This window comes from Actinoplanes sp. NPDC021490, from assembly GCF_055562135.1.
On sequence record NZ_JBVHFW010000010.1, the window covers coordinates 323,402 to 365,025 of the forward strand.

At 72.2% G+C, this 41,624-nt stretch carries 35 protein-coding genes (1 of these 35 cut by a window edge); 24 read left to right on the forward strand and 11 right to left on the reverse strand.

The window, feature by feature from the left end; genetic code table 11:
• The 4 genes from ACZ3I4_RS26455 to ACZ3I4_RS26470 all read left to right on the forward strand — a co-directional run.
• On the forward strand, positions 1-1,353 hold the 3' portion of the coding sequence (locus ACZ3I4_RS26455) for an alpha-galactosidase (RefSeq protein ID WP_465384702.1). It extends 717 nt beyond the left edge of the window; the window shows 1,353 of its 2,070 coding nt (coding positions 718-2,070); the start codon falls outside the window, past its left edge; it ends in the stop codon at positions 1,351-1,353.
• Between the two features lie 66 nt (positions 1,354-1,419).
• Positions 1,420-1,950: a SigE family RNA polymerase sigma factor gene (locus ACZ3I4_RS26460; RefSeq protein WP_465384703.1), complete on the forward strand. Its 531-nt coding sequence runs from the start codon at positions 1,420-1,422 to the stop codon at positions 1,948-1,950.
• Positions 1,922-3,097, forward strand: coding sequence for a hypothetical protein (locus ACZ3I4_RS26465; RefSeq protein WP_465384704.1), 1,176 nt, complete (start codon positions 1,922-1,924; stop codon positions 3,095-3,097). Before ACZ3I4_RS26460 ends, ACZ3I4_RS26465 begins: the two co-directional genes overlap by 29 nt.
• Positions 3,098-3,190: 93 nt before the next feature.
• Complete coding sequence (locus tag ACZ3I4_RS26470; RefSeq protein ID WP_465384705.1) at positions 3,191-4,375, forward strand: right-handed parallel beta-helix repeat-containing protein; 1,185 nt, start codon at positions 3,191-3,193, stop codon at positions 4,373-4,375.
• A 4-nt stretch (positions 4,376-4,379) separates the two neighbouring features.
• Here the strand turns inward: ACZ3I4_RS26470 and ACZ3I4_RS26475 are convergent, their stop codons facing one another.
• Positions 4,380-5,471: a HAMP domain-containing sensor histidine kinase gene (locus tag ACZ3I4_RS26475; RefSeq protein WP_465384706.1), complete on the reverse strand. Its 1,092-nt coding sequence runs from the start codon at positions 5,469-5,471 to the stop codon at positions 4,380-4,382.
• Positions 5,468-6,127 carry a response regulator transcription factor gene (locus ACZ3I4_RS26480; RefSeq protein ID WP_465384707.1) on the reverse strand — a complete coding sequence of 220 codons (660 nt, stop codon included), beginning with the start codon at positions 6,125-6,127 and terminating at the stop codon, positions 5,468-5,470. The genes ACZ3I4_RS26475 and ACZ3I4_RS26480 overlap by 4 nt, the downstream gene beginning before the upstream one ends.
• Before the next feature lie 188 nt (positions 6,128-6,315).
• Between ACZ3I4_RS26480 and ACZ3I4_RS26485 the strand changes: the two genes are divergently transcribed.
• Positions 6,316-7,155 carry a S1 family peptidase gene (locus tag ACZ3I4_RS26485; RefSeq protein WP_465384708.1) on the forward strand — a complete coding sequence of 280 codons (840 nt, stop codon included), beginning with the start codon at positions 6,316-6,318 and terminating at the stop codon, positions 7,153-7,155.
• Here the strand turns inward: ACZ3I4_RS26485 and ACZ3I4_RS26490 are convergent.
• Entirely contained in the window at positions 7,133-9,394 is a 2,262-nt protein-coding gene (locus ACZ3I4_RS26490; protein WP_465384709.1) for a putative bifunctional diguanylate cyclase/phosphodiesterase, read from the reverse strand. The two genes, ACZ3I4_RS26485 and ACZ3I4_RS26490, sit on opposite strands and share 23 nt — an antisense overlap.
• Before the next feature lie 105 nt (positions 9,395-9,499).
• On the opposite strand from ACZ3I4_RS26490, the gene ACZ3I4_RS26495 reads away from it, so the two are divergent.
• The 12 genes from ACZ3I4_RS26495 to ACZ3I4_RS26550 all read left to right on the forward strand — a co-directional run bounded on the left by ACZ3I4_RS26495 (position 9,500) and on the right by ACZ3I4_RS26550 (position 23,473).
• Positions 9,500-12,109: a helix-turn-helix transcriptional regulator gene (locus ACZ3I4_RS26495; protein WP_465384710.1), complete on the forward strand. Its 2,610-nt coding sequence runs from the start codon at positions 9,500-9,502 to the stop codon at positions 12,107-12,109.
• Positions 12,106-13,032, forward strand: a complete 927-nt coding sequence (locus tag ACZ3I4_RS26500; RefSeq protein WP_465384711.1) for an alpha/beta hydrolase — start codon at positions 12,106-12,108, stop codon at positions 13,030-13,032. The genes ACZ3I4_RS26495 and ACZ3I4_RS26500 overlap by 4 nt, the downstream gene beginning before the upstream one ends.
• Positions 13,029-15,521: an AAA family ATPase gene (locus ACZ3I4_RS26505; protein ID WP_465384712.1), complete on the forward strand. Its 2,493-nt coding sequence runs from the start codon at positions 13,029-13,031 to the stop codon at positions 15,519-15,521. The genes ACZ3I4_RS26500 and ACZ3I4_RS26505 overlap by 4 nt, the downstream gene beginning before the upstream one ends.
• A 35-nt stretch (positions 15,522-15,556) precedes the next feature.
• Positions 15,557-16,333, forward strand: a complete 777-nt coding sequence (locus ACZ3I4_RS26510) for an ABC transporter ATP-binding protein (RefSeq protein WP_465384748.1) — start codon at positions 15,557-15,559, stop codon at positions 16,331-16,333.
• A 10-nt stretch (positions 16,334-16,343) separates the two neighbouring features.
• Complete coding sequence (locus ACZ3I4_RS26515) at positions 16,344-17,105, forward strand: ABC transporter permease (RefSeq protein ID WP_465384713.1); 762 nt, start codon at positions 16,344-16,346, stop codon at positions 17,103-17,105.
• Positions 17,106-17,151: 46 nt separating this feature from the next.
• Complete coding sequence (locus ACZ3I4_RS26520; RefSeq protein WP_465384714.1) at positions 17,152-17,940, forward strand: helix-turn-helix domain-containing protein; 789 nt, start codon at positions 17,152-17,154, stop codon at positions 17,938-17,940.
• A 64-nt stretch (positions 17,941-18,004) separates the two neighbouring features.
• A complete protein-coding gene (locus ACZ3I4_RS26525) occupies positions 18,005-18,961 on the forward strand; it encodes an alpha/beta hydrolase (protein WP_465384715.1) in 957 nt (318 codons plus the stop codon).
• A 15-nt stretch (positions 18,962-18,976) separates the two neighbouring features.
• Entirely contained in the window at positions 18,977-19,687 is a 711-nt protein-coding gene (locus tag ACZ3I4_RS26530; protein ID WP_465384716.1) for an alpha/beta fold hydrolase, read from the forward strand.
• Between the two features lie 120 nt (positions 19,688-19,807).
• The gene (locus ACZ3I4_RS26535) at positions 19,808-20,452 is read left to right on the forward strand and encodes a VanZ family protein (RefSeq protein ID WP_465384717.1); all 645 of its coding nucleotides are present in this window, start codon (positions 19,808-19,810) and stop codon (positions 20,450-20,452) included.
• Between the two features lie 5 nt (positions 20,453-20,457).
• Positions 20,458-21,123 (forward strand): response regulator transcription factor, encoded by a 666-nt coding sequence (locus ACZ3I4_RS26540; RefSeq protein ID WP_465384718.1) that lies wholly within the window; start codon positions 20,458-20,460, stop codon positions 21,121-21,123.
• Positions 21,120-22,256 carry a sensor histidine kinase gene (locus ACZ3I4_RS26545; RefSeq protein WP_465384719.1) on the forward strand — a complete coding sequence of 379 codons (1,137 nt, stop codon included), beginning with the start codon at positions 21,120-21,122 and terminating at the stop codon, positions 22,254-22,256. Before ACZ3I4_RS26540 ends, ACZ3I4_RS26545 begins: the two co-directional genes overlap by 4 nt.
• Positions 22,253-23,473 carry a serine hydrolase domain-containing protein gene (locus ACZ3I4_RS26550; RefSeq protein ID WP_465384720.1) on the forward strand — a complete coding sequence of 407 codons (1,221 nt, stop codon included), beginning with the start codon at positions 22,253-22,255 and terminating at the stop codon, positions 23,471-23,473. The genes ACZ3I4_RS26545 and ACZ3I4_RS26550 overlap by 4 nt, the downstream gene beginning before the upstream one ends.
• Positions 23,474-23,479: 6 nt before the next feature.
• Here ACZ3I4_RS26550 and ACZ3I4_RS26555 read toward each other — a convergent pair whose 3' ends face one another.
• The 3 genes from ACZ3I4_RS26555 to ACZ3I4_RS26565 form a co-directional block, all read right to left on the reverse strand.
• The gene (locus ACZ3I4_RS26555) at positions 23,480-24,766 is read right to left on the reverse strand and encodes a polysaccharide lyase domain-containing protein (protein WP_465384721.1); all 1,287 of its coding nucleotides are present in this window, start codon (positions 24,764-24,766) and stop codon (positions 23,480-23,482) included.
• A 124-nt stretch (positions 24,767-24,890) separates the two neighbouring features.
• On the reverse strand, positions 24,891-25,448 hold the full coding sequence (locus ACZ3I4_RS26560; protein ID WP_465384722.1) for a hypothetical protein: 558 nt from the start codon (positions 25,446-25,448) through the stop codon (positions 24,891-24,893).
• Positions 25,449-25,587: 139 nt separating this feature from the next.
• Positions 25,588-26,196 carry a response regulator transcription factor gene (locus ACZ3I4_RS26565; RefSeq protein WP_465384723.1) on the reverse strand — a complete coding sequence of 203 codons (609 nt, stop codon included), beginning with the start codon at positions 26,194-26,196 and terminating at the stop codon, positions 25,588-25,590.
• Between the two features lie 627 nt (positions 26,197-26,823).
• Here ACZ3I4_RS26565 and ACZ3I4_RS26570 point away from each other — a divergent pair.
• Genes ACZ3I4_RS26570 through lon form a run of 3 tightly spaced genes read left to right on the forward strand, consistent with a single transcriptional unit; the run spans position 26,824 to position 30,121 of the window.
• Positions 26,824-27,162: a hypothetical protein gene (locus tag ACZ3I4_RS26570; protein ID WP_465384724.1), complete on the forward strand. Its 339-nt coding sequence runs from the start codon at positions 26,824-26,826 to the stop codon at positions 27,160-27,162.
• On the forward strand, positions 27,150-27,815 hold the full coding sequence (locus ACZ3I4_RS26575; RefSeq protein ID WP_465384725.1) for a hypothetical protein: 666 nt from the start codon (positions 27,150-27,152) through the stop codon (positions 27,813-27,815). Before ACZ3I4_RS26570 ends, ACZ3I4_RS26575 begins: the two co-directional genes overlap by 13 nt.
• On the forward strand, positions 27,812-30,121 hold the full coding sequence (gene lon / locus ACZ3I4_RS26580) for an endopeptidase La (protein ID WP_465384726.1): 2,310 nt from the start codon (positions 27,812-27,814) through the stop codon (positions 30,119-30,121). The genes ACZ3I4_RS26575 and lon overlap by 4 nt, the downstream gene beginning before the upstream one ends.
• A gap of 48 nt (positions 30,122-30,169) precedes the next feature.
• Here lon and ACZ3I4_RS26585 read toward each other — a convergent pair whose 3' ends face one another.
• Positions 30,170-31,579, reverse strand: a complete 1,410-nt coding sequence (locus ACZ3I4_RS26585; protein WP_465384727.1) for an NADP-dependent succinic semialdehyde dehydrogenase — start codon at positions 31,577-31,579, stop codon at positions 30,170-30,172.
• A 106-nt stretch (positions 31,580-31,685) separates the two neighbouring features.
• On the opposite strand from ACZ3I4_RS26585, the gene ACZ3I4_RS26590 reads away from it, so the two are divergent.
• The 4 genes from ACZ3I4_RS26590 (at position 31,686) to ACZ3I4_RS26605 (ending at position 36,640) form a co-directional block, all read left to right on the forward strand.
• On the forward strand, positions 31,686-32,951 hold the full coding sequence (locus ACZ3I4_RS26590; RefSeq protein ID WP_465384728.1) for a cation:proton antiporter: 1,266 nt from the start codon (positions 31,686-31,688) through the stop codon (positions 32,949-32,951).
• Positions 32,952-32,974: 23 nt separating this feature from the next.
• Positions 32,975-33,673: an HAD family hydrolase gene (locus ACZ3I4_RS26595; RefSeq protein WP_465384729.1), complete on the forward strand. Its 699-nt coding sequence runs from the start codon at positions 32,975-32,977 to the stop codon at positions 33,671-33,673.
• Between the two features lie 114 nt (positions 33,674-33,787).
• Positions 33,788-34,591: a ThuA domain-containing protein gene (locus ACZ3I4_RS26600; RefSeq protein ID WP_465384730.1), complete on the forward strand. Its 804-nt coding sequence runs from the start codon at positions 33,788-33,790 to the stop codon at positions 34,589-34,591.
• A 66-nt stretch (positions 34,592-34,657) separates the two neighbouring features.
• The gene (locus ACZ3I4_RS26605; protein ID WP_465384731.1) at positions 34,658-36,640 is read left to right on the forward strand and encodes a response regulator; all 1,983 of its coding nucleotides are present in this window, start codon (positions 34,658-34,660) and stop codon (positions 36,638-36,640) included.
• Between the two features lies 1 nt (position 36,641).
• On the opposite strand, the gene ACZ3I4_RS26610 is transcribed toward ACZ3I4_RS26605, so the two are convergent.
• Genes ACZ3I4_RS26610 through ACZ3I4_RS26625 form a run of 4 tightly spaced genes read right to left on the reverse strand, consistent with a single transcriptional unit; the run spans position 36,642 to position 41,483 of the window.
• Complete coding sequence (locus ACZ3I4_RS26610) at positions 36,642-37,472, reverse strand: carbohydrate ABC transporter permease (protein WP_465384732.1); 831 nt, start codon at positions 37,470-37,472, stop codon at positions 36,642-36,644.
• Positions 37,473-37,474: 2 nt separating this feature from the next.
• Positions 37,475-38,464 (reverse strand): carbohydrate ABC transporter permease, encoded by a 990-nt coding sequence (locus tag ACZ3I4_RS26615; RefSeq protein ID WP_465384733.1) that lies wholly within the window; start codon positions 38,462-38,464, stop codon positions 37,475-37,477.
• A gap of 6 nt (positions 38,465-38,470) precedes the next feature.
• Positions 38,471-39,766 (reverse strand): ABC transporter substrate-binding protein, encoded by a 1,296-nt coding sequence (locus ACZ3I4_RS26620; protein WP_465384734.1) that lies wholly within the window; start codon positions 39,764-39,766, stop codon positions 38,471-38,473.
• A 49-nt stretch (positions 39,767-39,815) separates the two neighbouring features.
• Positions 39,816-41,483: a glycoside hydrolase family 43 protein gene (locus ACZ3I4_RS26625; protein WP_465384735.1), complete on the reverse strand. Its 1,668-nt coding sequence runs from the start codon at positions 41,481-41,483 to the stop codon at positions 39,816-39,818.
• Positions 41,484-41,624 lie beyond the last annotated feature (141 nt).

Below are 41,624 nucleotides of genomic sequence, written 5' to 3' on the forward strand. Positions count from 1 at the left end.
ATCACCCTCGCACCGGGCGCGAGCTACTCGACGCCCTGGGTCTACGTCGGCGCCGCCGATGACGGGCTCGACGGGCTGGCCGCCCGCTTCCACGGCTTCCTGCGCTCGGCGCCCGCCCACCCCGCCGCCGAGCGCCCGGTCACCCTCAACGTCTGGGAGGCCGTCTATTTCGATCACCGTACGGACGTGCTGCGCGAGCTGGCCGACCGGGCCGCGCGGATCGGCGTGGAGCGTTTCGTGCTGGACGACGGCTGGTTCGGCGGCCGCCGCGACGACCGGGCCGGGCTCGGCGACTGGACGGTCTCGCCCGAGGTCTGGCCGGACGGGCTGTCGCCGATCATTGACCACGTACGGGGTCTCGGCCTGCAGTTCGGTCTGTGGTTCGAGCCCGAGATGGTCAACGCCGACTCCGATCTGTTCCGCGAGCATCCCGAGTGGATCCTCGCCACCGGCGGCCGGGTTCCGCCCGAGGAACGGCACCAGCAGATCCTCGACCTGGCCCAGCCCGGGGCGTACCGGCACGTCCTCGACCAGATGAGCGCGGTCCTGGCCGAATACCCGATCGGCTACGTCAAGTGGGACCACAACCGCGACGCGGCCGACGAGGGTTCCGGCGTGCTCGACGGCCGCCCCGGCATCCACGCGCAGACCGCCGCGTTCTACCGGCTCCTGGACGAGCTGCGGTCCCGTTTCCCGCACATTGAGTGGGAGAGCTGCGCCTCCGGCGGCGGCCGCATCGACCTCGAGGTGCTGCAACGCGCCCAGCGGGTGTGGACCTCCGACCAGAACGACGCGCTGGCCCGCCAGGCCATCCAGCGGTGGACCACCCAGCTGGTCCCGCCCGAATACCTCGGAGCCCACGTCAGCGGGCCGCGATCGCACCAGACCCGCCGCATGCTGCCGCTGGACTTCCGGGCCGCCACGGCGCTGTTCGGCCACTTCGGCATCGAGTGGAACCTGAACGACGCCACCGGCGACGATCTGGACACGCTGGCCCGCTGGATCGACGTCTACAAGACCCATCGGAACCTGCTGCACACCGGCCGCACGGTCCGGCTCGACTCCGCGGCCGAGGACGCGTGGGTGTACGGAGTGGTCGCCCTCGACCAGTCGGCCGCGATCCTGGCCTACGCCCAGCTCGACGAGCTGGCAGCCGACCCGCCGCGGTTCCGCCTTCCCGGCCTGGACCCGGCGGCCCGCTACGTCATCGAGCGCATCGACCCAGCCGCGTGGCCCGAGTACGTTCCGCCGGCCGTCGCCCTCAGCGGCGCGGCGCTGGCCGACACCGGGCTCCCCGGCCCGCCACCGGCTCCACAGTCGGTCGTCGTCGTGCTCGCGACCCGGGAAAATTAACCGCCCTGGCATGCAACCCTGGACCCCGCTCGTCTCCTCTAGGTCTCGACGAGAGGAGACCGGCCGGTGGATGCCGAGTCAGAAGAGGGGTTCCGTGAGTTCGCGCGGGCCCGGTTCCAACCCCTTCGGACGCTCGCCTACGTCACGTGCGGCGACTGGCAGGCCGCGGAGGACGCGGTGTCCGGGGCCCTGGCGAGGCTCTATCTGAAGTGGGACAGGGTCGTCTCGCCGGAGGCGTACGCGCGTAAGGCGGTCATCCGCGCGGCGATCGGCGAGAAGCGCCGTCCGTGGCGCCGCGAGCACGCGGTGGGGGAGGCTTTCCCGGACGTGGCCACCCCCGACCCCTCGGGCGCCGTCGACGAACGGCTGCGGATGCGGGCGGCGCTGCGTCAGGTCCCGCCGCGGCAGCGCGCCGCGCTCGTGCTCAGGTTCCTCGAGGGACTGAGCCTGGAAGAGACCGCCGAGGTGCTCGGCTGCGCTCCGGGAACGGTCAAGAGCCAGACCAGCCGTGGCCTGGACACGCTGCGTGCCGTCCTGTCCGCCGAGATCACCGAGAAGGGAGCCGACCATGTCGTATCGCATCGAGGACGTGCTTGAGTCCGTCGGGGCGCCGGCGCCGGCGCCGCGCACCAGCACCACGGACATCATCGCCGCCGCCCATCGGATCCGCACGCGGCGCCGCTGGGCCGCGGCGGCCGGGGCCGGAGGCGCGGCGATCGTGACGGTCGCGGTGGTCGCCGGGCTCGCCGGCGCGGCGCCGCAGGCTTCGCGGCCGAACGCGCCGGCGGCCGCGACGACCACCACCACGCCGCCCGTGGCCAAGGAATTCGAGCAGCCGCAGGGTCTTGAGTTCACGGCCGGAGGCGGCCGCACCGGCCTCTGGCAGATCGGTCCGGCGGACGCGGCGACCATGGGCTACCAGCGGATCCCGGTGTACCGGGACGGCCAGACCATCCAAGTGGACGGCACCTCCTACCCCTACCTGGACGGCCGGATCACCCTCTACCGTCCCGGCGCATACGACATCAAGGCGCTCGGCGTGTCCGAGCGGCCGGACCAGACCTATGGTCCGCCGAAAGACGTCGTGATCGCGGGCCGCCCGGGCATCGAGCGTCAGCTGACCTACGAAATGCCGGACCTGGCGGACATGCGGGCCAAGCAGAAGGACAACCCGGCCCTGTCGTCGCACGACCCGAGCATCAAGACCGAGACCTTCACCCGTACGGCGTTCGCCTGGAAGTTCGACGGCGAGGCGTGGGCCACCTTCGTGCCGGAGACGCCCCGTGAGCCGCTCAGCCGCGAGCAGACGCTGGCGATCATCAACGTGCTCGAGCCGCGTCCCGCCGAGCCGGTCCGGGCGCCGTACAGCATTGGCTGGCTGCCGCCGGGATGGAAGGTGGTCGCCGCGGAGCAGGGTCCCACCGAGATGGTGTCCCGGGTGCTCTTCAGCCGGCGGACGCCGGCGGGCAGCGACCTCATGCAGAGCGTGGACAACCATCCGCACAGCGGACAGCTGACGATCTGGCAGGGCCGGCCGAAATCGGACAACGCGCCGGCCGGGGGCGAGAGCTTGCAGTGTATGGACCGCAACGATTACTGCACGCTGCTCATCGACAAAAACCACTTCGCCCAGTTCGAGCACTTCCGCCAGGGGCTGTCGATGGACGACGCCCGCCGCGTCCTGCGCGGGCTGAGCTTCGCCGATGTCAGCGACCGGGCCACGTGGAAGCCGCTCCCGCATTGACGGCCGTCGTTCTACGAAGTAGTTTCCGCTGGGGAAAGCGCATTCCCGGGCTGGCGTGGGCGGCCCACCGGCCATGCTTGAGGAGACCCGGAGATGAAGCGGAAACACCTGCTGACCGCGGCCGTGCTCGCCACCACCCTGGCGGGCGCCGTCGCCGCACCGGCGCGAGCCGCGGAGACGACGTTGTTCGTGGCGCCCGGCGGCAACGACGCCAACCCGGGCACGCAGAGCGCGCCCCTGGCGACCATTCAGAAGGCGGTCGGCCTGGTCGTCGCGGGCGGGACGATCGCGGTGCGCGGGGGCACCTACGCGCTGAGCACGAACATCACCATCGCCAAGAGCGGCACCGCCTCGGCGCCGATCACGCTGACCGCTTACGCGGGGGAAAGGGTGATCATCGACGGTGAGGCGCTGGCCTACACGCCCGGCGCGGTCGGGTCGACGATTCCGGCCGCGCAGCGCGGGGCCCTTCACATGGAGGCCTCGTACTGGCGGATCTCGGGTCTGGAGATCGTCCACGGGCCGTACGGGGTCTACTGCGCGAACTGCAACAACAACACGTTCGAGCGGCTCAGCACGCACGACAACTACGAGACCGGCTTCCAGCTGCAGAACAGTTCGGCCGGCAACCAGATCGTCAACCTGGACAGCTACCAGAACCGGGACCCGCGCAAGAACGGGGAGAGCGCCGACGGACTGGGCATCAAGGAGGGCAGCGGGGCCGGCAACGTGGTGCGCGGGGCGCGGCTGTGGAACAACGTCGACGACGGCTTCGACGCCTGGTCGTTCAGCTCGCCGATCACGATCCAGAACAGCATCGCCTACGGCAACGGCTACAACCGGTGGAACATCCCCAGCTTCTCGGGTGACGGCAACGGCTTCAAGATGGGCGGCAGCGGCGGCACCGGCCCCGCGGCGGCCCACACGGTCACCAACAGCATGGCTTTCGGCAACGCGGCCCACGGCTTCACCGACAACGGCAACACCGGCTCGCTCGTCTTCAGCCGCGACACCGCCTATCAGAACGCCAAGACCGGCTTCGACGTCGACGGCGGATCCACTTCGAAGCTGACCGCCAACCTGGCCGTGTCCAACAAGACGGCGGTGGCCCTGGGCAAGTCGACCGCCTCGGGCAACTCGTGGAACCTCGGCGGCTCGTGGGGCCTGTCGAGCACCGACCCGTCGACCATCACCGGCGCCCGCAACGCCGACGGGTCGATCCGCTCCTCCAACTTCCTGGTGCCGGCCAACGGTCAGGCGGTCGGAGCGAAGATCTGACCGCTCAGCCCGGGAACGACACGTGCACGGTCAGGCCGTCGCGGCCGGTCGAGGAGGCGGTGATCAGGCCGTTGTGGGCCTGCGTGATCGAGCGCGCGATGGCCAGGCCGAGCCCGGCGCCGCCGGTGTGGCCGGTGCGGGCGCCCGCGCGGCGGCGGAACGGCTCGAACAGCGCGGGCACCTCGTCGGGCGGCACGTCGTCGCCGGTGTTGGTGACGGTCAGCGCGGGATCGTCACCGACCCGGACGTCGAGGGTGCCGCCGGGACGGTTGTATTTGAGCGCGTTCTGCACGAGGTTGGTGACCAGCCGTTCCAGCAGAACCTGTTCGCCCAGCACCGTACGGGGACGCAGGTCGCTGGTCAGGGTCACGCCGGCCTCGGCGGCCCGTTTGCGGTGGCTGTCGAGCACCGCCTCGGTGATCCGGTCGAGCCGCAGCGGTGTGCGGGTGGTCAGGCCACGGTCGCTCTCGGCCAGCACGAGCAGCCCCTCGATCAGGCGTTCGTTGCGTTCGTTGGTCGTCAGCAGCTGATCGGTGAGCAGTTCGAGCTGCTCGCGGGTCAGGTCGTCGGCCATGCTGACCTCGATCAGCGTCCGCTGGACGGCCAGCGGGGTCCGCAACTCGTGCGACGCGTCGGCGGCGAAACGGCGCTGGGCCTCGTAGCCGGTGGCGATCCGGTCCATCATCTCGTCGACCGTGCGGGCCAGCACGGTCAGCTCGTCGGAGCCCGGGCCGGGGCGCAGCCGATAGCCGAGGTTCTGCGGCCCGACGCTGCCGATCACGGCGGTGACGTCGCGCACCGGGCGCAGGCACCAGCGCACGGCCGGCACGCAGACGGCCAGCAGGGCGGCCAGCAGGACGGCCAGCACGAGCCCCTGAACGAGCAGGCCGGGCAGGCTGGGCCAGCGGAAGAGCAGCGAGCACAGCGGATCGGAGGTGCTGTCCGGCACCAGGCCGATGTCGCGTCCGCACACGCTGGGCGACAACGTGAAGACGAGGTCGACGAGGTTGCCGCGGACCCACGGGGTGACCTGCGAGACCAGCAGGACGACGGCGCACAGCACGAGGATCCGGCGGGCCGGCGACCGGCCGGTCACGAGCCGATCCGATAGCCGGCCCGGCGCACGGTGTGCAGCACCGGCGGGTCGCCCAGCTTGCGCCGCAGCGTCATGACGGTCATCCGTACGGTGTTGGTGAACGGGTCGGTGTGCTCGTCCCAGGCCTGCTCCAGCAGTTCCTCGGTGCTGACCAGGCGGCCCCCGGCGCGCATCAGCACATGCAGGACGGCGAACTCCTTGGACGACAGGTCGAGCACCTGTCCGTCGCGCCACGCCGTGTGCCGGGTGCTGTCGAGCACGATCCCGTCCTGGTCGAGCACGGGCGGCAGGGCGGCGCCGGACCGCCGGGACAGCGCCTGCACCCGCGCGGCGAGCTCGGCGAACGCGAACGGCTTGGTCAGATAGTCGTCGGCGCCGAGCCCCAGCCCCTCGACCCGGTCGCGGATGCCCGCCGCGGCCGTCAGCAGCAGCACCTTCGGGCCGTCCCCGGAACCGACGAGCTGCCGGCACACCTCGTCGCCGGTGCGCCCGGGCATGTCCCGGTCGAGGACCGCCACGTCGTACCGGTTGACGGTCAGGCGTTCCAGCGCGCTGTCGCCGTCGTAGACCACGTCGACGGCCATGGACAGCTTGCGCAGCCCCTCGGCGACCGTGTCGGCCAGCAGCTGCTCGTCATCGGCCACCAGCACCCGCATGCCGGATCCTCCCCAAAGAACGTCAGACTCGCACACCGCGGATAAGCGGCCCATAAAGACGTCGCTGATGCTGCCCCGACGGCCCGGCCGGAAGGATTCGGGGCTCCGCCCGGCCGACGTACGGATGTGTCGCCTTGACCAGGTCTATCAGGAATTTTCTAGCCGTTCTCGTGGTCTGCGCGGCCGCCGTGCCGTTCTCGCCGCGGCCGGCGAGCGCGATCGCCCACGGCGTGGACGCGAAGAACGGCGCCTACCGGTTCTCGGTGCTGCTCACCATGACCGGCCTGCCCGCCGAGGGCGGCGGCACCCGGGACAGCTCCTGCTCCGGCGCGCTGATCGCCCCGGAGTGGGTGATCACCGCCGGGCACTGCTTCCGCGACGGGGAGAAGCGGGTGAGCCGCACGGTGGCCGAGCGGACCACCGCCGTCGTCGGCCGCACCGATCTGAGTGGCCAGGGCGGCCGGGAGGCCGAGGTCGTCGAGGTGTATCAGGCCGAGGGGGCCGATGTCGCCCTGGCCCGGCTGGACGAGCCGGTCACCGGCATCACTCCGCTGCCGATCGACACGCGGTCACCGGCGCCGGGGGAGGTGCTCCGGCTCACCGGGTACGGGCTGATCCGCGACGACGGCGGCGACGCCAGGCCCGCGACCCGGATGCAGACCGGGCTGTTCACCGTCGTCGCGGTCGGGGACACGCTCATCGAGACGTCGGGGCGGTCGCCGCGCCCGGACACGAGCCCGTGCCCGCACGACTCGGGCGGGCCGTACTTCCGCCAGCGCCGCGACGGCACCTTCGCGCTGGCTGCGGTGGTCAGCTCGGGTCCCGGCTGCCCGCACACCGGGCCCGACCTGAGCGCCCGCACCGACAACCTGGCCGGCTGGATCAGCGGCACCATGGCCGACCCGCCGCGCTCGTACGGCTCGCTCGCCCTGATCGGCGGGGGAGGCGTGGTGCTCGCGGCTCTGCTGCTGACGCTGACCGGCGTCCGGAGATCGCGCCGGTCGGTCAGCTCCCGCTCGGGACGCTGACGGCCGCTATCCGGGCCCGCATGTCGGCCGCGCTCATCGGGCGGGCGAAGTAGAAGCCCTGGGCCCGGTCGTAGCCGAGCGCGGTCATCCGGTCCGCCTGTTCGGCGGTTTCGATCCCCTCGGCCACGGCCTGCACGGCGAAGGCCCGGGCCATCTGGGCCACCGCGTCGGCGATGGCGTCCGAGCCGCCGCTGTCCGGCACGAACGAGCGGTCCAGCTTGATCTGGTGGACCGGGCAGGTGGCCAGCAGGCTGAGCGTGGACGCGCCGGTGCCGAAGTCGTCGAGCGACAGCCGCACGCCCAGGTCCCGCAGGCCTTGCAGGTTCTCGCCGGTCGCGCCGCCGCCGACCGCGACCGATTCGGTGATCTCCACGGTCAGGCGGTGCGGTGGGAGTCCGCTGTCGCGCAGCGCCGCCGCGACGACGGCCGGGAAGCCGGTCTCGCGCAGCTGCCGTGCCGACACGTTCACCGACACGGTCAGCCCGTCGGGCCAGGACGCGGCCTCGCGGGTGGCGGCGCGCAGCACCCAGGCGCCGAGCGGGACGATCAGGCCGGACTGTTCGGCGGTCTCGATGAAGGCGCCCGGGCCGACCAGGCCGTCGGCCGGGTGCTGCCAGCGCACGAGCGCCTCGGCGCCGGTGATCCGGCCGTCCGGCAGCGCCACCACCGGCTGGAAGAACACCACCATCTGGTCCTCGAGGATGGCCGTACGCAGGGCGGCGGCCCGCCGGTTGAGCTCGGCGCCGGGCGCCTGCATGCCCGCCTGATAGCGCTCGCAGCCGGCCCCGCCGCGCTCCTTGGCCGCGTACATGGCGATGTCGGCCCGGCGCAGCAGCTCACCGGCGTCGTCCCCGGCCCGGCCCTCGGCCACCCCGAAACTGGCCCGTACGGTCATCAGCTCGCCGTCGATCACGGCCGGCTCGAGCAGGCTCGCAGCGATCCGGGTCAGGACCTGGTCCACGCCGTCCCCGCCGGCGCCGTCGAAGAGGATCGCGAACTCGTCGCCGCCGAGCCGGGCCACCGTGTCGCCGGGCCGCAGACAGGCCCGCATCCGCCCGGCCACGTGCACCAGCAGCGCGTCGCCCGAGGTGTGCCCGAGGGTGTCGTTGACCAGCTTGAAGTCGTCCAGGTCGACCAGCACGATGCTGACCGGCCGGTCCGGCCCGTCCCCGGCCACCGCCGCGGCGACCCGCTCGCCGAACAGGGCGCGGTTGGCCAGCCCGGTCAGCACGTCGTGGCCGGCCTCGTAGCTGAGCCGCTTCCGCAGGGCGTCGTTCTGCCGGGACGCGATCAGCTGGCGCACCACGACGATCGCGGTCAGTGTGACCGCGACCCCGTCGATCAGCATGCCGTCGCCGGTGCCCCGCAGGTTGTGGTCGACCACCATGGCGTCGACCGCCGCGATGGCCGCGTACGGCATCAGGTTGTAGCCGCGCGGCGCCCGGCGCGGACCCTCACCGGCCGCGGTGTCGGCCACCTGCATCCGGGCGCCGACCGCCGCCGCGAACGCCGCGAGCGGCAGCACCAGCAGCAGCGGGTTGCCCGCGGGCTGCCTCGGGTCCAGGAAGCTGATCGCCGAGCCGAGCCCGCCGATCAGGGCCGACGCGCCGATCCAGTACAGCCCGCGCCGGGCGAACGAGTCGACCCCGGACAGGACGACCCGGGCGGCCAGATAGACGCCGTTGAGCCCGGCGCCCATGATGACGACCGCGGCCAGCACCCGGGACGTGGTGATCCGGCCGTCGGTGAACTGGTGTGACGCGGCGAAGTGCCAGATGAGCAGGGCGGCCGCGGCCGACAGGGTGCCCAGGTCGAGCCCGACGCCCACCTTGTCGGCGCGGCTGCGGGCGCTGAACGGCAGGCCGAGCAGCGGCCCGGTGAGCACGATGCCGCCGACGACGTGCAGCACCACCGAGGCCGGTACCAGCCAGTCCCCGGCGCCCAGCCCGGCGAGGATCCGCAGGCAGGCGACGCCGAGGAACAGCGTGGTGCCGATCTCGACGGAACGCCAGTAGCGCCGCACCACCGGGGAGGCGGCCGGGTCGGTCCGGGCCCGCCGGCAGAGCACCTGGGTCGTGGCGACGACGGCGATCATCAGCAGCCAGTCGACCGGCGCGGGCCACAGCCGGCCGGTGTTCTCCTGCAGCACGAAAACGGTCACATTGACGATCGACAAGGCGATGACCAGCTGGAACACCCGGTCGGCGAAGAGCGGCAGACGGCCGGGAGCGATGGTCACGTAGTAGCGATCGGCATCCGCTGGGCCTACGTGAGTGGTCGGACGTATGCGGCGTGACCGTCCGCACATAGATCCACACCCTCCCGTACGGGCAGACTGGCCGGTGTGGGAGCTGCGGAGGACGCGCCGGGCCTGATCGGGCGGGGCGCGGTGTGGGCGCGACTGCTCGATCTGGTCGGGGGCGACCACGGCGCGACGGTCCTCGCGGGCGGGCCCGGCCTGGGCAAGACGGCCCTGCTGGCGCGCCTGGCCGGCCACGCGGCCACCCGGGGTCATCCGGTGCTGCGGGTGACCGGTGACTCGGGGATGCCCGGGGTGGCGTACGCGGCCCTGCGGGTGCTGCTCGGCGGGCGCGACCTGACCCGGTTGTCGCCGGCCCGGCAGCGGGCACTGCAGGCCGCGCTGGGCGGTGAGCCGCGGGAGGTGGGGGTGCTGATCCTGCGCGCGGCGGTCGGCGAGGCGATCGGGGAGCTGGCCACCGACCGGCCGGTGGTGCTGATCGTCGACGACGTCGACCGGGTCGACGCGCCGAGCCTGGACGCCCTGCTCACGCTGGCCTCGGTGGTCACGCTGGGCCAGGCGCCGGTGATCGCGGTGTTCGCGGCGCGCACTGAGCGGGTGCCGGTCGAGCTGGCCGAGCTGCTGCCGGTGGTGACGCTGCCGCCGCTCACCGGGCCGGAGGCCGAGCGGCTGCTCGACGAGGCGCCCGGCGCGCCGATCGGCTCGGCCCGCCTGGAGATCCTGCGCCGCGCCGAGGGCAATCCGCTGGCGCTGCGCGAGTTCGCCGACTGGGCCGACCTGCCCGGCGGGCGTCCCGGGGTGGCCGACGTCTTCGCCCGCCGGGTGAACGCCCTGCCCGGGCCGACGAGGTGGGCGCTCACCCTGGCGGCGGCGGGCGAGCGCAGCCCGGCCGTGCTCGCGCAGGCCGACCCGGCCGCCGGCGCCGCGGCCTGGCAACCGGCCGTGGACGCCGGGCTGATCACCGTGACCGATACCGTCATCCGTTTCCGGCACCCCCTGGTCGAGCGGGCCCTGCTGGCCGACGCCGGAACCCGGGCCCGGGCCCACCGGGCACTGGCCGCCGGCGCCACCGACCCGCGGCGGGCGCTGTGGCACCGGGCGGCCGCCGCCGAGGGGCCCGACCCGGAGCTGGCGGCCGAGCTGGCGCGATCGGCCGACGGGCTGGACGTGACCGCGGTGACCGCGGTGACCGTGCTGGAGCGGGCGGCGGCGCTGCTGCCGGCCGAGCAGCGGGCTCCGATGCTGCTCGACGCCGCGGCCCGGGCCGGCGCGGTGGGACGGCTGCGGTGGGCCCAGGACCTGCTCGACCGGGCCCGGGCGGTCCTCGACCCGGCCGCGACCCCCGGGCTCGGCGTCTCGCTGGACAGCTTCGGCTCGTGGCTCGAGACCATGCGCGGACGGCTCGGCGCCGCCACCGGCCTGCTGACCGGGATGCTGGCCGCGGCGCCGGTGACGATGGGCACCTCCAACACGGCCGCCTTCCCGGCCTTCCTGCTCGGGCACGGCCGGCTGACCGACGCGCTGACCAGCGCGACGGCCGACCTGCCGGTCGACGAGCCGTGGCTGTTCCCGCTGGCCGTGTGCCGGCCCGGCGACGAGGTGCGGGACGGGTGCCTGCTGGTGCCCGAGGCGGACTCGCCCGCCGACCAGAACCGCTCGGCGCGGGTGGGCGCGGCCGCGATGCTGGCCGACGAGCCCGAGAAGGCGCTCCGCCTGCTCGGCGGGGCGGTGACCGCGGTCGTCGAGGGCGCCGCGGCCGGGGTGTTCCTGGCCGCCCCGGGCGCCGCCGGGTGGGCCCTGATCGACCTCGGGCGCTGGGTCGAGGCCGAGGAACGGATCGTGCCGCTGCTGTCCTCGCCGGTGGCGTCGGAGGCCCCGCTCATCCGGGCCGGCACGTATGCCCAGCTGGCCGTGATCGCGCTGCAACGCGGACGGCGCGGGGCCGCGGCCGAGCTGATCGGGCGCGCGCCGATCGACCCCTTCACCGTGCCCGCCTTCGCGCTGCGCCTGCGGTGGGCGCAAGGTGTGGCGGCGGCCGCGGCCGGGGACCGCGACGAGGCGTACGAGCTGTTGTCCGCGGCCTTCGCGGTGCCGCACGACTGGCAGGTGCTCGTGCTGCCCGACCTGGTGGCCGCCGCGACCACCGACGACGCCCGGGCCCGGGCGCGGACCGCGGTGAAGGAGGCCGGGGAGGCGTACGGGCCAAGGTGGCTGAGCGCCCGGGCGCGGGACCGCCTCGCCGCCGCCCGAGCGCTGCTCGACGACGACCTCGCCGCCGTGGTCGCGCTGGTGGACACGGCCGAGGCCCGGCGCCGCCCGTTCGAGCGGGCCACGCTCGCGGCCGAGGTGGCCGACCGGCTGCGCCGCGCCCAGCAGCCCCGGCCGGCCCGCGATCTGCTGACCGACGCGCTGGACGGCTTCGAGCGGCTCGGCGCGGCCGGATGGGCCGCCCACGTGTCGGCCCAGCTGCGCGAGGGCACGCCGGCGGCCGACCCGTTCGCGGCGCTGACCGCCCAGCAGGAGCAGATCGTGCGGATGGCCGCGGGCGGCCTGAGCAACCGGGAGATCGGCGAGCGGCTGTTCCTGTCGCCCCGCACGATCGGCTCCCACCTCTACCGGATCTTTCCGCAGCTCGGCGTGGTCAACCGGACCCAGCTCGGCGAGCTGCTGACCACCCGCGGGGCCGGCCGGTGACCGTTCTCGACGAGGCCGCCCGCCGGTTGACCGAGGGCGCCCGGCTGCCCCCGCACCTCTACGGCATCGATCCCGGGGACGCGCGGCTGGCGCTCGGGCTGATGCAGGCCCCACCGGCCGCCTCGCCCGGCCTGGACCACCGCACGACGACCGTGCCCACCCCGCACGGCCCGATGACCGCCCACGTGCTGACGCCCCGCGCCGGGTCCGCCGGCCCCCGCCCGGTCATCCTCTACGTCCACGGCGGCGGCTGGACGATCGGCGGCTACGCGACCCACCACCGGCTGGCCGAGACGCTCTGCCGGGACACCGGCGCGGTGGTCGTCGCGGCCGACTACGCGCGCTCGCCCGAGGCCCGTCATCCGGTCGCCGTCGAGCAGATCGCCGCCGCGCTGGCCTGGATCCGCGGTGGCGCCCTGGGCGACCCGGCCGACCCGGCCCGGGTCGCGGCGGTCGGTGACTGCGCGGGCGCGACCACGGTGCTGGCGGTCGCGCTGGCCGACGCCGACCGGATGCCGCTGCTCGCGCAGGTGCTGCTCTATCCGCTGGGGCGGCCCGGCCCGGGCGACGCGTCGGCGGCCGAGTTCGCCACCGGCGCCGGTCTGCGCCTGGACGACGTGCGGCGGCTGTGCCGGATGTACGCGCCCCGGCCGGACCCGTCGGCCGACCCGCTCGGCGCCACCGACGTCGCCGCCCTGCCACCCACGCTGCTGATCACCGCCGAGGCCGACGTCACGCGCGACCGGGCGGAACGGCTCGGCAACCGGATGCGGGCGGCCGGCGTGCCCGTCACCGCGGTGCGCTACCTGGGGACGGTGCACGACTTCGCGGTGCTGGACGCGCTGCGCTGGACCCCGGCCGCCCGCGCCGCGCTCGACCAGACCACCGGCTTCCTGCGGGCGGCCCTGGCCGGCCCGGCATGAGCGAGCCCATGGTGGGACGGGACAGGCAGCTGCGCGAGATCGCCGCCGCGCTCCGCCGGGGACAGCCCGTTCTCGTGCACGGCCCGCGCGGCACCGGTCGCTCGGCGGTGCTGGCCGAGGCCGCCCGCCGCCACGGCTCCCGCGTGCTGTTCGTGCGCGCCCTGCCCGGCGACGACGCGCTGCCCGGCGCCGGCCTGCACCGCCTGCTCGCCCCCGAACGGTCCCGCGCCGCCGGGCTGGCCCCGCCGGTGGCGGCCGCCTTCGCCCGCCTGTTCGGCGACGAACCGCCCGCGGCCGCGCCCGCCCCGCTGGCCGAAGCCGTGTGCGAGCTGTCCCGCGCGTCCGGCGCCCGCCGGCTCTGGGTCGTCGACGATCTGGACCGCCTGGACGAGCTGTCCCGGACCGTGCTGCTCGGGCTGCGGCGCCCGTTGCTGGCCACGGCGACCGGCCCGCGGACGGCACCGGCCATGACGCCCGTACGGCTGGGGCCGCTGAACCGGGCCGACGCGGCCCGCCTGCTGGACCGGCTGCCGGGCGTGCGCGACCATCCGGGCGCCCGGCTGGTGGCCGAGCAGTCCCGCGGCAACCCGCTGGCCCTCATCGAGCTGGCCCGGCACCTGCCGCCGGCCGCCGACCTGTCGCCGATCAGCACCGAACTGCCCGTGCCGCCCCGGCTGCGCCACGCCCTGGCGCCGGCCGTCGACACCCTCGATCCCGTACGGCTACGGGTCGCGCTGCTGGCCGCCTTCGCCGCCGAGACCCCGGGCCGGGCCACCTCGGCCGCGCTGGCCCGGCTCGTTCCCCCCGGGGTGCGGGACGCCCTGGTGGCCGCGGGCGTCCCGCGTTTCCCGCACCCGGTGGTGCGCGCCGCCGTCATCGACCGGGCCGGGCCGGCCGACCGGCTCGCGGCCCGGCTCGAACTGGCCGCCGGTCTGCCCGCCGGCGACCGGGCCCGGGCCTGGCACACGGCCCGCGCCGAGCCCCGGCCCGACGAGAGTCTCGCCGCCGCCCTCGACGAGGCTGCCGCCCAGTTGTCGGCGGCCGGCCGGATCCGCTCGGCCGCGTACGCCCTGGGCCTGGCCGCGGCCCGCAGCGGCGACCGGGCGGCCGGTCACCGCCGATCCCTGCGCGCCGCCCACCACGCCCACCTGGCCGGCGACGACCGGTGGAGCGCCGCGTTCTCGGCCGGGCAGCGGGTGGGCGAGGTGCACCTGCTCCGGACGCTTCGGGTGGCCTGGCTGCGCGGGGACGAGCGGTCCCGCCAGGAGGTGCGGGAGGCGCTGCGCGACGGCTGCGCGGGCGATTCGGAGCTGCTGACCGTGTGGGCGCTGGCCATCGCCGACGACGAGGACGTCGACGGGCGCGCGGAACGACTGCTGCACACCGGTGACCGGGCGGTCCGCCGCGAGTCGATGCCGCCGGACGTGCGGGCCGTGGCGCTGGGCACGATCGGCCTGGCCCGGCACGAGACCGATCAGGCGGTCCGGTGGCTGACCCGGGTTCTCGACCTGGCCACGCCGGGCGGGCCGCACCGCGCGCTGGCGCTGAACGCGCTGGCCTGGGCGCGCTTCGACCTCGGCCGGCTCGGCGCGGCCCGGGACACCGCCCGCCAGGCCCTGGCCGAGCCGGTGCCCGACCGGCTCACGGCCGACATCCGCGCCGGGGCGCTGGCCCTGCTGGCCTCGGTGGCCGTCCTGCGCGACGAACCGGACCGGGACGACCGGCTCCGGGACGCCCGCGCGGTGCTCCAGCTCTCCCGGCACGCCGCCTACGACGTACGGCTCAACCGCGCGCAGGGCCTCGCCGACGCCATCGCCGGCCGGCACGGCCTGGCCTTCCACCGGTTGCGCCACCAGTACGACGGGCTGGGCCGGCCGGTGCACCACCGCATCTCCGACCTCGGGCTGGCCGACCTCGTGCAGGTGGCCGTCGTGCTCGGCCGTCAGGACCAGGTCGCCCCGATCGCCGCCGCCGCCGCGACCCGGGTGCGGGCCCTGCGGTCGGCGCGGGTGACCGCCCTCTGGCACCGGGCGCAGGCCCTGCTGGCCGGGGCCGATCCGGGCGCCGAGACGGGCTACCGGCTGGCGCTGGCCGACCCGGGCAGCGACCGGTGGCCGGTGGAGCGGGCGATGACCCGGATGGACTACGCGCAGTGGCTGCGCCGCCGCCACCGCCCGGCCGAGTCACGGCCGCTGCTCGCCGCGGCCCGCGACGTCTTCGCCGCCTCGGGACTGGACGCCTGGCGGCAGCGCGCCGAGACGGAACTGGCGGCGGCCGCCCCGCCGCGCCGTCCCGGCATCCCGGCCGGCGGGCTGACCCCGCAGCAGGGCGAGGCGGTGCGGCTGGCCGCGCAGGGCCTGACCAACCAGCAGATCGCCGCCCGGCTCGGCCTGTCCGCGCGTACGGTCGGCACCCACCTGAGCCGCGCCTACGCCGTCCTGGGGGTGACCCGCCGCTCGCAGCTGCCCTCGGTGCTCGACCGACTCTGACTGCGGGCTTGACTATGACGCTGCGTCAACCCTGCATGCTCGCGGTCATGAGCATCCCGCCGGCCATCCACGTGCAGGGCCTGGAGAAGTCGTACAAGCAGTCGCGTGTGCTGCGCGGCGTCGACCTCGACGTGGCGCGGGGCAGCATCTTCGCCCTGCTCGGCTCGAACGGGGCCGGCAAGACGACGGTGGTGAAGATCTTGTCCACGCTGCTCGGCGCGGACGCGGGGACCGCCCGGGTCAACGGCTTCGACGTCGCGACGCAGGCCGCCGATGTCCGCGGGTTGATCAGTCTCACCGGGCAGTTCTCGGCGGTCGACGAGATCCTCAGCGGGCGGGAGAACCTCGTCCTGATCGCCCGGCTGAGGCACCTCGAGGACCCGGGCACGATCGCGGACGACCTCCTGAAGCGCTTCGCGCTGACCGGGGCGGGCCGCCGGAGAGTAGCGACCTACTCCGGTGGCATGCGCCGCCGCCTGGACATCGCGATGAGTCTCATCGGCAGTCCGCCGGTCATCTTCCTCGACGAGCCGACGGCCGGGCTGGACCCGCAGGCGCGCCTCGAGGTATGGCAGGCCGTCCGGGAGCTCGCCGAGGGCGGCACGACCGTCCTGCTCACCACCCAGCACCTGGACGAGGCCGAACAGCTGGCCGACCGGATCGCGATCCTGCACCAGGGCCGGATCATCGTCAACGGCACCCTGGCCGAGCTCCAAGCGCTGCTGCCGCCGGCCACGGTCGAACACGTCGAGAAGCAGCCCTCCCTCGAAGACGTTTTCCTCGCGGTCGTCAGTGACCGCGACCCGAGATAAGGGGACAGCAATGGCCACGCGTTTCTTCGGCGACACCGCTGTCCTCACCGGACGGACCGTGCGCCACGTCACCCGCAGCCCGGACACCATCATCACGACCGCGCTCACACCGATCGCCATCATGCTGATGTTCGTCTACGTGTTCGGCGGCGCGATCGACACCGGGACGGTGTCGTATGTCAACTACATGCTGCCCGGCATCCTGCTCATCACGATCGCGTCGGGCATCTCGTACACCGCGTTCCGGCTCTTCGGCGACATCCAGGGCGGAATCTTCGAACGATTCCAGTCCATGCCAATCGCCCGATCGGGCGTGCTGTGGGCGCACGTGCTGACCTCGCTGCTTGCCAATGTGATCTCGCTCGTGGTCGTCGTCGGCGTCGCCCTGCTCATCGGCTTCCGCTCGGGCGCCGGAGTGGCGGCCTGGCTCGCGGTCACCGGCATCCTGATCCTGTTCACCCTGTCGTTGACGTGGATGGCCGTGATTCCCGGGCTCGCCGCGAAGACCGTGGACGGCGCGAGCGCCTTCGCCTACCCGCTCATCTTCCTGCCGTTCATCAGCTCGGCCTTCGTGCCCACCGGCACCATGCCCGGCCCGGTGCGCGCTTTCGCCGAGAACCAGCCGGCGACCTCGATCGTCAACACGATCCGGGGCCTGCTCACGCAGCAACCGGTCGGCAACGGCATCTGGACCGCCCTGGCCTGGTGCGTCGGCATCCTCGTCGTCGCCTACATCTTCGCCACCATCGTCTATCGTCGCCGGATCTCCTGAGCGGCGTCCACCGCGTCCGGGCGGGTTCCAGGGCAGGATCTGCGGCATGCTGACGATCGGTCAACTGGCGGCGTACGCGGGCGTCACCGTGCGGGCGGTGCGGCACTATCACCAGATCGGACTGCTGCCCGAGCCGGACCGGGATGCTTCGGGTTACCGCCGGTACGGCGCCAAGGCCGTCGTGTCGCTAGTAAGGATCCGCACCCTCGCCAACGCCGGCGTGCCGCTGTCGCAGATCGGTCAGATGCTCGAAGCCGACGCATCGACCTTCGCCGAAACGGTCCAACGGATCGACAGCCACCTGCGCGACGAGATCGAACGACTCGAGACCAGCCGCGAGCAAATCGCGCAGCTCGCGGCCGGTGACAGCCTGGCGCTCCCACCGGAGGTGATCTCCTATCTCGATCGGCTTCGGGAGATCGGAGTGTCCGAACGCATGGTGGCGGGCGAGAGGGACGCGTGGATCCTGGTCGCGGCTCGCTGGCCCGATCACCTTCGCGAGGTCATGCAGGCCAAACACGCGCAGCTCGACGACCCGCGACTCGTCCGGCTCTATCGTCTGGGGTCGCAGCTCCTCGAAAGCGACGACGTAAGCGACGACCCGCGTCTGGAGGAGATCGCCGGCATCATGACCGGCCTGGCCGAGCAGGCGTACGCCGCCGGGGAGAACGACCCCGGCGACGGGGCGCACGACGACCTGCCGTTCGAACTTCTGGACGCACTTGCCGTCGAGTCCGAGCCGCGGGTGCGGCGGCTGATGGAGCTGATGCGCGAGCGCGGCTGGGCCAGTTGGACCCGGGCCCGGCCGGAGCGGCTGGCGCAGCCGCCCGACTGACCTCGGTCTGCCGTGCAGTCGTTCGACGGACGACGCGCCGCGGGCCCGGCGACACGATGGGTTCATGAGTTATCCCGAGCCGGTTCTGGAGCCGGCGGCCAAGCAGTTCGCGCTGGACACCGCGAACCCGCCGTACCTGTTCGACCTGAGCATCGCCGACGGCCGCAAGACGGTCGACGGCGTGCAGTCCGGGGATGTGCCCCGCCCGGACGCCACCATCGAGGAGCTGGACGTCCCCGGCGGCCCGTCGGGCACGGTCCCGATCCGCATCGTGCGGCCCGCGGGCGCCCAGGGCGTTCTGCCGGTGGTCTTCTACATTCACGGCGCGGGCTGGGTGTTCGGCGACGCGCTGACCCACGACCGGCTCGTGCGTGAGCTGGCCACCCGGGCCGGCGCGGCGGTGGTCTTCCCCAGCTACAGCCGGTCGCCCGAGGCGCGCTACCCCGTCGCGATCGAGGAGTGCTACGCGGCCCTGGAGTGGGTCGCGGCCAAGGGCGGCGAGCACGACCTCGACCCCGAGCGGATCGCCATCGCCGGTGACTCGGTGGGCGGCAACATGACCGCCGCGGTGACCCTGATGGCCAAGCAGCGCTCCGGCCCGGCGCTGGCCGCGCAGGTGCTGTTCTATCCGGTCACCGACGCCGGCTTCGACACCGACTCGTATCGGCAGTTCGCGACCGGCTACTGGCTGCGCCGCGACGCCATGCAGTGGTTCTGGGACCAGTACACGCCCGACCCGGCGGTGCGGGCCGAGATCACCGCCGCGCCGCTGCGGGCCACCACCGAGCAGCTCGCCGGGCTGCCCCCGGCGCTGGTCATCGTGGGCGAGGCGGACGTGCTGCGGGACGAGGGGGAGGCGTACGCGGCCAAGCTGCGCGCCGCCGGAGTTCCCGTCACCGCCGTCCGCTACCAGGGCATCGTCCACGACTTCGTGATGGTCGACGCGATGCGCGACACCCATGCCGCGAAGGCCGCCACCGCGCAGGCCGGCCGGTTCCTGCACGACGCCCTCACCGACTGAAAGGCCGCGAACACCATGACCACTGTCGTACTCGTCCACGGCGCCTTCGCCGACTCGGCCAGCTACGCCGACGTCGTCACCGAACTGCTCGCCGACGACATCACCGTACGGGTGCCCGCGGTGCCCAACCGCAGCCTGCTCGGCGACGCCGCGTACATCTCCTCGGTGATCCGGCAGATCGACGGGCCGGTGCTGCTGGTCGGCCACTCCTACGGCGGCGCCGTGATCACCGTGGCCGGCGCCGAGGAGAACGTGGCCGGTCTCGTCTACCTCTCCGGCTACGCCCTGGAGGAGGGTGAGAGCCTCGGCCAGCTGCAGGGCGGCTTCCCCGACTCCGACCTGGCCGCGGCGCTGGTCTACACCAAGTACCCGATCCCCGGCGCCGAGGACGGCACCGACGTGTCGGTCGACGTCGACAGGTTCCCGGCCATCTTCGCGGCCGACGTCGACCCGGCCCGCGCCCGGGTGCTCGCGGTCTCGCAGCGCCCGCTGGCGGCGGCCGCCTTCGCCGAGGCCGCCCCGGTCGCGGCCTGGAAGACCAAGCCCGCGTGGGGCATCGTGTCGAGCGCCGACCACACCATCAACCCGGACGTCGAGCGTTTCGGCTACCAGCGCGCCGGCATCAAGGCCATCGAGCTCGACTCGTCGCACCTGGTCATGCTGTCGCACCCCAAGGAGGTGGCCGACCTCATCCGCCAGGCGCTGGCCGAGATCGCCCAGCAGTAGTCAGTCGTGGACGCGAGCGCGGGGCCGGTCCGGGGCGGCCCCGCCCTCCGCGAAGGTGTATCGCCGGCGTATCGGAAATCGCATACGCCGCGGCAACCCGTCGTCGGCTTCGATGGGGACGTGAAACGCAGAATGGTGCTCGCCGGCCTGGTGCTCCTCGGGGTGGCGGGCGCGCTGTCCGCCGTACGGCGGCCGCTTTTGATGTCTGCTCCCCGGTGCCTGGCCGGGCATTGGCACGGCTGCTACGACACCGAGAACGGCGTGGTCCTCATGACCCTGCTCGGGCTGCCGGCGGCCGCGCTGCTGGCGTGGGCTCTGGCCGCCCTCCGGCACGTTCCGGTGCGCCTTCCGCTGGCCGAGGTGGGCATGGTCTATGGAACTGTGCCGTTCGTGTGGATGACCCTGATGCCCGGGCCGGGAGCCGGTGTCGTCCCCGGCCGGGTGAGCCTGATCCCGCTCGTCGACCTGGTCACGATGGGCCCGATCGGCATCGGGGGCAACCTGCTGGTCTTCGCGTCCCTCGGTTTCTTCGCCCCGATCCGCTTCGCGGCGCTCGCGTCGGCGTGGCGGATCCTGGCCCTCGGCGCGGCCGGCTCGGTCCTGATCGAGGCCGCCCAGTACGTCTTCCAGCTGGACCGGGTCTCGTCGGTCGACGACGTGCTGGTCAACGCGACGGGGGCGGCTTTGGCCGGGCTGGCCTCGAGCCGCTGGTGGCCTCGCGAGCAGGAGCCCCATCCCGTACGGGTTCCGGCCGCGGCAGACTGAGCCGCATGCGCGTACTGATCGTGGAGGACGAGCCGCACCTGGCCGAGGCGGTCCGGGACGGCCTGCGGCTGGAGGCGATCGCGGCCGACATCGCCGGGGACGGGGACACCGCCCTCGAACTGCTCGGCGTCAACTCGTACGACCTGGCCGTGCTCGACCGCGACATTCCCGGGCCGTCCGGTGACGAGGTGGCCCGGCGCATCGTTGCCTCCGGCAGCGGCCTGCCGATCCTCATGCTGACCGCGGCCGACCGGATCGACGACAAGGCGTCCGGGTTCGAGCTGGGCGCCGACGACTACCTGACCAAACCGTTCGAGCTGCGAGAGCTGGTGCTGCGGCTGCGGGCGCTCGACCGCCGCCGGGGGCACGCCCGTCCGCCCGTACGCGAAATCGCCGGCCTGCGGCTCGACCCGTTCCGCCGCGAAGTGTTCCGCGACGGCCGCTACGTCGCACTCACCCGCAAACAGTTCGCCGTGCTGGAGGTGCTCGTCGCCGCCGAGGGCGGGGTGGTCAGCGCCGAGGACCTGCTGGAACGGGCCTGGGACGAGAACGCCGACCCGCTGACCAACGCTGTCCGGATCACCGTCTCGGCCCTGCGTAAACGGCTCGGCGAACCGTGGATCATCGCCACTGTGCCGGGCGTCGGCTACCGCATCGAGGAGGCGGGTTGAGCGCCCGCGGCAAACTCGCCCTCAGCTACGCCGGTTTCCTCATGCTGGCCGGTGTCCTGCTGCTCGCGACGGTGTGGGTGTTCCTCCTGCGCTACGTTCCCGATCAGGCGCTGCTCGTTCCGACCGGCAACGACATCCCGAGCGGCGCCGTCTTCCCGATCCGGTCCGAACTGCTGCGCGCGTTCGCCCCCAAGGCGGCCGCGGTGCTGGTCTTCCTGCTGGCATTCGGCCTGGCCGGGGGATGGATCCTGGCCGGCCGGATGCTCGCCCCGCTCACCCGGATCGCCGAGGCGGCCCGGACGGCCGGCACCGGGTCGCTGTCGCACCGGATCGCCATGACGGACCGGCGCGACGAGTTCCGGGAGCTGTCCGACGCGTTCGACTCGATGCTCGAACAGCTCGAATCGCACGTGGCCGAGCAGCGGCGGTTCGCCGCGAACGCCTCCCACGAGCTGCGTACCCCGCTCGCCATCTCGCGGACGCTGCTCGACGTCGCCCGCAAGGACCCGGCGGGCGACCGGGAGGAGCTCATCGAACGCCTGCAAGCCGCCAACATCCGGGCCATCGACCTCACCGAGGCCCTGCTGCTGCTCGGCCGGGGCGAGCGCGGCGGGTTCGTCCCCGAGCGTGTCGACCTCTCCCTGATCGCCGAGGAGGCCGCCGAGACGTTGCTGCCCCTGGCCGAGCAGCGCGGGATCACGCTCGAGGTCACCGGTGGGGCGGCCCCGGCCGACGGCTCGGCCGAGCTCCTGGCGCGGATGGCCGCCAACCTCGTCCAGAACGCCATCGTCCACAACCGGCCCACCGGGGGCACCGTCACGGTCCAGACCGGGACGCGGGGCGGCGCCGGCTTCCTGCGGGTCGGCAACACGGGCCCTCGGCTGCCGGCGGAGCTGATCCCCACCCTCACCGAACCCTTCCGCCGCGGAACCGGACGGGTCCGCACCGACGAGCACGCCGGTGTCGGGCTGGGCCTGGCCATCGTGCACAGCATCGTCCGCGCCCACGACGGCGCCCTCGAACTCGTCCCCGGCCCCGACGGCGGTCTGCTGGTCACGGTCCGCCTGTATCGCGGGCGTATCGGAAACCGCATACGCCCCGGCAACCGGTCACCGTCTTCAGTGGAGCCATGAAGAGCACATTTCCCGTACGGGGCATCGCCCGCCGACGCTTGATGAAGTGGGGTGGGCTGGCGGCGGCCGGGGCCCCGCTCGCCGGCACCGGCGCCGCCCACGCCACGCCCGGCCCGGTTCCGCCCGGCGCCCGGCCCGGCGGCGCCTACGACCGTTACGTGGCCGGGCTGGCCGCCCAGGGCGAATTCTCCGGCGTGGTCATGCTGTCGCACCGGGGCCGGACGGTGCTGTCCCGCAGCTACGGCTGGGCCGACGAGGAGCGGGGAATCCGCAACCATGAGGGCACCGCGTTCAGCCTCAGTTCGGCCGGCAAGCCGTTCCACGCGGTCGCCGTCCTGCAGCTGGCCCAGCGGGGCAAGCTGACCCTCAACGACCCGGTCGGCACCCATCTGACCGGCTTCGCCCCCGACCTGGCCGAGCGGGTGACCATCCACCATCTGCTGTCCGGCACCTCGGGGACCGACACGCCGCCGGAACAGGTGCAGCGGGTCTTCCGGAGCCGCGACGAGGTGCACGAGTTCTATCAGCGGCGGGCCCGGCAGGCGAAACTGACCGGCGTTCCGGGCCTGCCCTCGGCCGCGCACGCCGAGGCCGAGGTGACCATCCTCGCGCTGATCGTGGAAGCCGTGGCCGGCACGACGTACTGGGACTACGTCGAGGAGAACATCTTCCGGCGCTGCGGCATGACCGGATCCGGGTTCTTCACCCGGCCGCAGTGGCTCACCGACCGGCATCTCGCGCACCCGTACATGGAGGTGGCCGGCGGGCGGGTGGTCGACGCGCTGCGCCACCTCGACCAGGGCAGCCCGAAGCCGTACGTGCTCGGCAAGAACCCGGGCCGCGCCTTCATCGACGCCCCCGGGGACGGTGGTTTCGCCACCGCGCCCGACCTGATCCGGTTCACCCGCGCCCTACGTGACGGCACGCTGCTCGACCGGCCCTGGGCCGACGTGCTCACCGCACCCAAGATCCCGCACGGGCCGGCGTCGTTCGGCGCGTACGGGATGGCGACCGAGATCGTGGGCGGCCAGTGGGCGTTCCAGCGCGCCGGCGGCAACCCCGGCGTCGGCGCCAACTGGAGTGTCTATCCGGACACCGGCTGGGCCGGCGTCATCCTGGCCAACCGCGACTCCGGCGCGTCGCTGACCGACCTGATCGGGCGCGAGGTCCAGGCCGTCACCGGGGTCGCGCCCGGTGACGGCGGAGCGGGTGGCTGATCCTGCTCAGCAGGACGCCTTGCCGCCGTTCAGGCGTTCGGTGCTGTGCCGCTGATAGCCGAGCTCGGCGCCGCCGCGCAGCGTGATGCTGTTGCAGCGGTGCACCGACGGCGCCGAGTGGGCGACGAAGCTGGCCGTGCTGACCGTGTTGCCCTCGAAGGTGACCTTGCTCAGGTCGCCGTCGAGGATCGGCGGGTCCTGCGAGCCGGTGCTCGAGATCTTGTTGCCGGTGAAGGCGATCTGCGCGTCGGCGATGGCGAAGTTGCCGCCGGTGTGCAGCACCAGGCCGCCGTGCGAGTTGCGGAACGTGTTGTTGCGCAGCTTGATCCGGTGGGCCGACGAGTCGCCCTGGTCGGCGCCGATCTCGAGGATGCCCTGGGTGTTCGAGCCGGTGCTGTGGTGCACGTCGAGGTCGTCGGCGTAGTTCCACACCTCGACGAAGCCGCCGTCGTGGCCGTAGTCGTTGCTGGGGGCCCGGCAGTTGGTGCAGCTGCTGTAACCGATCTCGACGCCGTGCGCCTCGACCAGGAAGCCGACCGCGCCGTAGTCGTCGTCGCCGCCCGGGGTGTCGCGCACCATGGTCAGGTCGCGCACCGTCACCTTGTCGGCCCACGTGTCGGGCGCCCGGAACTGCACCCCGACGCCGGCATGGTCGACGGTGCTCGACCGTACGCCGCTGTTGGCGCCGTGGATGACGAAACCGTTCCGCATGGCATTGGTGACCCGGATGTTCTCGACGATCTGGTAGCGGCCGGAGAGCAGCACCACGCTCTCCTGGTCGGCCTTGCCGCCGTTGATGACCGGGAGCGACCCCGACCCGTACGCGGTCAGCTTGACCGGCTTGGCCTCGGTGCCGTCACCGCGCAACTCGACCGTCGTCTGCCAGGTGCAGCCGCGGGCCAGCCCGATCACCGTGCCGGGATCGAGCGAGCGGGAGGTGGCGGCGCCCACGCTGCGCAGCGGTTTGGCCAGTGTCCCCGGGTTGCCGTCGTCGCCTTTCTCACAGTCGACGTGAATGTCGACGTGGACGGCGGCGGCCTTGGGCTTGGCCGGGGCCGAGGTGACGTACGCGGCCGTCCCGAGACTGGGGGCGACGCTGACGGTCGCTTTCGGTGACGGCGTCGCGGAGGTGCTCACCGACGGTACGACGTTGCTCACGGCGGCGGCATCGGTGGCGTCCTCCGAAGGGGAGGAATCGGAGAAAGGGGAGTAACCGGCGACGGCCAGTCCTCCACCCAGTGCGGCAACCGCAGCGGCGAACACCAGCGGGAGACGGAGGCGTCTGCTCAGCATTTCGCCACCCTACCGAACCCCGAAATAGTCATATTGACCGTCATCAGCGCCTGCTCGAGGGCGAAATGACGCAGCCGCACCGACAGGGATGCGACTGCGCCGTTTAGCCGGAACGCGGGAAATGTCAGAGCTGGCCGAGCAGCAACAGCAGGAAGTTCAGGATCGCGGCCAGCTGACCGGCGGTCGGGGTGCCGTCGAGCAGGCCGGCGATCGCGCACAGCAGGTTGCCGAGCAGGTTGCCCGGGGCCGAGACGGCGGTGATGAGCAGATGCACCTGGTTCAGGTCGACCACCAGGCCCAGCAGGTCGAGGTGCAGCGGCCCGAGAGTCAGGTCGAGAATTCGGCACGTCGCCTGGGCGACCACCGCGGAGGTGCTGACCGTACGGGTCACCGTGCCGACGGCGGTGCCGGTCGAATCGGTCATCGTGCCGGTCAGCGTGCCGGTGGCCAGCAGCTGCCCGTTACGCGTGGAGAACCGCGTCGGGGTGAACTGGCCGGCGAAGGTGCCGGTGCCCCCGGCGGCGTCGGTGAAGGTGCCGGTGATCGGTGTGCCGGGAATGGCGGCGGCCGCAGGCGGGGCGGCGGCCGGGGCGGCGGCGGCCGCGTTCGCTCCCATGCCGGCGAGCCCGAGCGCCGCGACCACTGCTACGACGATCATCGAGAGCCGTTGACGATGTGACATCGTTCCTCCTGCTGATAGCGAACCTTCGTACACCGACAAGCCTCGATGGATGCGGAGATCGGTCCCAGTGAGTGCTGTCATCGGCCGGCCATGACTCCAGTGAGGACGGAAAGCTGACAAGAGTCATGTTTGGCTCGCTTCAGGGCAGCCAGCCCGCGTCCTCGGCGACCCGCACCGCCTCCAGCCGGTTGCGGGCCCCGGTCTTGCGCAGGATCACGGAGATGTAGTTGCGGACGGTCCCCGCGGTCAGGTGCAGCCGGGCCGCGACCTCCACCGACGGCACCCCCGACGCGGCCACGCTCAGCACGTCGAGCTCCCGCGCCGACAACGGGCTGCGCGGCGCGGCGACCATGGCCACGGCGAGCCCGGCGTCGATCACGCGTTCGCCCCGGGCCAGCCGCCGGATGTCGCGGGCCAGCTCGCACGGGGCGGCCTGGGTGCCGAGGACCCCCCGCACGTGGACGTCCAGCGCACGGTTGAGCCGCCCCGGGGCGTCCGTTCCGGCCAGCACGAGCATGGCGCAGCCCGGCTGCTGCACGCTGAGCTCGGTGAACAGGCGCAGGCCGTCCCCGGCCAGCAGGCCGACGTTGACGACCGCCACGTCCGGCGGCACGGCGCGGGCCATGGCCGGCGCCTCGTCCAGGCCGCTCAGCTCGGCGACGACGGCGAAGTCTTCTTCCAGGGACAGGGTCGCGGCCAGGGCGCCGCGGAGCAGATTCATGGGTTCGACGAGCAGGATGCGGATCACGATGGCCTCCCAGCCAGGGTCAAAGCCGTGCGGTGGGAAGGCCGGCGTCCGAGATGGCGTCAGGCCCGTACGGGCCGAGCTCGGATCGTCGGAGGCCGGCCGGGGCCGTCGCCGGGTCGATGCACCGGCGGCGGCCCGCTTCCGGACCGCGTAGTTCAGCTGGGAGGGCCGCTGTATCGGACGGTGCGTCCGGAAATGTCGGCGCCGGTGGGCGCGACAGCGGTGGTGGCGGCGAGTTCCGGCCGCCAGAACGACGGGACGATGCCCATCGGGGGAACGGCGCCGCCGCCGGAGTCACGCACGTGACCGCCGCCGGCGGACGGGCCATCGGGATGCGAAGGCGGCCGGGGCGTGACCGGCCTCGGCCCGCCTCGGCCGGACGAGGCGGCGGCCGTGGGCGTGATGCTCGCAAATGGGGCGGACTGCGAGCCGGCCAGTGGTGTGAGCGTCCTCGCCGGAGGAAGTGTGACGGTGGCCGCTTCCCGGCCGGCCTGCGGCAGGGTGACGCGGCCGGGCGCGTCGTCGGCGACCGGAGCGTGCAGTGCTTGTCCGGCCGTGCGGCGCGACTCGCTCCGCGACGAAGGTGCCGCGATCACCCGCTTCGCCGGTCCGGTCAGGGCGTGTCGCATGGGCGTTTCGGCGGCCCGTTCGAGCAGGCCCGAGGCCTTCTGCGCCGCCGGTGCCGTCGACAGTTTCCGGCCGCTTGTTGCCAGAGCCGGGACCGTCCGCAGCGGTGCGGCCGAGAGCTCGCCGGCGGACCTGGCCCTGACTTCGAGGACCAGCTTCTGCGGCGCGGAGGTAAGCCTGTCCGATTTGATGAGCTCGGCCGCGGGAATCGACTTCTTCATCGTCCCGAGCGCCGGAATTGCCGCCTTTGCGACCCGCTTCGGCGCCGCGGCCAGTTCCGCTTTCTTGGTTACGGCCCGTAGGTGCGTCTTCGGCGGTCCGGTCCGGTGCGAGACCTGAGCGGTCAGGCCTTTCGTGGCTTTCCGCGTGATGGCGACCCGGGTGGCGAGGCCGGTACGGGCTTTCTGCTTCGTGGTGGCGCCCAGGGTGGCCAGGCCGTTTCCGGCTTTCTTCGGGACGCTCCGGGTGGCGAGGCCGTTCCCGGCTTTTGCCGTGACGCTCCGGGTGGCGAGGCCGTTCCCGGCTTTTGCCGTGACGCTCCGGGTGGCGAGGCCGTTTCCGACTTTTGCCGTGACGCTCCGGGTGGCCAGGCTGTTCCCGGTCTTCTGCTTCGGGACGCCCGGGGTCGCCTTGCTCTTCGCGGCATCGGCGACCGGCTTGCTCACAGCCGCCGGCGCGTCGACCGGCAGCGGCTGATCGGCCACCCCGTCGTCGGCCCGCGCGGCGTGATCAAAGACGCTCAGCACCAGGTAGGCGGCCGCGGCCAGGCCGATCAGCAGCAGGAGGCGAGTGACACGCCGGGCAGCGGAAGCTGTCGCAACCCCACGCATGATCCACCTCCCACCGGCAACATCGTTACGGCCATCGATGAATCCGTACCCATTCCCGGGCGGCTGACACCCGCCGGTTTCGCTGGCAGTGAACGCCGGAAGAGGACGGACCTTTTCGAGGTTGAGCGGCTCATACTCAACTTTTTTGGAGGGGCCGAATGACCACCAAGCGCCTTCCCGTGTTGTTCCTGGACGACATCGTCCTGCTCCCGGGCATGGTCGTTCCGGTCGAACTGGACGAGGCCGCCCAGGCCGCCGTCGACGCGGCCCGCACCTCGGCCGGGTCCGAGTTGCTCATCGCTCCGCGGCTCGAGGACCGCTACGCGTCCCACGGGGTCGTGGCGAGCGTCAAGCAGGTCGGCAAGTCCCGCGGCGGCACCCCGGCCGCCGTTCTGCGCACCGGTGTGCGCGCCCGCATCGGCAGCGGGGTGACCGGCCCCGGCGCGGCGTTGTGGGTCGAGGCCGAACCGGTCGAGCCCGGCGCGGTCACCGAGCACACTCGTGAGCTGGCCGCCGAGTACAAGCAGCTGGTGGTCTCGGTGCTGCAGCGCCGCGAGGCGTGGCAGGTCATCGACTCGGTCAGCGCCATCGACGACCCGGGTGACCTGGCCGACACCGCCGGCTGGGCGCCCTACCTGGCCAACGACCGCAAGCGCGAGCTGCTGGAAACCCCCGACGTCGAGGCCCGGCTGCGGCTTCTGATCGAGTGGACCCGGGACTTCCTGGCCGAGTCCGAGGTCAGCGACAAGATCGAGCACGACGTCCGCGAGTCGGTCGAGAAGCGCAACCGCGAGTACCTGCTGCGCGAGCAGCTCAAGGCCATCCGCAAGGAGCTCGGCGAGGACGAGGCCGAGGGCAACGACGACTACCGCGCCCGGGTCGAGGCGGCCGGCCTGCCCGAGGCGGTCCGCGAGGCCGCGCTGCGCGAGGTCGGCAAGCTCGAGCGGGCGGGCGACCAGAACCCCGAGGCGGGCTGGATCCGCACGTGGCTCGACACGGTCCTCGACCTGCCCTGGAACGTGCGGACGACCGACAACACCGACCTCGAAGCGGCCCGGGCCGTGCTCGACGCCGACCACCACGGCCTCGACGAGGTCAAGGACCGCATCGTCGAATACCTCGGGGTCCGGGCCCGCCGCGAGTCCCGCCACCTCGAGAAGATCGGTGGCCGTGGGTCGGGCGCGGTGATCCTGCTGGCCGGGCCGCCCGGAGTCGGCAAGACCTCGCTCGGGGAGTCCGTGGCCCGCACGCTGGGCCGCAAGTTCGTGCGGGTCGCCCTGGGCGGCGTCCGCGACGAGGCCGAGATCCGCGGCCACCGCCGTACGTACGTCGGTGCTCTGCCCGGCCGGATCGTGCGTGCCGTCAAGGAGTCGGGCTCGATGAACCCGGTCGTGCTGCTCGACGAGGTCGACAAGGTCGGCAGCGACTACCGCGGCGACCCGGCCGCGGCGCTGCTCGAGGTGCTCGACCCGGCGCAGAACCACACGTTCCGCGACCACTACCTCGACCTGGACCTCGACCTGTCCGATGTGCTGTTCATCGCGACCGCGAACGTGCTCGAGACGATCCCGCAGGCGCTGTTCGACCGGATGGAGCTCATCTCGATCGACGGCTACACCGAGAGCGACAAGGTGGCCATCGCCCGCGACTTCCTCGTGCCCCGGCAACTGGAGCGGGCCGCGTTGCAGACGGACGAGGTGACGGTCACCGAGGAGGCCCTGCGCGAGATCGCCGCCAATTACACCCGGGAGGCCGGCGTACGGTCGTTCGAGCGCTTGCTGGCCAAGGCGTTCCGCAAGGCGGCGCTGGGTGACCTGCCCGCCACCGTCGACGCCGCCGGCCTGAAGGACCTGATCGGGCGCCCGCGCTTCATGCCCGAGTCGTCCGAGCGTACGGCCGTGCCCGGGGTGGCCACCGGTCTGGCCGTGACCGGAATGGGCGGTGACGTGCTCTACATCGAGGCGTCGCTGCTGCCTGGCGACAAGGGTGGCCTGTCGGTCACCGGCCAGCTCGGTGACGTGATGAAGGAGTCGGCCCAGATCGCCCTCTCCTACGTCCGGGCCCACGCCGAGGAGCTGGGCATCTCGCCCGAGCAGCTCGACCACCCGATCCACCTGCACGTGCCCGCGGGGGCGGTGCCCAAGGACGGGCCGTCGGCCGGGGTCACGATGACGACCGCGCTGGTCTCGCTGCTGCTCGGCCGGAACGTGCGGGCCGAGGTGGGCATGACCGGTGAGGTGTCGCTGACCGGGCGGGTGCTGCCGATCGGCGGCGTCAAGCAGAAGTTGCTGGCCGCCCAGCGGGCCGGGTTGACCGAGGTCTTCCTGCCGCAGCGGAACGAGCCCGACCTCGACGAGGTCCCGGCGGACGTGCTGGCCGACCTGACCGTGCACATCGTCTCCGACGTACGGGAAATCCTGGGGTCGGCCCTGGAGCCCGTGTCGGCCGGCCTGGTCGCGGCGGCCTGACAAAGCGGTCCCTCCGGTCGTGGAGTGCCACGACCGGAGGGGCGTCCGCTATTCCGTCTTGGAGTCGACGTCGGCCTGCCCGCTCTCGCCGACCCAGACCGCTTTGAGGTTGCAGAACTCGCGGATGCCGGCCGCCGACAGCTCGCGCCCGTAGCCGGAGTTCTTGACGCCGCCGAACGGCAGCTGCGGGTACGAGGTGACCATGCCGTTGACGAACACCGCGCCCGCGTCGAGCTCGGTGACCAGCCGCTGCTGCTCCTGCGGGTCGTCGGTCCAGGCGTTGGCGCCCAGCCCGAACGACGTCGCGTTGGCCAGTTCGATGGCCTCGTCGATCGAGGCGGCCCGGTAGACGCCGGCCACCGGCCCGAACACCTCCTCGTCGAACATCCGCATGTCGCGGGTGATGTCGGTGATCACGGTCGGCGGGTACCACCAGCCGTCGCCCTCGGGCGCCCGGCCCCCGCAGCGGACGGTGGCGCCCTTGTCCACCGCGTCGGCCACCAGTTCCTCGACGTCCTTACGGCCCTGCTCGGTGGCCAGCGGGCCCACGTCGGTGGCGTCCATCATCGGATCACCGACGGTCAGCGCCGACATGTGGGCGACGAACGCGTCGACGAACTGGTCGTAGACGTCGGTGTGCACGATGAACCGCTTGGCGGCGATGCAGGACTGACCGTTGTTCTGGCATCGGGCGGTGGTGGCGACCTGCGCCGCCTTATCCAGGTCGGCCGTCGGCAGCACCACGAACGGGTCGCTGCCGCCCAGCTCGAGCACGGTCTTCTTCAGTTCACGGCCGGCGATCGCGGCGATCGAGCGGCCCGCGTTCTCGCTGCCGGTGAGGGTGGCCGCGCGTACGCGGAAATCGGTGAGGATCGTCTCGACCGCGTCCGAGCCGACCAGCAGCGTCTGGAACGACCCGGCGGGGAAACCGGCCCGGGTGAACAGCTCACCCAGATAGAGCGCGGTCTGCGGGACGTTCGAGGCGTGCTTGAGCAGCCCGGTGTTGCCGGCCATGAGCGCGGGCGCGGCGAACCGCATCGCCTGCCAGAGCGGGAAGTTCCACGGCATCACGGCCAGCACCGGTCCGAGCGGCTGATAGCGGGCGTACGCCTGCGTGGCGCCCACCTCGGATGCCTCGACCGGCTCGTCGGCCAGGAACCGCTCGGCGTTGTCGGCGTAGAAGCGGCACGCCTTGGCGCACTTGACCACCTCGGCCTTGGCCGCGGTCAGCGTCTTGCCCATCTCCTGGGTCATCAGCGCGCCCACGTCGTCCTGTTCGGCCTCGAGCAGGTCGGCCGCGGCCCGCATCCACCCGGCGCGCTGCTCGAACGAGGTGTCACGCAGCGCGTGGAAGCCCGTCACGGAGCGCCCGATCGCCTGGTCGATCTGCTGGGCGGTCAGCGGCTCGAACGTCTTGAGGACCTCGCCGGTGACCGGATTCGTCGTCGCGATCGGCATGTTTGCCTCCTTGTTGCCTGTCTCCCTCAGGCGCTACCCGTTCCCGTCGCCGCTAACCGTCGGGTTGGGCGTTCGTCCGGGCCCTCCAGTGGGCAGATACCACGCCGTGCAGACCTCTGACGTCGTTTTCGCGGTCATCGGCCTCGGAGCGCTCCTGGCCGGTGTCCTCCCTCGATTGCTGGAACGGCGACCGCTGTCGATGCCGATCGCCTTCCTCGCCCTCGGCATGCTGGTCTTCGCACTGCCGATCGGGTTGCCCGACCCCGATCCGCTGACCCATCCCAAGGTGACCGAGCATCTCACCGAGATCGGCGTCATCGTCGCCCTGATGGGCGCGGGGCTCAAGATCGACCGGCCGTTCAGCCGCCGGGGCTGGGCCTCGACCGGCCGGCTGCTGGTGATCGCCATGCCGATCACGATCGCCGCGATGGCCCTGCTCGGCTGGTGGTGGGCCGGGCTGGTGCCGGCCACCGCTCTGCTGCTCGGCGCGGCCCTCGCGCCCACCGACCCGGTGCTGGCCTCGGACGTGCAGGTGGGCGAGCCGACCGACGAGGAGGACTCCGAGGACGAGGTGCGGTTCGCGCTCACCTCGGAGGCCGGGCTCAACGACGGGCTGGCCTTCCCGTTCGTCTACGCGGCGATCGCCATGGCCGGCGCGGCCGGTCTGAGCTGGGCCGGCGAGTGGGCCTGGAAGGACCTGCTGTTCCGGCTCGTGGTCGGCGTGGCCGCGGGCCTGCTGGTCGGCAAGCTGCTCGGCCGGCTGTTTTTCCGGGCCCGCAAGGCGGAACTCCGGCTGGCCAAGCACTCCGAGGGCTTCCTGGCCCTGGCCGCGACCTTTCTGGCCTACGGGGTGGCCGAGGTCGCCCAGGGCTACGGCTTCCTGGCCGTGTTCGTGGCCGCCCGGGCCATCCGGGCCGCCGAACGCTCGCACGACTACCACCAGGTGTTGCACGATTTCGCCGAGCAGGTCGAGAGGCTGCTGACGGTCCTGCTGCTGCTCCTGTTCGGCGGGGCGGTCGTGGGCGGGTTGCTGGGCCCGCTGACCTGGCCCGCGGCCCTCGCCGGGCTGGCGCTCGTCTTCGTCATCCGGCCGTTGACCGGCTTCCTGTCGCTGCGGGGCGCCCCGGGCCACCGGGCCGAGCACTGGGTGATCGCGACGTTCGGCATCCGCGGCATCGGCTCCTTCTACTACTTGTCGTACGCGCTCACCCACGCCGAGTTCCCGGGCGCCGACCTGGTGTGGGCAACGATCGCCTTCGTGGTGCTGATCTCCGTGGTCCTGCACGGGGTGGCGGCCACCCCGGTCATGCAGTACGTCGACCGCGCCAACGAGCGCAGCGGGCAGCCGGACCGGGTCGGTGAGACGGCCTGACCGGCCCGGGTAGTGTCGCGGGCATGTCCGACCCGGGTTCGTTCGATGCTGTCCTGTTCGACTGCGACGGGGTCCTGGTGGCCTCGGAGAGCATCACCAACGGGGTGCTCCGGTCGATGCTGCACGAGCTGGGCTGGCCGATCAGCGAGGCCGACTGCTTCGCAATGTTCGTCGGGCGGGCGCTGAACGACGAGACCGCGATCATCACCGCCCACACCGGTTTCGAGGTCACCGACGAGTGGCTGGCCGAGTTCCGCCGTCGCCGCAACGTGGCGCTGGCCGCCTCGCTCGAACCGATCCCGGGCGCCGTGGCCGCGGTGCACGAGATCGACCGGCTGATGGACGGCAAGATCGCCTGCGCCAGCGGGGCCGACCTCGGCAAGGTGCAGTTGCAGCTGCGCAAGGTCGGCCTCGACCGGGTCTTCGCCGGCAAGATGTTCAGCGGCATGGATCAGCCGCGCAGCAAACCGGCGCCCGACGTCTATCTGGCCGCGGCGGCGTTTCTCGGCATCGATCCCGTACGGGCGGCGGTCGTCGAGGACACGGTGCCCGGGGTGACCGCGGGCGTGGCCGCCGGCGCCACCGTCTTCGGCTACTGCCCGCCGGACAGCCTCGCCCACCACCCGCCCAAGGCGCTGCTCGATGCGGGCGCGACGCACATCTTCACCGCCATGGCCGACCTCCCGGCTCTGGTCGGCCGCCCGGTCCGCGCCGCGAGCTGAGCAGGCGGGCTCCTCCGCGTCTTCCCGGGCGTGCCGGAAAGTCATAGTCTTCGATCGAGGACCCGGTACGCGCGTCATCGCTGAGGAGGGGTCATGCGGCTCTTGGGTAGGTTCGTGCTTGCAGCGATCATGGTGGTGGCGGGGTTGATCGGCCCGGCCGGCCCCGCTCAGGCGGGAGGATCCGGGCATCATCCGGACTTCCGGGCCCTGGTCTTCTCGAAGACCGCGGCGTTCCGGCACGACTCGATCCCGGCCGGCGTGGCCGCGATCCAGCGGCTGGGCGCCCGCAACCACTTCCGGGTCGACGCGACCGAGGACGCCGCGGCGTTCACCGACGCGAACCTGGCCCGATACGACGTCGTGGTGTGGCTGAGCACCACCGGTGACGTGCTGGACGACGCCCAGCAGGGCGCCTTCGAGCGCTACATCCGGGCCGGCGGCGGATATGCGGGCATTCACGCCGCCTCCGACACCGAATACGACTGGCCCTGGTACGGCGGCCTGGTCGGGGCGTACTTCCGCGATCACCCGGGCTCGGTCAACGCCCAGTTCCAGGTGGCCACGGTCAAGGTGCTGACCCGCGACACGGCCGCGACCCGTCCGCTTCCGCGCCGCTGGCAGCGCGAGGAGGAGTGGTACAACTTCCGGACCAACCCCCGTGACACCGTACGGGTCCTGGCCGAGGTGGACGAGACGACGTACGACCCGCGCGGCTACAGCATGCCCGGCGGGTCGCCCGGCATGGGCGCGCATCACCCGATCTCGTGGTGCCAGCCGTACGATGGGGGCCGCGCCTTCTATACAGCGATGGGGCACAAGGCCGAATACTTCTCCGACCCGTTGCTGCTGGCCCACCTGCTCGGTGGCCTTCGCATGGCGGCCGGCGAGACCCGCTTCCCGTGCGGCCGCCCGGACTGAGCGCTCCCCCGGCGATATCGGAGGTTTTCGCCCGAATCGCGGGTAATCGGCAACTATTCTGAGCCGATGGCGTCTGTGCTCGTTGCGGAGGACAACCCGGATCACCGGCGGATCCTGGCCCAGGTCGTCCAGCGGCTCGGGCACGAGGTGACGGTGGCCGATGATGGCTGGGCGGCGCTGGTCTACGCCACCCATCATCGGCCCGACCTCGTGCTCGCCGACGTCGACATGCCGGAGATGGACGGGCTGCAGCTGTGCCGGGCGTTGCGGGAGGACCCGATCCTCAGCGGCCTGCCGGTCGTGCTGATCACGGGTCTGCTGCTGCGGGACGACCCCCGGTTCGGCGAATGCGGCGCCGTCGAGGTGGTCAGCAAGCCGTTCGATCTCCGCGAGCTGTCCGGCGTGCTGACCCGGATCCTCGACGGGTCGGCCTCCCCGGGGCCGGAAGCACGAGCGTCGTCACTGCCTCCGGTCGCTCCGGTCTTCCTCGAGGAGATGGTCGGCAGCGTCGACGCGGGCATGGCCGCGTGCGACACCAACGGACGGCTGATCATGTTCAACGGCTTCCTGCGCGACTTCTTCGGTGCCGACAGCGCGGCCGTCCCGATCAAGGAGTGGGCGCAGCGCTTCGGGCTGCGCCACCACGACGGCAGCCCGCTGCCGACCAGCGAGGTGCCGATGGTCCGCGCGCTGCAGGGCGAGACCGTCGAGCACGCGGGCCAGCTGGCCATCGACCGGCACGGCCGGCAGCGCTGGCTGACGATCAACGCGCATCCCGTACGCGAGGGCGAGACGATCATCGGTGCCGTCGCGGCCGTGCACGACATCACGACCGAATACCGGTCCCGTATCTACCGGGCCTGCCGGGCCGAGGTACTGGAGGCGCTGGCGCAGAGCCCGACCTTCGCGGCCGCCGCCGACAACGTCGCACGGATCGTGGGAACGACTCTGTGCTGGTCCTTTGTGCGCCTGTGGCTGGTCGACCCGGTGACCGACCGGCTGCGCCCGGCTGCCTCTTATACGGCCCCGGGGGAACCGGATCTCCCCATGCCGACCAGCTTCTCCCGCGGCCGGGGACTGGCCGGGGTGTGCTGGGAGCGCGGCGAGATGGTGTGGGTGCCCGACATCCACGCGCCGGACTCGCCGGTGCTGCCCGAGATCGCGGCCGCGGCCCCCTACCGGGGCGCGGGTGCTCTCCCGGTTCGCAGCGGCGACCGTGTGACCGGCGTGCTCACCTTCTTCAGCCGCGACCAGCAGGACCCCGAATCGGCTCTGGTGCTGCTGCTGACCGGCATCGCCGACAGCATCGGCGCGTATTGGGAGCAGCGCCGGGCCGACGGGCTCGCCCGCGACCTGGAGGCCACGACCGACGAGTACGTCGCGCTGGTCGGTCACGAACTGCGCACGCCGCTGACCTCGATCACCTCGTACGTCCAGCTCATCGCCGAGAGCCCGGAGGTCACCGATGATCTGCGCGAGCTGATCGAGGTCGTCGACCGCAACAGCCGGCACCTGCGCGAGGTCGTCGAGCAGCTGCTCGACCTGGCCGCGCTCGACGCCGGGCACACCGTGCTGCACATGGACGAGGTCGACCTGGCCGCCCTGATCGCCACGGTGACGGACGGGGCCTGGGCGGCCGCGGACGCCCGCCGCATCTCCCTGGCCACCCGGACCGACGGCGATCTGCACGTCACCGGCGATCCCGCCCGGCTGACCGAGATGCTGCGCTGCCTGGTCGACAACGCCGTCATCTTCAGCCACGAGGACTCCAGGGTGCTGATGGAGGCCGTGGCCGAGGAGGACACAGTCCGGCTGACCGTGGCCGATTGCGGCGTCGGGCTGCCCTCCGACAACACGGCTCAGCTGTTCCGGCGCCTCTACCGCGGCGACAACGCCCGGCACCGCGGCATCCCGGGCAACGGCCTCGGCCTCGCCCTGAGCCGGGCCGTCGTCGAGCGTCACGGCGGCACCATCACGCTCGGCGCCAACCAGCCGTCCGGCACGATCGTCACCGTACGGCTGCCTCGGATCCCGATGACCGCGGGCTGACTCAACCCTTGACGGCGCCGGTGAGACCGCCGACGATCCGGCGTTCGAAGAGGCTGAAGAAGACCAGCGCCGGGATCATCGACAGCGAGGTGAACGCCAGCACCTTAGCCGTGTCGACGGAGTACTGGGAGGCGAAGGCCTGCACCCCGAGCGGCAGAGTGAAGGTGTCCTGGTCGTTGAGGATGAACAGCGGCAGTAGGTAGCTGTTCCAGCTGCCGATGAAGGCGAGGATCCCGGTAGTGATCAGGCCGGGCACCGAGAGCGGGAGCACCATCCGCCAGAAGAAGCCGAGCCGGCTGCAGCGGTCGATGGCCGCCGCCTCCTCGATCTCCTTGGGGATGGCCCGCAGGAACGGGACCAGGATGATGATCGTGGTGGGCAGCCCGAAGGCGATCTGCGGGAGGATGACGCCGGGCAGGGTATTCACCAGTCCCAGGTTCTTCACCAGGATGTACAGCGGCGTGATGGCGACGGTGGCCGGGAACATGAGCCCGGCGGCGAACAGGGCGTACAGGGCGCCGCGGCCGCGGAAACGGTAGCGGGCCAGCACGTAGCTCGCCATCACGCCCAGGGTGACGACGCCCACCGTCGTGACGACCGCGGCGATCGCCGAGTTGCCGACCTGGCGCCAGAACGTGCTGCCGGTCAGCACGTCGGTGTAGTTGGCGGTCACCCACGGGTGAGGCAGGCCGGCCGGGTCGGTGGTGATCTGCGAGTTGGTCCGGAACCCGCCGATGATGATGTAAATGACGGGGCCGAGCATCAGGCCGATCAGCATCAGCGCGGCCACGTAGACCATCGGGTTGCGCCCGGGACGAGCTGTCGTGGCCATGGCTACAGTCCTCCGGTGAGTGCGCCGTCGGTGTCCCGGCGCAGAACGAAACGCTGGTACACGAGCGCGATGATCATTGAGATGACGAAGAGGACGACCGCCACGGCATTGCCGTATCCGTAGTTGCCCGCGTTGCGGCCCTCGGTGACCATGTACGTCGCCATGGTCGAGGTGCCGGCGGTGGAGGCGACGTACTGGCCCCAGATGATGTAGACGAGGTCGAACAGCTGCAGCGCGCCGATGATCGACAGGAAGGCCCAGATCCGGATGGTCGGGCCGAGCAGCGGCAACGTGATGTGCCGCTGGGTCTGCCAGAAGGACGCGCCGTCGACCGCGGCCGCCTCGGACAGCTCGTCCGGGATGTTCTGCATGCCGGCCAGGAACAGGATCACCGCGAACCCGACGTACTTCCAGGTCAGGATCAGCATCAGCGTCCAGATGGCCAGGCGCGGGTTGGCCAGCCAGTCCTCGGTCAGCCCGCCGAGGCCGATCGACCGCACGACGTCGTTGACCGCGCCGTTGGTCTGCAGGATGAGAGCCCAGGCCGTGCCGGTGATGACCTCGGAGATGACGTACGGGACGAAGATCAGCACCCGGATGGCCGACTGGCCACGCATCCGCCGGTTGAGCAGCAGGGCCAGGCCGACCGCGATCGGGCCCTGCAGCACGATGGACAGCACGACGATCTGGGCGTTGTGCCACAGCGCCTCGTGGAACGCGGTGTCCTGCAGGATGGTGACGTAGTTGTCGAGCCCGACGAAGTTGGTCGGTTTCCCGAAGCCCTTCCACCGGTAGAAGCCGTAGTAGGCGGCCATCAGGACCGGGAAGATCACGAAGCCGGTGAACATCAGGACCGCCGGGCCGGACAGCGCCGCGATCTCCAGGCGCTGGGCCCAGCCGATGCCGCGCCGGCGGGGACGCAACGGAGGCGACGCCTGAACGCCACCTCCGTTGCGCACACGATCGCCGGGCGCGTCGTGAGTGACCGCCACGCTTTCTCAGCCCTTCTTGGCCGCGTCGTTCACGGCCTTGATGATTCCGGCGACGTCGCCCTTGCCGGCGAGCAGATTGACGACACCGATGTTGAGGGCGTTGCCGACGTTCTGGCCGTACACCGTGTCGAGCCACTGCGACACGTACGGGGCCTTGTTGTAGGCGTCGAGAACGGCCTTGAGGTAGTCCTCGGTGACGGCACCCTGGGCCTCCTTGCTGACCGGCAGCGAGTTGAAGGCCTTGTAGTAGCCCTCCTGCACGTCCTTGGTCAGGATGTAGTTCAGGAAGTCGGAGCATTCCTTGGGCGCCTGCGCCGAACAGGAGTAGCCGTCCGCGCCACCCATGATCGCGGCCGGGTCGCCCTGGCCCCCGGGAACCGCCGGGAAGGGGAAGAAGCCGAGGTCGGGCAGCGGCTTGGCGTCCTTGGTCAGCGAGGCGATCACACCGGGATCCCACGAGCCCATCAGTTCCATGCCCGCCTTGTGGTTGGCGATCAGGCCGGCCGAGCTGCCCGCGCCCTGCTGGGCCGAGGTGGTCAGGAACCCGTCGTTGAACGGCTGGGTGCCGGCGAAGGCCTTGAGGTCCTCACCCGCCTTGGTCCAGCAGGGGTCGCCGAAGTTCTTGTCCTTGGCCGCGGCGTCCAGCGTGGCCTGGCTGCAGGCGCGCAGCGCGAAGAAGTAGTACCAGTGTGCGGCCGGCCAGGCGTCCTTGCCGCCCAGGGCGATCGGCGTCCCCTTGGCCTTGAGCTTGGCCGCGGCCGCGTTGAGTTCGTCCAATGTGGTCGGCGTGCTCGTCACGCCGGCCTTCTCGAACAGATCCTTGCTGTACCAGAAGCCGCCGGGCAGGATCGAGACCGGTACGGCGTAGGCCTTGCCGTCAACCTGCCCGGTCTGCAGGGCGGCTTCGCCCACGGCCTGCTTGGTCTCGGCCGTGATGTCGGCGGTGACGTCCTTGAGCTGACCCGCCTCGACCATCGCGGCCATCTTGCCGCCACCGCGCTGCAGGAAGATGTCGGGCGCCGACCCGGAGTTCAGCGAGGTCTGCAGCTTGCCGTCCAGGTCCTCGTTCTGAACCGACTGGATCTTGATTTTCACGTTCGGGTGGGCGGTCTGGAAGTCAGCGACGGTCTTGTCCCAGAACGCTTTGCCGGGACCGGTCGTGGCGTTGTGCCAGAAGCTCATCGAGACATCGCCTCCCGAGCTGGAACCTCCGTCGTCGTCGTCGCCACCACTGCAGGCGGCCAGGCCCATGGCGCCCAGCGCGACTACGGCCGCCACGGCGAGACCTCTTCTATGGTTCATCACGTCACCTTTCGGGGAAGGGTCCGGCCGCTGGACACGGCCGGGTCAGTCAGTCCGCGCGGTAGGCGGCCCGGTCGAAGTCGGCGTAACCGCCCTCGGCGCCCAGGTCCTGCACCCAGAGGCCGACGAAGGCGCCGGTGAAGCCCCACGCCTCGGGTTCGCCCGGCACGATGGTCGCGGCGTACTCGTCGGACAGGGTGGTGACGTCGAAGGCGCGGCCGAGGTCCTTCCAGACCGGCTCCCCGTCGGGATCCGTCGTGCCGGCGAAGGTCAGGGCCGGGCCGTCCAGGCGGATCCGCAGACCCACCCGTCGTACGCCGGGCAGCGGCACCCGCAGACCCGGAGGGATCGTGACGCGCCCGCTGTCGCAGCACAGCACGTCGAGCACGGGCCGGCCGTCGTCGTCGGCCGTCACGTGCAGGAAGTACCAGTTGCGGGAGTTGTAGTACGCGGTCACGCCGGCCAGCTGGCGGGTGTTGCGCGGCTCGAACTCGCAGGTCGCCTCGAACGTGCAGTGCTGGGCGGTGACCCGGCGGGCCACCAGGCTGGGCCGGTGCCGGGCCATCGGGGACTGGCCGCCGCGGATCCGCAGGTGTGAGGGGCGGGCCGACAGGTCGAGCCAGTCCGGCGAGGCCGGGCGGCGCAGGGTCGACCAGTTGACGCCGAGTTCCGGCCCGTCGAAGTCGTCGTCCTCGACCAGTTCGGAGGACGGTGGCTGGATGGTCGCCGGGGCGGCCGCGGGGGCCGGGACCTGTTCGGCCGGCACGCCGTCGTTGATGCGGGGCCACGCGCCGGTCGGCCACTCCACCTTCTGCAGCGCGGTCTCGCGGCCGAGGACGCAGCGCCCGGACGGCGTGTACGGCCGGGCCACCAGATGGGCTAGATACCACTCTCCGGCCGGGGTCTGCACGAGACTCCCGTGACCGGCCTTCTGCAGGGTCAGCTCCGGGCGCCCGGCCGAGGTCAGCATCGGCCCGCTGGGGTCCACCTCGTAGTCACCCAGCAGATTCCGTGACCGCGCGACGGTGACCTGGTGCGTCCAGCTGGTGCCGCCCTCGGCGGTGACCAGGTAGTACCAGCCGTCCTTGCGGTAGATGCCGGGCGCCTCGGTCAAGCCGGCCGTGGTGCCCTCGAAGATCAGGTGAGCCGGGCCGGTCAGGCGGCGAGCCCGGGGGTCGTACTGCTGGATCTCGATGCCACCGAAGCGGTCGCGGCCTGGCCGCCAGTCGGCGCGCATCGACAGCATCCAGGTGGTGCCGTCCTCCTCGTGGAACAACGAGGCGTCGAACCCGCGACCGTGCAGAACGACCGGGTCGGACCACGGGCCGGCCATGCTCGGCGCCGTGACCAGATAGTTCTGCGGATCCCAGTAACCGCCCGCGAACGTCGCCACGTCGGTGAACAACAGATGGAACAGCCCGTTGGCGTACGTGAGGTTGGGCGCCCAGATGCCGCACGAGTCGGCGGTTCCGGCCAGATCGAGAAGCCGTCGTTCGGTCAGGACACCACCCAATGGCTGCCAGTGGACCAGATCCGTCGAGTGGTGCACCCGTACGCCCGGATACCACTCGAAGGTGGACGTGGCGATGTAGTAGTCCGGACCGACCCGCAGGATCGACGGATCCGGATGGAACCCGGGCAGCACCGGGTTGCGGATCATCGGGCTGTCGATTCCGCCGTCGCCGAGGGGCGAGACGGCGGGCCTGGCAATCGTCATGAAGTACCTTCCGGCGATGGTGGCGGGGGGGGGGCGGGCCCCCCCCCCCCCGCCGGGGCGCAGTCCGGCGGGGGGCCGTTGGGACCGAGGGCTAGAGGGGGGGCGGTAAGTGACACCCGCCCAGTTTTGATCTGACTGGGG

Bases quoted from the DNA above. Each gene is read 5' to 3' on its own strand.
- ACZ3I4_RS26610 (WP_465384732.1), bottom strand. From the start codon at position 37,472: ATGGCCACGACAGCTCGTCCCGGGCGCAACCCGATGGTCTACGTGGCC.
- ACZ3I4_RS26530 (WP_465384716.1), top strand. From the start codon at position 18,977: ATGACCACTGTCGTACTCGTCCACGGCGCCTTCGCCGACTCGGCCAGC.
- ACZ3I4_RS26550 (WP_465384720.1), top strand. From the start codon at position 22,253: ATGAAGAGCACATTTCCCGTACGGGGCATCGCCCGCCGACGCTTGATG.
- ACZ3I4_RS26555 (WP_465384721.1), bottom strand. From the start codon at position 24,766: ATGCTGAGCAGACGCCTCCGTCTCCCGCTGGTGTTCGCCGCTGCGGTT.
- ACZ3I4_RS26560 (WP_465384722.1), bottom strand. From the start codon at position 25,448: ATGTCACATCGTCAACGGCTCTCGATGATCGTCGTAGCAGTGGTCGCG.
- ACZ3I4_RS26540 (WP_465384718.1), top strand. From the start codon at position 20,458: ATGCGCGTACTGATCGTGGAGGACGAGCCGCACCTGGCCGAGGCGGTC.
- ACZ3I4_RS26605 (WP_465384731.1), top strand. From the start codon at position 34,658: ATGGCGTCTGTGCTCGTTGCGGAGGACAACCCGGATCACCGGCGGATC.
- ACZ3I4_RS26470 (WP_465384705.1), top strand. From the start codon at position 3,191: ATGAAGCGGAAACACCTGCTGACCGCGGCCGTGCTCGCCACCACCCTG.
- ACZ3I4_RS26525 (WP_465384715.1), top strand. From the start codon at position 18,005: ATGAGTTATCCCGAGCCGGTTCTGGAGCCGGCGGCCAAGCAGTTCGCG.
- lon (WP_465384726.1), top strand. From the start codon at position 27,812: ATGACCACCAAGCGCCTTCCCGTGTTGTTCCTGGACGACATCGTCCTG.
- ACZ3I4_RS26595 (WP_465384729.1), top strand. From the start codon at position 32,975: ATGTCCGACCCGGGTTCGTTCGATGCTGTCCTGTTCGACTGCGACGGG.
- ACZ3I4_RS26515 (WP_465384713.1), top strand. From the start codon at position 16,344: ATGGCCACGCGTTTCTTCGGCGACACCGCTGTCCTCACCGGACGGACC.
- ACZ3I4_RS26620 (WP_465384734.1), bottom strand. From the start codon at position 39,766: ATGAACCATAGAAGAGGTCTCGCCGTGGCGGCCGTAGTCGCGCTGGGC.
- ACZ3I4_RS26570 (WP_465384724.1), top strand. From the start codon at position 26,824: ATGGGCGTTTCGGCGGCCCGTTCGAGCAGGCCCGAGGCCTTCTGCGCC.
- ACZ3I4_RS26520 (WP_465384714.1), top strand. From the start codon at position 17,152: ATGCTGACGATCGGTCAACTGGCGGCGTACGCGGGCGTCACCGTGCGG.
- ACZ3I4_RS26510 (WP_465384748.1), top strand. From the start codon at position 15,557: ATGCTCGCGGTCATGAGCATCCCGCCGGCCATCCACGTGCAGGGCCTG.
- ACZ3I4_RS26625 (WP_465384735.1), bottom strand. From the start codon at position 41,483: ATGACGATTGCCAGGCCCGCCGTCTCGCCCCTCGGCGACGGCGGAATC.
- ACZ3I4_RS26480 (WP_465384707.1), bottom strand. From the start codon at position 6,127: ATGCGGGTGCTGGTGGCCGATGACGAGCAGCTGCTGGCCGACACGGTC.
- ACZ3I4_RS26465 (WP_465384704.1), top strand. From the start codon at position 1,922: ATGTCGTATCGCATCGAGGACGTGCTTGAGTCCGTCGGGGCGCCGGCG.
- ACZ3I4_RS26505 (WP_465384712.1), top strand. From the start codon at position 13,029: ATGAGCGAGCCCATGGTGGGACGGGACAGGCAGCTGCGCGAGATCGCC.
- ACZ3I4_RS26585 (WP_465384727.1), bottom strand. From the start codon at position 31,579: ATGCCGATCGCGACGACGAATCCGGTCACCGGCGAGGTCCTCAAGACG.